The sequence below is a fragment of the Vibrio profundi genome, from assembly GCF_043642225.1.
In the GTDB taxonomy this organism is placed as follows: domain Bacteria; phylum Pseudomonadota; class Gammaproteobacteria; order Enterobacterales; family Vibrionaceae; genus Vibrio; species Vibrio profundi_A.
The window spans coordinates 1-57,671 of sequence record NZ_JBHZSF010000016.1 but is presented as its reverse complement, the minus strand read 5'-3'; the positions used below and the strand labels follow the sequence as shown (position 1 = coordinate 57,671).

Below are 57,671 nucleotides of genomic sequence, written 5' to 3'. Positions count from 1 at the left end.
AGTGAAAGACACCGACGAAGATGGCCTGATTGAGATGATGGTTGGCCGTAAGTTGGACGAACAGTACCCTCGCATTGAACAAAGTCATGGTGAAACCTGCCTAGAAGTCATCGGTCTTACGGGTTCTGGTGTTCACGATGTTAGCTTTACTCTTAAACGTGGTGAGATACTTGGTGTTTCTGGGCTAATGGGCGCCGGGCGTACCGAATTAATGAAAGTAATTTATGGCGCGCTTCCAAGCGAACGCGGCGTAATCAACCTAGAAAACAAGACGATCAACCCTGTTAGCCCAAAAGACGGACTATCAAACGGAATTGCCTATATCTCGGAAGACCGTAAAGGTGATGGATTAGTTCTAGGGCTATCAGTAAAAGAGAACATGTCTTTGTGCTCTCTCGATTTGCTCACAAATGGCGCGCAAATTCAGCATAAAGACGAAGTGATCGCAGTCGATGACTTCATCAAACTATTCAATATTAAAACACCAACGCGTGAACAAATTATTGGCAACCTTTCCGGTGGTAACCAACAGAAAGTCGCCATCGCGAAAGGCTTAATGACTAAGCCAAAAGTACTGATCCTCGATGAACCAACTCGTGGCGTTGATGTCGGTGCGAAAAAAGAGATTTACCAACTCATTAACAAGTTTAAAGCTGACGGTATGAGCATCATTTTGGTGTCTTCTGAAATGCCGGAAGTCTTAGGAATGAGTGACCGCATCATTGTGATGCACGAAGGCCGTATCAGCGGCGAATTTGATGCAAAAGAAGCTAACCAAGAATTACTACTGGCATGTGCGGTCGGTAAAAAGATCAACGAGGACGCAGCATGAGTACCAATACCATGAGCAAAACTAAAGAAGCAGGTTCAACTTCAGAACTCGCACCAGCTAAAAAACCGCTGATCAGCAAGGAATGGCTTATTGAGCAAAAGTCGCTAATTGCCCTTATTTTCTTGATTGTTGTGGTGTCTTTTTTAAACCCTAACTTCTTCACCGTCGACAATATTTTAAACATACTGCGTCAAACCTCAGTTAACGCCATCATCGCGGTTGGTATGACATTGGTAATCTTAACAGCAGGCATAGACTTAAGTGTCGGCTCTGTACTCGCTCTTTGTGGTGCGTTTGCGGCCAGTTTGATTGCGATGGAAGTACCTGTGCTTGTTGCTGTGCCAACGGCTTTAGTCGCGGGTGCCGCCCTTGGTGCCATTAGTGGTGTGATCATCGCCAAAGGCAAAGTACAAGCCTTCATCGCAACACTGGTCACTATGACGCTGCTTCGCGGTGTAACTATGGTGTACACCGATGGGCGACCTATCTCGACAGGATTCACTGACACTGCCGACGCATTTGCTTGGTTTGGTACTGGTTATGCAATGGGAATTCCTGTTCCTGTGTGGATTATGGTTATCGTATTTGCAGCAGTTTGGTATCTATTGAATCACACTCGCTTTGGCCGCTATGTATACGCACTAGGTGGAAACGAATCTGCCACTCGCCTTTCTGGTATTGATGTAGACAAAGTAAAAATTGGCGTATACGCAATCTGTGGTCTTCTTGCTGCAGTAGCAGGCATCATTGTCGCCTCTCGCCTTTCTTCTGCACAGCCGACAGCAGGCATGGGTTATGAGCTAGACGCCATTGCTGCAGTCGTACTTGGTGGCACAAGCTTAGCTGGCGGCCGCGGACGTATTATGGGCACGTTGATTGGTGCTTTAATCATCGGTTTCCTAAACAATGCTTTAAACCTTTTAGACGTATCTTCTTACTATCAGATGATTGCGAAAGCAGTGGTTATCCTTCTGGCAGTACTAGTAGACAATAAAAATAAATAGCGCTCAGTTCCCTTTCAAGGAAACAAGAAGCGAACACCTAACGTAAACACAAAATTAGAGCTAGGCCTCTCCCCTAGCTCACCCTACACAAAGGACTATAACGATGAAAAAATTAGCAACTCTAATTTCTGCTGCTGTACTTTCTACTTCTGTATCTGTGTCTGCACAGGCGAAAGATACTATGGCAATCGTACTATCCACTTTGAACAACCCATTTTTCGTTACGATGAAAGATGGTGCAGAAGCAAAAGCGGAAGAGCTAGGCTACAAACTAATCGTTCTTGACTCACAAAACGATCCAAGCAAGGAACTTTCAAACATCGAAGATCTTACTATCCGTGGCGTGAAAGCTATTTTGATTAATCCAACAGATTCGGACGCAGTATCTAACGCTATTCGTATGGCAAACCGCTCTAACATCCCAGTACTTACTCTAGACCGTGGCGCAAGCCGTGGTGATGTCGTGAGCCACATTGCTTCTGATAACGTTATCGGTGGTGAAATGGCAGGTCACTTCATCATGGAAAAAGTGGGCGAGAAAGCGAAAGTTATCCAACTTGAAGGTATCGCAGGTACTTCTGCTGCACGTGAGCGTGGCGAAGGTTTCATGAACGCTGTAGACGGTAGCGGCCTAGAACTGCTTGCTAGCCAACCAGCTGACTTCGACCGTACTAAAGGTCTGAACGTAATGGAAAACTTGCTAGCTGCTAACCCAGACGTTCAAGCAGTATTCGCACAAAATGACGAAATGGCACTGGGCGCACTTCGCGCAGTACAAGCTTCAGGCAAAGACGTAATGATCGTTGGCTTCGATGGTACTGAAGATGGCATCGCAGCGGTTAACCGTGGCAAGCTTGCAGCAACCGTAGCACAACAACCTGACATGATTGGTTCTTTAGGTATCGAAATGGCTGACAAAGTGCTTAAAGGCGAAAGCGTCAACGAATACGTGCCAGTACCTCTAAAAGTTATCTCTCAATAATGTTGAGCATATAACTTAAAACCATGCAGGGGGTCCCCTATCCCCCTGCAACCTCCAGCTCAAAGATAGTGCATCGCTGTTCCTCACCCTAAATCCCCTAGGAATGTGTCACAGCCATGCATTTTCAAATACGATATATCATAAGGCTCGTATCATGACTCAACTGATTGTTTTAGGTAGCGTCAACGCTGACCACGTACTGCAAGTTCCTTCTTTCCCTCGCCCAGGTGAAACACTTGTCGGCAGCAACTATCAGGTAATTCCCGGTGGTAAAGGTGCGAATCAAGCAGTGGCTGCCGCTCGACTAAACGCTCAAATCGGATTCATCGCGTGTGTTGGCGACGATGCGTTTGGTATCAACATTCGAAACGCCTTTGCACAAGATGGTATCGACACAGACGGCGTTATCATCGCCGATAACACCCCTACAGGCATTGCGATGATTCAAGTGTCTGCTTCTGGGGAAAATAGTATTTGTTTGTCAGCAGAAGCGAACAACATATTAACCTGCGAAGCGATTGAACCGCACTTGGAGAAAATCCGAAGCGCAAACTATTTACTCACTCAGCTAGAAACCCCGCTTGAAGGTATCGAGTACGCCGCCAGAATAGCCAAAGAAAATAAGACCAATGTGATTCTTAATCCGGCACCAGCACGCCCGCTATCCGACGCCCTACTCTCGTGTGTCGATGTTATTACGCCAAATGAAACAGAAGCCGAAGTGCTGACAGGCATTACTGTTACCGATAACGATTCAGCGCAACTTGCTGCAAACCAACTCCACCTTAAAGGCATTGAGATCGTCATGATCACTTTAGGAGCAAAAGGAGTGTGGCTAAGTCAAAATGGCAGAGGAGAATTAATTCCTGGGTTTAGAGTTGAGGCCACAGATACGACTGCCGCTGGCGACACATTCAACGGTGCATTTGTAACAGGCTTGCTAGAAGATATGCCAATTGAGCAAGCGATCAAATTTGCTCATGCTGCAGCCGCTATTTCGGTTACGCGTTTTGGAGCCCAGACATCCATTCCAACCAGACAAGAGACCGATGCCTTCTTAGCGTCGCAAACAGCTTGATTTAACAAGCACATCTATCCGTTTTGAGGCAAAATACCGCCCATTAGTGGAATCGGTATGACCACAAGGAACATTTGTATGGCCACCATGAAAGACATTGCTAAACTCGCGCAAGTTTCGACTTCAACAGTTAGTCATGTAATCAACAAATCTCGCTTTGTCAGTGAAGAAATTGCCGAGCGAGTGAACAATGCGGCTAAAGAATTGAATTATGCCCCTTCTGCGTTAGCTCGCAGCCTTAAAATGAAACGCACTAACACCGTAGGCATGCTTGTTACGACTTCAACCAACCCTTTCTTCGGTGAAGTTGTTAAAGGTGTCGAGCGACGTTGTTATGAAAAAGGCTACAACCTTATTCTTTGTAATACAGAGGGCGACAGTGAAAGAATGAAGTCCTCAGTCGATACGCTGCTTCAGAAACGTGTCGACGGCTTAATGCTGATGTGTTCAACCCTAGAAGGTGAACATCTAGATGTATTTGAGCGATATCCAGAGCTCCCTGTTGTGGTCATGGATTGGGGACCAATGCTATTTGCCAGCGACAAGATTCAGGACAATTCTCATCAAGGTGGCTACATGGCAACTCAGCACCTCATTGAAAATGGTCATACAGAGATTGGCTGTATTACTGGGCCTTTGCACCGCAATCAAGCATCCTCACGTTATGAAGGGTACAAGCAAGCTATGTCGCAAGCGAACCTGGTGATTAACCCTAGCTGGATTATTGAATCTAACTTCGAATGCGATGGTGGGTTTGAGGCTTACCAGAAGCTAAAAGCCAAAGGTGACCTGCCAACCGCGATGTTTGTATGTAACGATATGATGGCGATGGGTGTGATTAATGCCGCCTCTCAAGATGGCGTTAGGATACCTGAAGATCTCTCGGTCGTAGGATACGATGACATTCACTTATCAAAGTACATGACTCCGTCACTTACCACTGTCCACCAGCCAAAACATCGACTAGGCAAAGCAGCGGTCGACACACTGTTGAGCCGTTTAGAATCACCGGATGCGTACCCGCAAGTTGTTGAACTAGAACCGACGTTAGTAAAACGTCACAGTGTAAAAACACTCTAACCCCCTATCTCTGATAAGAGCGTTCTATTAGCGCTCTTATCCCTTACGACAATATTCATACAATTACATACGCAACTAAATTTCTGTCCTAGACTATTACCAATATAAAGCTTCATCAGGATGCATCCATTTTATGATTACCCAATGGTTCGACGACCTCCCATTACGTAAGAAATTACTCCTGAGTTTTTTTTGCCCCGTCGTTTTGATGCTAGCCGTCTCTGTTACCGTATATAACAACACACAATCCATGGTTAAGGATAGCCACTGGGTTATTCACACTCACAAGGCCATCGCCCGTGCGCAAGAATTATTGGTGCTCACTGTTGATATGGAAACCGGTCAGCGAGGATTTCTACTCACTGGTGATGACAAGTTTCTTGAACCTTATGAACTCGCTATACGTGTTTGGGACAAAAAATTGTCCACACTCTCATATCAGGTCAGAGACAATCCGGCACAAGTTGAACGCTTAAAGGTAATAGATAAGATTCTTCAAACTTGGCTATTTACTTCAGGTCGTCACGAGATTGAACAACGACGCCTTATTCAAAGTGATCAAGCCTCCTTAAATACCGTCATCAACCTCGTTAAAGAAGAAACGGGGAAAAACCTCATTGACCAAATCCGTGTTCAACTTGCAGATTTTATAAAAGTCGAAGAAACCTTGATTGATGTTCGAGTGGAAGCCTCTGATCGATCAGCTGAAACCACCACTCTGGTGCTTTTTATGGGTAGCACTCTGGCCGCAACCATTTCAATATTTGTCGCATTTTGGTCGGCAATACGACTCAATTACCGCCTCGGTCCATTAGTCTCAGCATCAAAAGAGGTTGCGTTAGGTCGGTTAAATGAAAGCTTAGCGATTATAGCTTCAACGAATCAAACGGTAGGAAAAGATGAAATTGCCGAACTCACACTAAGTTTTCACGACATGGCCGCAAACCTAATTGAGAACGACCACAAAGTTAAAGAACGCACTAAACAACTGACCAAAGAAAGGGCGAAAGCCGAAAGTGCCGCAAGAGCAAAAAGTGAGTTTTTATCGACAATGAGTCACGAAATCCGAACGCCGATGAACGGTGTACTAGGAATTGCTCAAATTATTGCATCCGAATCAAACGAAACAATCACCAAACGTAATATCGCGCTCATCCTTGAGTCCGGTGAACACTTAATGACGATACTAAACGACATACTCGATTTTTCTAAGATTGAGGAGAACAAAGTCGTCTTAGAACACAGCGCATTTAATCTGTCTCAAGTGCTTAATCCCGTTTGCGGTTCCCTGCAGCCGCTTGCGGACGAAAAGAACATACAACTTGTCATTAAAAATGAAGTGATGGCAGGTATTGAATTTACGGGCGATTGCGCGCGTCTCAGACAGATTTTATTAAATTTAGGTAGCAATGCCATCAAGTTCACCGGCATTGGTCACGTTTTATTTCACGTCACTTTGGATAAAGAAAAGAGCCGATTATTTATTTCAGTCAACGATACGGGCATTGGCATACCAAAAGAGAAACAAGCGCATATTTTCAATGCTTTTGAACAAGCAGACACCTCAACCACTAGGCAGTTTGGTGGAACAGGGTTAGGGTTAACCATAGTAAGTAAGCTTATTGAATTAATGCATGGAACTATCACATTAAAAAGTGCGGAAGGACTTGGCGCGCATTTTCTTATCGAACTTCCAATTGTGTGGTGTGAACCAAAGCAGATTCAAGCTCCAACACTTTCACCGCCGGAGATTGTAGCGAAGACACAAAACCTGCATGTTTTACTCGTTGAAGATAACGAGGTCAATGCTATCGTTGCTAAACGTTTCTGCGAAAATCTAGGCCATACCGTTACCCTAGCCAAAAACGGAAAGATCGCGACTGAACTCGTTCAAAAATCCCAGTTCGATTTGATATTGATGGATAATCATATGCCCGAGATGAACGGCGTTGAAGCCACTCATTATCTGCGAGAACAACTTGGTATCAAGACCTTACTCTTTGCCTATACTGCCGATGTTTTTCGCGAAGCTCACGACAATTTCATTGAAGCAGGTGCAGACCACGTACTCACCAAGCCTTTGCAAAAACAAAGCTTCATAGACGCACTCGAACAATTTGCACACCGTATACCGAGCCATACCCATTCAGAAACGATTAATCACACAGAGAATGTCGTTCACCTAGACAAGAAGCCGATTGAAAAATTAAGAATGACCGAAGAAGAACTCACCACATCCCCAATTGTTACTGAGTTAAGAGCAGATAAGGACAGCCTACTTCCGCTTATCGAAACAACCGTATTTGAACTTCAAAAGTCTGTCGACTGCATCATCGAACAATTTTATTCTCAAGATTGGCAAGCCCTGAAACGCACTTTGCACACAGTCAAAGGCACAGCGTTGAGCTTAGGATTAGAGCATTTAGCTGCTCTAGCACTTGAACTCGAATCCCAATTGAAGGCAAACCAAGCGCCAGATAGTGAGTTTCTTCAGAAATTCCTTAATCGGCTTCAAGTCAACATTCATCAAGGGCAGCGAATCATAGACTCATGCCGTGCCGGAGATTCCCTCCCTCTTTCATTTGATCAAAGCGAATCAGGGCAACGATAATCCGAGCAGGCGTGAATAATATAAGTAAGCAAATTTGTAGCTAGCCCCCTTATCGGGGACTGTGTCTGCCACCAAGAGTTCAGCTCCCGATTGATTATCTGGCGCATTGTTCAAACTATGCCCTTCGCTAGTGAGCATTAATAGACGTTTATATTCAAACATCTTGCGTATATACTTTGCGTATGTCGGCATATTGGCTTTAGCTGACTACTTTATAGGAATACTGGATGTTAATTAAGAAGATGGATGCGCCTCTCGATATGCAAACTGGCGCTCGTTTTGAAACCAAGAAACACGGTTACGTATCAGTTGTTGAATATTACAACACACATACGGTCATCGTAGCTTTTGAAAACACAGGCAATATTCGTTCTATTACGGCGGCTAAATTGCGTTCAGGGCAATTAACTGATCGTTCAGTTCCCGTGCAATCATCGTTAGTAGGAGAAACCGTACACTCACCTAAACATGGTATATTAACCATCTCTCAAGTTGAGTCTGAAAATATTGTTGTTCTTCATAAAGAAGATGGCGAAGAAATTCGCATGCTTCTTCCCGCGGTTCAAAAATTAAAAGATAAAACGGAAGAAAACGAAGAAAACCCGACAGAGGTACAAATGCCCACGTCACTAAGCGAACTAACAAAGCGTAATAAGAAAACAAAAGACGTAAATAGCCTACTTAAAAAGATGCTTACTGATTACGGTAAGTAGAACGGTTCAATCAAACGATATAACACGCCATTCATATATCAACTTCACAGTTTAATCATCTCATTTAAAGACTGCCTTTCGAACCTCTTTATCAACCAATAAGCCTTAAGTGTTAGTTTACTAATAAAGTAGGGCTTTGCGCCCATTTGCGTGATCACCATCACAAGGTCATTCTGACTTTGTGATGGTGATCTTATTTGATTTTCAATATTTCCGATATGATTCTCCCATCTAATAAGTGCAATAAATTTAAAGTTGCTAATTAACCCTACAGAGAAAATATTATGAAAAAGATTATGGTTGTGTGTGGAAACGGTCTGGGTACTTCGCTGATGATGGAGATGGCGGTTAAAGAGGTTACTAAGAAAATTGGCCTTGACGCAGAGGTTGATCATGAGGATCTTTCATCTGCAGCGTCAAGTAATGCTGATATTTGGGTTGCCGCTACAGACGTTGCGAACCAACTAGAAGAAGCGGGTAAAAATAATATCGTTAGTCTTGCAAATATCTTCGATAAAGCTTCAATCGAAGAACAATTAAAATCTTTCATGTAAGGATTTAATTCATGGAAAACTTTTTTGAATTCATGCTCGGCTTATTAAAAGAGCCAGCAATCATGGTGGGATTAATTGCCTTCATTGGTTTAATCGCACAAAAATCCGATATTTCCACCATATTAAAAGGCACCATTAAAACAGTAATGGGCTTCCTAATTTTGGGTTTTGGTGCAGGCGCATTAGTTGGAGCATTAAATAACTTTTCCGTCGTATTTACTGAAGCATTTGGTGTGAGCGGTGTAATACCAAATAACGAAGCAATTGTAGCCTTAGCGCAAGAAGCTTTCGGTTATGAGATGGCACTTATCATGTTTTTTGCCTTTATTGTAAATATTCTGTTGGCTCGTTTTACACCGCTTAAGTTTATTTTCTTAACGGGCCACCACACTATGTTTATGTCTATGCTAGTGGCTGTAATTTTGTCTACTGCTGGTATTCAGGGCACAGCGTTAGTTGCAATGGGTTCTATCATTGTTGGTTCGCTAATGGTTGTTATGCCTGCCCTTGCTCAAAAGTACACTGAAAAAGTAATGGGAACTGATCAACTCGCGATGGGTCACTTCTCGACGTTTTCTTACCTAGTGTCTGGCTACATTGGCAGCAAGTTCGGTGATACTTCAAAAACCACCGAAGATATCAATGTACCTAAGAGCCTAATGTTCCTACGTGATACGCCTGTAGCCGTTGCTACAACTATGGCTATCTTCTTCATGTTTGCGTCTATCTTTGCTGGCGGCGACTTTGTAGAAAACGTATCTGGCGGACAAAACTGGGTGGTGTTTACCTTCATGCAGTCACTCACATTTGCAGGTGGTGTTTACATCGTACTGCAAGGTGTGAAAATGCTTATTGCTGAAATCGTTCCAGCGTTTAAAGGGATTTCAGATAAATTGGTACCAGGTGCGAAACCTGCACTAGATTGCCCAATGGTATTCCCTGTTGCACCTAACGCGGTACTTATCGGCTTCCTTTCTTCATTCGCTGCAGGTCTTGTTGCAATGGGTATTCAGGGCATGTTCGATTGGACGATTATCGTTGCAGGTGTGGTACCACACTTCTTCGTAGGTGGTGCTGCTGGTGTATACGGCAACGCAACGGGTGGCTTACGTGGTGCAATTTTAGGTTCTTTCACTCAAGGTCTGTGTATCTCTTTCCTACCAATGCTATTACTTCCAGTTCTTGGCGGGTTAGGTCTAGAAGCAACAACATTCGCTGACTTTGACTTTGGTGTTGTCGGCTTGATTCTAGGTTGGATTGTGTCATGAGTATTCTAAATTTAATCGGCGATAACGGCATTGTTATTACCCAAGAGCAAAACCTGTCTGTTGACGCGGCACTTGAGTTGACCTGTTGTTCTCTCATCGACAACGGTAAAGTTAAGCCAAGTTACTTAGAAGCGATTAAGCAAAAGCATAAAGAAATTGGTGCCTATTATGTACTGGCTCCAAAGATCGCTATGCCACATGCTCGCCCAGAAGATGGTGTTAACGAAGCCTCTCTTCAAGTGACAATATTTAAGAATGGTGTTGATTTAGAGTCCGACGATAACGGCGATGTTTACTTTTCAATTACACTTGCGGCAATGGATTCAGATAGCCATATCCAAACAATTATGGCGTTATCAGAACTGTTCCAAAATGATGAAGACATTGAAGCGATTATCGCTGCAGACAATCAATCTGAAATCGCTAGTATCTTAGAAAAATACTAACCCCTAAGCTTTTAAAGATATAACCAAGCCCTCGCAATATTGTGAGGGCTTTTTCGTTCAAATGTCGAATAACAGGAATTAAGTCAACGCATTTATAAATTCAGATTCTAGGTCTACTTCCGCCTCAGCGGTCAGAGATCCAATTAACCAATCAATATTGGATTGGGTTAACTCTCGCCCAACAAAAAATGCATGGTGCATCCCTGCTTGATTTATTTTAGCGCTGCCGAAATGAACGCCTTTTTTGTTGCCCTGATATTCCAAAGACTTTGTACCGTCCTGCTCCACCAGCTGATCCAAAGCATTGGTTAATTCAATCACCAATTCCATCGAATCTTTAAAAGAACACACCCGATACAAGAATCCGCCTTCGACTCGTTGCTTGACCCAATAATCGAATCCACTGCAATCAACCAACCTATCGCTGACTAACGCAGCTTCACTTAAGTAACCCGTTAATTTCAAGTTGACTGGTGTGTGTTTAAATTCAGGCTGCCCAGAAAATTGATCAGTATGATTCAGTATTACATTACATGGTTTGCTGTTTTTTGCCGTCGTTTCATTCCAGTGAATGGGTAAGAATACCTGATCGACACTGACCTCATTACTGACTTCCAACCTAGCCTGTGCTGTGCCTTGTTCGCTTTCAATGGTCACGATTAACCCTTGATGAGCGTGTGAAACTAACCCCAAATTGCGAGCCGTTTCAGGGTGGACATAAAGGTAAGGCTCTGGAGTATGACTTCCTAATGCTGGGGCAAGCCCTGTTCGCGTCATAGTATGCCAATGATCGCGTACTCTACCTGTGTTGAGTATTAAAGGATATTTAGCCGATGTTTTGGCCACTGGGGCCTGATATTCCACCGCGACAAATTGCGCTTTTCCTGTTTCTGTAAAAAACAGGTTATCTTCGAACATTCTCTGGCTCGCGATTTCAGTTTGCACCTCCAATACTGGCCATTGTTGCGGCGAGAGTTGACTATAACCTTGATCATCGAGTTGTGTGAGTCCGATTAGACATAAATCACGCTGCTTACCTTTCTGATTATCCAGCGCCGTCATGTTGCAATATTCTTTGAATATTTGACCTTCATGCAAGTAATCAAATTGGCTAGCCCAGCCCATTTTCTGTGCGACTTCTTTGATTATCCACCAATCTGGTTTCGCCTCTCCGGGGCTCGCGAGTAAACGTCTTTGTCGGGATATTCGCCGCTCTGAATTTGTCACCGTTCCCGATTTTTCACTCCAGCCTTGCGCAGGTAAAACGATGTCGGCGATGCGTGTCGTTTCTGTCTCTTCAATACAATCCGATACCACAACAAACGGGCACTTCTCTAACGCTTGCTGCACTTTTTCGCTATTTGGCAAACTGACGATGGGATTAGTAGCCATGATCCAAACCGCTTTTATTTTTCCGTCATGCATCGCATCAAACAGATCGATAGCCTTTAGCCCAGGCTTTGACGCCAAGTTTTGAGTTTGCCAAAACTCACTAATGATCTCTGTCGCGTTAGGATCCCCAAACTCAAAGTGTGCAGCCAGTGTATTCGCAAGCCCGCCGACTTCTCTGCCCCCCATTGCGTTAGGTTGTCCAGTCACGGAAAACGGACCCATCCCAACTTTTCCGATTCTGCCCGTTGCAAGGTGACAATTGATGATGGCATTCACTTTGTCACAACCCTGACTGGATTGATTCACGCCCTGAGAGTAAATCGTTATCACCTTTTCTGTATTGGCGAATATAGAATAAAAGTCTTGGATACGGTCAAACGCTACGCCTGTTATATCTTCTAAAATTTGAGGTGTCAGCGATTCACTTAGAGCACTCTCTAACGCAGATTCGAAGCCTTCAGTGTGACTTTGAATGTAATGATTATCTAGGCAGCCACTTTTAGATAAGTGAGCCAAAAGGCCATTAAATAGGCTCACGTCTGAACCTGACGCTATTGGCAAATGAAGATCGGCAATATCACAGGTTTCTGTTCGTCTTGGATCAATAACCACGACCTTTAACTCTGGGTTTGCTTGTTTTGCGGCCCTTAATCGTTGAAACAATACTGGGTGGCACCACGCTAGGTTAGAACCTGTGATGACGACCAATTCCGCTTGCTCAAGGTCTTCATAACAAACTGGAACGGTATCTGTCCCAAATGCACGCTTATGGCCAACCACACTAGAAGCCATGCATAATCGAGAGTTACTATCGATGTTTGCGCTGCCGATAAAACCTTTCATCAGCTTGTTCGCAACGTAATAATCCTCTGTCAGCAATTGCCCAGAAACGTAAAATGCGACGGAATCAGAGCCGTACTCCTCGATTGTTTTTTTGAATCGCTCGGCCACCGTATTGGTCGCTTCATCCCACGAAATGGTATCCCAAACAACGTCATTCCCCGCATCGCCCTTTGTTTTTACTTTTGGCTGGGTCAGTCGCCCTAAAGTAGAAACGGTCTCGCCTAACGCTATCCCTTTTGTACACAATTTTCCGTAGTTCGATGGGTGCTGCTTATCCCCTCGAACTTCCAATTTCCCCGACAACGTTGGCCGAGCTTCAATCCCACATCCGACACCACAATACGCGCATGTAGATTTAATCCAGCCTTGATTCGAATTTGTCATTCATGCCTCGTGAATAGCTATTATTGTATTTACTATCACAGAGCAATATACGCGCCATCTTTAACCACTCAGTTCAACCGATTACAAACCATTTAAAAACAATAAGTTAAATCAATGGCATCTCTAAGGAATTTAGATACCAAGCTAACACCACTGAAAAAACTTATTTTACGCACCATCTTATTCCCTTCTGCACCATAAAGGCTCATTTTCATAACAATAGAGTAAATAATCCATACCAACCCACAAGCCGCCCAACAAGCAGCAACCAAGTTAACACACTGATTTAATTCAAGTAATAGAAAATAAAAGCATGTTCTATGGGTTCTGGCATCGTCTTTGCTGACAGTAAAACCAGAAGAAAAATACAATTATAAAATTTGGCGTAATAACCGAATGTTCATCTAGGCCGTTGATTTAGAGATGCGTAACGGCGAGATCGATGTACCACATTTAGGTTAAAGCACTTCGCTTAAGTCTTAGGAATGCTGGAAAAGGAACTTACTTATGAGCAATGAAGCAGTAGTAAAACAGAAAATAGTCGTTGTCGGAAACGGCATGGTCGGTCATAAGTTTATCGACTCCATCATCAACGCAAACAGCCAAGAATATGATGTAGTGACATTTTGTGAAGAGTCACGATTAGCCTACGACCGCGTACAACTCACCTCATACTTTGAAGGGAAAAGTGCTGAAGATTTATCTCTAACCAGTGAAGATTACTACCATTCCAATGGAGTCAATTATCTCGTCAACACAAAAGTCGTTAAAATCGACACTGAGAATAGTCACGTTGTAACGGATTGCGGGCGTATTGAGACCTACGATAAGTTGGTTCTTGCCACTGGCTCTTTTCCTTTTGTCCCTCCTATCCCGGGCAATGACCAAGAACACTGTCACGTATATCGAACGTTAGACGATCTGGATGCAATCGAACTTTCCAGCAAGCAAAGTCAATCCGGCGTCGTCATTGGAGGCGGATTACTAGGGCTTGAAGCCGCAAACGCAGTTAAAAACTTGGGCTTAGAAACTCATGTAGTTGAGTTTGCACCTCGACTGATGGCGGTTCAATTGGACGATGGCGGCGGCGCGCTTCTTAAAAGAAAAATCGAAGACTTAGGCGTTAGTGTACATACAGAAAAATCCACGACTGACATCGTGGCAGGCGAAAACGCTCGCTACCGTATGAACTTTGCCGACGGAAGCCATTTAGAAACAGACATGATTGTGTTCTCCGCTGGTATTCGTCCACAAGACGAGTTGGCACGTAGCTCAAATATAGAGATTGGCGAACGTGGCGGGATTGTCATTAACAACCAATGCCAAACCAATATAGAGAATATCTATGCGATTGGTGAATGCGCGTTGTGGGACAACAAAATTTATGGGCTCGTAGCACCAGGTTACTCAATGGCGAAAGTCGCGTCTCAGCATATCCTTTCTGAAGGGCAAACCGAGTCGAGCTTTACCGGTGCCGATATGAGTACCAAGCTAAAGCTACTTGGCGTCGACGTCGCAAGTATCGGCGAAGTTCACGGCCAAACGGAAGGCGCACAATCCTATACCTTTAACGACGAAATTGAACAGGTTTATAAACGCCTAATCGTATCAGCAGACGGCAAAAAAATTGTTGGCGCAGTCTTAGTTGGCGATGCTGATGCGTATGGCACCCTACTCCAAACAAAGCAAAACGACATGCCATTGCCTGAGAACCCAGCGGTACTCATTCTACCTAACGTCGCAGACGATACTGGTGCAGCAGGCATGGGCGTGGAAGCTTTACCTGACAGCGCGATGATCTGTTCTTGTTTTGATGTGACCAAAGGTGATATCAAACAAGCAGTCGCGTCGGGGTGCACCACAATGGCGTCACTCAAAGAAACCACTAACGCATCAACAGGTTGTGGAGGGTGTTCTGCATTAGCTAAGCAAGTGCTAGACAGTGAGCTAATGAACCTAGGTGTTGAGGTCTCAAATGATATTTGCGAGCACTTCGCCTACTCAAGACAAGAGCTTACCGACATCATTCGCGTCAATAAAATCAAGACATTCGATGCATTACTAGATTCTCATGGTAAAGGTTTGGGCTGTACTGTGTGTAAGCCTGCAGTCGGTTCAATACTCGCTTCCTACTGGAACGACTATATCCTTGAAGACGATCATATGGAACTTCAAGATACCAACGATATTTACCTTGGCAACATGCAAAAAGATGGGACTTACTCTGTGGTACCACGTATCGCCGGTGGTGAAATCACGCCAGATAAACTTATCGTACTTGGTGAAGTGGCAAAGGAATTTAACCTATATACCAAGATCACAGGTGGTCAACGTGTCGACTTGTTTGGCGCACAACTGAACGAGTTGCCCATCATTTGGCGCAAGCTCATTGATGCTGGTTTTGAAACGGGACACGCATACGGCAAGTCAGTTCGTACTGTTAAATCCTGTGTTGGCAGTACCTGGTGTCGCTACGGTGTAGACGACAGTGTTGGTCTAGCCATTCGCTTGGAAAATCGATACAAGGGATTGCGCTCTCCACACAAAATTAAGTTCGCAGTTTCAGGGTGCACGCGAGAATGCGCGGAAGCACAATCAAAAGATTTCGGCGTTATTGCGACAGACAAAGGATGGAACCTATACATTTGTGGTAATGGCGGTATGCGCCCTCGCCATGCGGATCTGTTCGCAATCGATCTTGATGAAACTACGCTACTTCAATACATCGACCGTATTCTGATGTTTTACACTCGCACTGCCGACCGTTTACAGCGAACTTCTGTTTGGATGGAAAACCTCGAAGGCGGCATCGACTACCTCAAGCAAGTCGTCATAGAAGACAAATTAGGGGTAGCGGCTGAACTTGAAGCCGATATAGCGCTGAACATCTCTAAATACCAGTGTGAGTGGAAAACAACGATAGAGAACCCAGAAAAACTTAAACGCTTCCAACACTTTATCAACAGTGAGAAATCAGATAACCGCCTGTCGTTTATCACCGAACGTGAGCAACGCTTCCCAACACCATCCAAGCCGACTATTGAAAAGCGTATCGAAACAACGGAAGTCGAATAGTGTTTCTGGAACAGCATCATTACCAAATTATTAGTACTACCTCAGTTTTATTGGAAATTTTTGACAAGGAGAATGTCATGGAAGATTGGAAGACCGTCTGCAGGGCCGATGACCTGACCCCAAACACTGGAATTTGCGCGTTAATAGAAGATACACAAGTCGCGATCTTTTATTGCAAACGACAAGATAAGCTCTACGGGCTATCTAACTTTGATCCGATAGGCAAAGCTAACGTAATATCTCGTGGGATCATGGGATCACTGAGTGGCGAACCTTATGTCGCTTCACCTTTATACAAGCAACATTTCCATTTAGAGACTGGCGCTTGTTTAGAAGAACCCGAGCATCAATTAAGCACCTTTGATGTTCGTAAGGTGGGCGACCAAATACAAGTATTAACCCCCAATCGTTTGGCAAGTTAATCATCAGGAAAACGCTAACTGGTACCAGTTAGCACCTCCAACACTATAAAACTATGACGTGTTTGGCCATGAGTTGGCTGAATGAATTAACACGTCAGTTAGCTAGGTTTCTCCATATTTAAAGGATTTTATTAATGGATAACACTAAATTTTCGCTACTGTCATTTACTGGAAAAATGAAAGTTCTACACCTGAGTTGGATAGCTTTCTTTATTACTTTTGTGGTTTGGTTTAACTTCGCACCACTATTACAGATGGTTAAAACCAGTTTAGGTTTAACCACCGAAGAAATTAAAACATTACTGATTTTAAACGTCGCGTTGACGATTCCTGCCCGCGTTATTATCGGTATGCTCACGGACAAATATGGTCCAAGGCTCGTTTACTCATTGCTACTCGCGCTTTGTTCCATACCTTGTTTCATGTTTGCGCTTTCCGATTCTTTCTTACAAGCCGCGATCGCTCGCTTTTTACTTGGCTTCATCGGTGCAGGCTTTGTCATCGGTATTCGTCTTGTATCAGAATGGTTCCCACACAATGAGCTAGGAACCGCCGAGGGTATTTACGGTGGTTGGGGTAACTTTGGCTCAGCGGCGGCTGCATTCACCCTACCGACTCTCGCGCTAATGTTTGGTGGAGAAGACGGTTGGCGTTATGCCGTGGGCGTTACAGGTGCTATGAGCCTGATTTTCTCTGTGGTTTTCTATAACAGTGTTACGGATACGCCAAAAGGTGCAACCTACTTCAAACCGCAGCAAGTTTCGGCAATGGAAGTGACCTCTACTGGCGATTTCTTCTTTCTTTTAATCATGAAAATCCCAATGTACGCGGCACTGGCACTGCTTGCCTGGAAACTGTCACCGTCTGGTATTGATATGCTTTCCGAGGTCGCGGTAAGAGCTATCTATGTAGGCCTTGTTGCTCTGTATTTCTACGAAGTATTTCAAGCATGGAAAGTCAATAAAGACGTCTTTAAATACGATGTGCCAGAGATGCATCAATATAAGTTCAAGCAAGTCGCAGTACTGAATGTTCTCTATTTTGCGACCTTTGGTTCTGAACTGGCCGTTGTTTCAATGCTGCCGTTATTTTTCTCAGAAACCTTTGAGCTAACTCCAGTATTGGCGGGAATGGTTGCCTCGGCATACGCCTTTATGAACCTGATGTCTCGCCCGGGCGGAGGTTGGATATCAGATCGCTTCGGTAGAAAACCAACCTTATTGATTCTAACTGCAGGCTTAGCCGTGGGTTACTTTTTGATGGGACAAGTAGGAAGCGAGTGGCCATTATGGTTGGCAGTAGCTACTGCTATGGGATGTTCTTTCTTCGTTCAAGCAGGTGAAGGCGCAGTCTTTGCAACAGTCCCACTAATCAAGCGCAGAATGACTGGTCAAATCGCAGGTATGACTGGCGCATACGGTAACGTTGGTGCCGTCGTTTACCTAACCGTACTTTCTTTCGTGTCCTACCAAACCTTCTTCTTGGTCATTGCTGGCACCGCTATTCTTGGCTTCGTGACATTACTCTTCATGGAAGAGCCGAATGGACAGATAGCCGAAGTCAACGACGACGGAAGCGTTACACTGATTGATGTTTCGCACTAGTTGCATCTATTAATCTAACAATATCGGGAGGCTACAACTGGGTTTTCTATTTCTCTCCGATTGAGAAAAACCAGTTGCAGCCGTTCAAAGGCTCTACCGACACATATTCAATGAAATGACGCTTATGCCCAAGGAGCGAGCGGTTCATTGCCTCGGCGGAGCTTTTGTTCTCTTTCTATTGCTGAGCTTTATTGCGGAATTATGATGAATCAAGCGTTCGAAATGCCACTAGACATCGTCGTGAACAGTGAAAAGTCGACTCAACCTGCCAATCAACTGGAAATCGCCTATGGTGGTTGTTCGCTGCAAGGCAGAAGAGATGAAAATCAAGATGCACTGATTGTAAAGCACCCAAGTTCATTAACAGAAAGAGCTCATAAAGGCAGTATAGCCTGCATTGCGGATGGCGTAAGTTGCAGCGACTATGGACAGCAAGCTAGCCACACTAGTGTCATGCAATTTGTGTCCGACTATTACGCGACGCCCAATACTTGGAGCGTCAAGCACTCCACGCAGAAAGTACTTACCGCTCTTAATTCATGGCTATTTAACAGTAGCGAAAAAACGCGCCTATCACACAACGGCCTAGTTACAACCTTTAGTACCGTCATCTTCAAATCAAACACTGCACACCTCTTTCACGTTGGAGATAGCCGAATCTATCTCTACAGGAAAGGGAAGCTGCGCCAACTCACCCGCGACCACCAGCGAAAAAGCCTTGGTCAACAACACTTTCTGACCCGCGCTTTAGGTATGGACGATAAACTCGATATTGATTATCAAACATTACCAATCAAGAAAGGCGATTTGTTTTTGTTGACGACAGACGGCGTCCATGAATACCTACAAGAAGAAACGTTAATTGAAGAACTTTCTCAATTTTCAGGTAAATATGAACACGCAGCGAAAGCGATCTGTCATCAAGCACTAGCGCACAACAGCAAAGACAACATCAGTACACTTTTGGTTCAAGTCACCGACCTTCCCCGCCCTTCTGTATTTGAATTTCAAAAGGTACTTCAAACTAAAACCATTCCCCCAGCACTTAGCGAAGGCAACCGTATCGACCACTATGTGGTAAAGAAGGTGATCCATGCGGGTGCAAGAAGTCATGTTTACCTTGTCCAAGACAGCCTCACTCAGCAAGACTTTGTGCTCAAAGCGCCTTCGCTAAACAATAGTGAAGATCCAGAAACTTTATTGAGTTTTTACAATGAGCAATGGGCTGGAATGAATTTAAACAACCCTAAAATAATGAAAGTGTATCCAACACCAGCCCACTCTAAGTTCCTCTATCAACTCTGTGAGCCCGTCGCAGGAATCACACTTAGACAATGGATGTATGACCACCCAACTCCAGAAATCGAAGAGGTTCGGGCGATCATTTCACAAGTCATCACCGCTGTACGCGCGTTGCAACGTGCCGAAATGGTACACCGCGATCTTAAGCCAGAAAACATCATTATTCAGCCGAACGGTGAGATAAAAGTCATCGACTTAGGTGCCGTACTTGTAAAGGGACTGGAGGAAAGTCATGATTCAAAGGTACAAGTAACCACTCCTCCATTAGGCGCAGCCAACTATATTGCGCCTGAATACCTGAACTCATCAGTGGCAACGACTCAATCAGACCTTTTTTCTGTCGCGGTCATTAGTTACGAAATACTGACTGGAAAGCTTCCATATAAAACTGTTGATACCCAATCCCTTGCCAACGCTCGCCATCAAGAATGGCATTATCGTTCAATACTTGAAACCAACCGTCGCTTTCCTGAATGGCTAGACCTAACCTTAAAAAAAGCGTGTCATCCCAACCCGAAAAATCGCTATATGGTTCTTAGCGAGTTTGTTACGGATTTCACGACACCGAACATGAAGCTGCAAAAAGAATTAGCGCATCAGCCACTTTTGGAGCGTAACCCCATTTTTTTCTGGAAGTGTTTAGCTCTACTTCTCGCCATCGTGTCTCTGTCCGAACTATTCCTATTGATACAATAGTAGGCTTTTCGTTTCCTAAATGCAGCAGTCTGCACTAATAGACTTTTGGTCAATGATGCTCGTATTGGTTACGGCGATGGAAAATCGATTTCTTCCGATCATCGCATGGTATGGACAACCATTACTTTCGACTAAGTGATTACTAGTCCTTAGATAGTAAAAAAGCCTCGATGACATCGAGGCTTTTGAGTAACGGTTTAAACGTCTTCTAGCCACGTTTAACAATTTTACGCGGTACCAGCTCTATCCCTGAGTGATAACGCTTAGCTGATGCATTCAGCGCTAAGGCCAAAGCGCTATCGGCGATCACTTCAAACTGTTGTGGTAACGAGTTCACCTTAATTGGAAGGAAATCTAATAGCCGGTTATCACCGAATGTCGCCAATTTCAGCTTACCCATCAATTCAGGTTTTTCTAATAGAATATCAAGCACCCCTTCCAGCAATGTATATGAAGTAGTGACGATAGAATCCGGTATGGTTCCTTGCTTAACCCACTCTTCAAGTACCTCTTTTCCGCTTTCTCTATTGAAATGCTCGCCGTAACCAATCAGCGATGCCTTTTGCTTAGATTTAATCGCAGACTCAAATCCAAGCTGACGCTCTCTTGAAATGTTCAGCTCAGGCAATGCACCAATCAGTCCCACTGTTGCGACGTCCTCTTCTAACAGCGATTGGGTAAGCTCAAATGCAGCGCCAAAGTCTTCACTGATCACACATGAGAAGTGTTCATCATCCAAAGGACGGTCTATCGCGATAACCGGCGTACCCGACTTCTGAAGTTTCAGGTAAAAATCGTTAGCATCGGTCATAGCACTTGCGACAAACAACGCATCAATTCTGCGGCTCACCAACGCTTCAGCCACCTTTTGCTCGGTTTCGGCATCGTCATCCGAACAACCAATTAAGATTTGGTAACCCGCTTTTCTTGAATTCTGTTCAAGTAGTTTGGCAAGCCTTGCATAACTCGTATTTTCAAGATCAGGGATGATAAGGCCAAACGAACGGCTATTTCCGGCCCTCAAAGACGATGCAGCATGATCTGGTCGATAGTTATACTCATCAACAACAGCCATCACTTTTTGCTGCGTTTTTTCACTTATTCGGTATTTCTGCGCTTTACCGTTAATAACGTAACTGGCGGTTGTTTTTGATACACCAGCCAGTTTGGCTATTTCATCAAGTGTCATATTAAGAGCCTTTATTTTGTGCGTCGGATCATAGAACGACGGATTTGATCCTTGGTTAAGTTGAATTATACGCTGAATCGATTCAGTATAAAAGCTGAAAGGATTCAGCAAAATCTGAAAAGCGATATCAATCACTGAAATTTATGACCGCTAATACTCATAGCCCATGTTTGGATTTTTTGATTCGCACGATGAAACAGCAAATTCGATTTACTCACCAAAAATCGTTTTGCTGAATTTTTTTAAAACTTTTGCTGAAACGATTCAGCTTTAGAGTTCAGCACTCTTACATTGCTGATGGATCGTTTCACAACACTAACTTTCGTATGAAAAATGCTAAAGAGGCAACATGCTTAAACTAACGACAACAGACATCAAATTAGAACAGTCTGCAAAAACAAAAACCGATGCCATTCAAGCCATCGCAAAAGACTTAACCTCAAAAGGGTTAGTCCAAGACGGTTACGTACAAGGCATGTTAAATCGTGAAGCTCAAAACTCGACCTTTCTTGGAAATGGTATTGCGATTCCACATGGCACTACCGACACCCGTGACCTTGTTGTCGAAACTGGCGTTATGGTTCACCACTTTCCAAATGGTATAGATTGGGCTGATGGCAACACCGTTTATGTAGCCATAGGTATTGCTGCAAAATCAGACGAGCATTTAGGCATTCTAAAACAATTGACTAAAGTTCTTTCCGCCGACGGTGTAGAAGCCAAGCTCAAACAAGCGAAGTCTGAAAGCGAAATCATTGCCCTACTTAACGGCGACGTTCAGTTAGAAGCGGATTTTGACGCATCTTTAGTTCAACTCATGTTCCCTGCTAGCGACATGATTCAAATGTCTGCCGTCGCTTCTGGATTACTGAAGAATACTGGCTGTACCAACAACGAATTTGTTTCTGACCTTGTCACTAAAACGCCTACGCATCTAGGCCAAGGATTATGGCTTCTTGGCAGCGATAAAGGTGTGTCTCGCACGGGCGTTTCATTTGTTTCCACCGCGAATGACTGCGAATTTGAAGGCGAAGCCGTTAAAGGACTAATCGCATTTGCTGCGTGCAACAACGCACACCAGTCAATTCTGTCAAACATCAGCCAATTAGTTTTCCAAGGTAAACAAGCGGAAATTCTTTCTGCCAATACTGAACAACTTATCGGCCTGCTCAAAGGTGAAGAGGTTGTCACGGGTTCTGCAGGTGCTTCACAAGACAACACCGCTGTTTTCAAAATCAAGAACGCTCACGGATTACATGCCCGTCCGGGAGCCATGCTAGTAGCAGAAGCGAAAAAGTTTGAGTCGGCGATTAAGGTTACAAACCTTGATGGCGATGGAAAACAAGTTAACGCAAAGAGCCTAATGAAAGTCATCGCACTTGGCGTGAAACATGGTCATCAACTTCAATTCTCTGCAGAAGGCCAAGATGCACCGCAAGCATTGGAAGCCATTGGTAATGCCATCGCTTCTGGCCTAGGCGAAGGTTAAGGATTCAATATGACGAACCAAGCTAAGCAAATAAAAGCCGTTACCGTGACCTTAAACCCAGCACTCGATTTAACCGGAAGTTTAAACACGCTAAATCAAGGGTCTGTGAGTCTTGTTAACCAAAGCGCTTTCCACGCAGCCGGAAAAGGTGTCAATGTGGCGAAGGTATTGAGTGACCTTGGCGCAAAAGTGACGGTGACAGGCTTCCTAGGCGAAGACAATCAAGAATTGTTCTGCCAATTATTCAGTTCGATGGGCGCAAATGACCAATTCATTCGTGTAGAAGGCTCAACTCGAATCAATGTCAAATTGGTCGAAGACAGCGGTGACGTGAGTGATATTAACTTTCCCGGGGTTGAGGTCACGCCAATCGCTATCGAACAATTTGAACGCACGCTTTGGCGCCTTGCTGAAGACCATGACTTCTTTGTCATCGCTGGCAGCCTACCAAAAGGCGTATCTCCTGCCCTTTGCGCAAGTTGGATCCAGCGCTTGCATGACATGGGCAAGAAGGTCTTGTTCGACAGCAGCCGCGACGCATTAACGGCTGGCGTAGACGCAAACCCTTGGCTCATTAAACCAAACGATGAAGAGCTTTCAATGTTTGTTGGGAAAGCACTCCGCTCAGCAGAGGAATGTCAACAAGCCGCTGAACAGCTATCAGACAAAGGCATCGACAACATTGTCGTGTCTATGGGAGCTGAAGGAGTGATGTGGCTTAACCAAGGTGAATGGCTACAAGCTAAACCGCCACGCATGAACGTGGTGAGCACGGTCGGCGCAGGCGATACGCTCGTCGCAGGCTTATGTTGGGGCCACATGCAACAAATGCCAAAACAAACACTACTTAAATTTGCTACTGCCCTGTCTGCTCTTGCAGTTTCGCAGGTAGGTGTAGGGCTAACCAGCCAAGAAGAGCTGGAGACAATACAAAATCAAATCCAATTACAAACGCTTAGCCAAACGGCAAGTATTTAGGACAAAGGTTAATCTATGAATATTTCCATTATAACAGCTTGCCCTAGTGGCGTAGCAAACAGCATCATCGCTGCCGGTTTACTTGAACAAGCATCTAAGGCACTAGGCTGGAATGCGATAATTGAATGTCAATCGACAGTCGTGCCTAGTACGCCTATTTCAGACAATGCGTTAGCGATGTCAGACATCGTTATCATTGCAGCAAACACGCCAGTAGATACATCTCGTTTCGTTGGAAAAAAAGTGTATCAAGCACCTATTTCTGAATGCACACAAGACGCTAAAGCGTTTTTAGAGCATGCTGCATCCAATGCTAAAGAACTGCTAGCGAGTGACACGGTCACTACAACAACTAAAGAAACGGAACAGTCTGCTAAAAAAATCGTCGCAATCACGGCTTGTCCAACCGGCGTCGCTCATACTTTCATGGCGGCAGAAGCGCTTGAAGAAGAAGGTAAACGCCTAGGTCACCAAATTAAGGTAGAAACTCGCGGCTCCGTCGGTGCGAAAAACCAACTGACAGACCAAGATATCGCTGAAGCTGACCTTGTCATTATTGCTGCCGATATCGATGTACCGCTCGATCGTTTCAACGGAAAAACGCTCTACAAGACAAATACTGGACCTGCACTTAAAAAGACCAAGCAAGAGTTTGAAAAAGCGTTCGCGGAAGCAACAACCTACACTCACACTGCGACTTCTTCTAATGCTTCTTCATCAGATGAAAAGAAAGGCGTTTACAAGCATTTGATGACGGGTGTTTCTCACATGCTGCCTGTCGTGGTTGCCGGTGGTTTGATCATCGCGCTATCTTTCGTATTCGGTATCGAAGCGTTTAAAGAAGAAGGCACACTAGCCGCAGCATTGATGACAATCGGTGGTGGTTCTGCCTTTGCACTAATGATTCCTGTTCTTGCTGGTTTCATTGCATTCTCGATTGCTGACCGTCCGGGTCTGGCTCCCGGTCTAATCGGCGGTATGCTGGCTAGCTCAACGGGCGCAGGCTTCCTAGGTGGTATCGCGGCTGGTTTCATTGCCGGTTACTCTGCGAAGTTCATTGCCGACAAAGTTCAACTTCCACAATCTATGGAAGCGCTTAAACCAATCCTGATCATTCCGTTTATCGCGAGTTTGTTCACTGGCCTTGTGATGGTTTACATCGTAGGTGGACCTGTTTCTGGCGTGATGAGCGCAATGACAGACTTCCTAAACAACATGGGTACGTCTAACGCGATTCTTCTGGGTGTGATTCTGGGCGCAATGATGTGTTTCGACCTTGGTGGCCCGGTAAACAAAGCGGCTTACACATTCGGTGTTGGTCTACTGGCTTCACAAACTTACGCACCAATGGCGGCTATCATGGCAGCAGGTATGGTTCCTGCACTAGGTATGGGCCTTGCGACTTTCCTAGTGAAAGACAAGTTTGAAGCTGGCGAGCGTGAAGCAGGTAAAGCGTCATTCGTTCTTGGTCTATGTTTCATCTCTGAAGGTGCAATTCCATTCGCAGCGAAAGATCCAATGCGTGTTATCCCTGCATGTATGGCAGGTGGTGCATTAACTGGTGCGCTTTCGATGATGTTCGGTGCGCAGCTAATGGCTCCACACGGCGGCTTGTTCGTACTACTGATTCCTGGTGCTATCTCTCCAGTGCTTATGTACCTAGTGGCGATTGCAGCTGGTACAGCAGTAACAGGCTTTGGCTACGCTGCACTTAAGAAACTCGGTGACAACAAAGCGAAAAAAGCTGTGACTGCTTAATAACAGCACTTCAAAGGCATTTATGCCAACCCCCGTAGGCATTTAAGCACCTCACTTGAGGTGCTTTTTTTCGCTACGACACGCGCGTTATTTTTTCGCTTGTTGCTATTACGGTGTTTCTTCCGTCTGCTTTCGCTTTATATAACGCCTCATCTGCGCGTTTGATTAAGGTTTCAAACCCTTGCCCGATTAATGGGTTAACGGTCGCCACCCCAATACTGACCGTCACTACTTCAGAATCTTGAACCGTTGTGTTGGAAAATGGGATTTCGGCATCAACAATATTCATTCTTACGGTTTCCGCTATTTCATAAGCTTCCGCGCAATTTGTATTACTCAATACTAGAGCAAATTCTTCACCACCATAGCGCGCGACTATATCGCCACTCTGCCCTCTTCCCATATCAGTCGTTAAGATTTTGGCAATGGTTTTCAAGCAAATATCCCCCGCTTGATGCCCAAACGTGTCGTTGTATTTTTTAAAATCATCCACGTCGATCAATAACAATGAGATTTTATAGCCCCGATTGAAAGCTAACTTCCATTCGGCGCTTAAGTGATTATCAAAAGTTCTTCTGTTCGCGACCTCTGTTAGCCCGTCGATTGAGGCTAATTTTCGTAGCTGCCGGTTACTGCTTTCTAGATCATGCTGGGTTTGTTTAAGTTGCTCTTCTGTTCGAACTCTTTCGATAATCTGACTTTGTAAATCCCCGTTCATCTTCATTAGGCTTTCCGTTCGCTCCGCGACCTTACTTTCAAGAGCCACTTGAAGCTCTCTCATGTTAACGAGCGCTCTAGTACGATTACTCACTAAGATTTTTGATAAAGAAGCTGCGAGAATCGCGGTTAAGCAAAGGCTGCCTAAGATTGCATTTCTCGAGATGACAAAAGAGTTCATTGCTTCTGACACGTCGATTTCAGTTGCGATACCAATATTAAGCTCGTTGTGCCAGCTCCATGCCCCCATGACCATGACCCCTCGGTAATCTCGATACCCTTGGACATCAACGCCATTCATTTTCTCGAGTGCTTTCTTCACCGAACGAGTAAAAGTGCGATCTTCTTGAGGTAACGGAGAGATTTCTCCCTTAGTTAAGTCTGCTTCAGGGTTAAGCACTTGAATATTTAAGCTTGAACCTTCCTGACTAGAGATGATACCGAGCGAGATTAGCTGATCTTCAAAGCGACTTTCCGTCAACATGATCCCTTGCGAATCAAACGCGTAGGTTTCTCCTGTGTTGCCTAGTCGTCCCAAACGCATGATTCGACTGAAGCCATCCACTGAATCAATTCGAATAGCTAACACCGCTACCACAACACCTTTGTTGTTGCGTATTGGTGCAGCGGAAAACATGGTGGGTGGAAGTATTCGTAGCTGATTGTCTCTGTTACGCAAAGGGACGTCAGAAAGTATCGGAGGAACAATCAGGGTTTCTCCACCTTTCACTCGGTTAAACAAATCTTCCCGTTGAATAGAAATGAGGTTGTATTCACCTATATTTGAATCTCTCATAGAGCTCAAATTAACCGAATCTAAACCTATGATGAAAAAGCCTTGATAACCAAAGGCGATGATCTCAGGGTTCAACAATTCTCGAATAGACTTTTGTAGAACCACTTCAGATGAGGGATCTTTTACTTTTATTAATTGTTCAGCGAGAACAACGACATCGTGCCGGCGCGCTAACGTTTCTGCTTTCACGCGGTGATTATGAGACCAAAGTGTCAGTGCTTCTTCAATGGTATGAATGACAGTGTTGAGAGACTTACCCACTGATAAGCGGTGCTCTTTCTCAATAATGGCTAATCCCTGTAGCCCGATAAAACTTACGCCTACAAAGAACAACAACACTATTAACGGGTCACGAAGTTTCGCCATAAGCACCCCTTATCTCTCGCTTATCAGTAAGCTTAGGAGTAACTGAGAACTCTGTCATTTAGTGGCAGAAAAAACACAACACTTTGTATATTAGAAAGTTACGATATACATAACGACATTATCGGTTAGATTTTGTCGTTGTGAACTAACTAGAGAGTGTTTCCTCGAAAACACCGAGCTCTCTGCCTAGCCAAATCGCTCTTTCGGTATGGTCGAGAGTTTCTTCCCCACCCGTTACCGGATGAATTAACACTGACATGTCGCCTCGAGCTTCATCTAGCCACTCAATCAGCTGATTGTCATTGTTGTGAAAGTGCATTTCAAACATTGGCATTTTGTGGGGCCCCACTAGCTTTTGTACCAATGGAAAGGTATCAATCACGTCGCTACGCTCTGAAATGACACGTTGGCGAAGCGCTTCAGCAGGCTCAACATTTCTAAGGGCAAAATACACATGTGCGTGATACATCAGATTTCCTTGTTCGTTATTTTCCATAAGTGTAACGTTTAACATGGGCAATAAGAAAGCTTAGCGACAGGTTGGAGTATCAATTGCGCTAATACCGTCTTAACTGGCTATTTTTATAACCAGATCTAACGACTTAGAGTGATAAGAATCACTTTTGCCAAGCTGATTGTGGAGGTAAGAGTATCTAAGGAGACGTTGTGCCTGTTTGAATTGGATATTGCTGATTTTCAAAGGCTCTAAAAAACGCATCGTACCTGCCGGATTCTTTGAAAGCTTTCAAAGCTTTATTGAAATCCTTTACCAGTTGAGGACTCCCTGCAACGCTCTTAGGAAAAAGCACGTAACTATAGTTATTTAACACTGGCTTTGGATGGTGAGTAACAAGGTGCCGTTTGTCGGCTAAGTCGGTCATTAGTGTTGAATACCCGACATTTTTTTCTTGTAAGTAGAGATCGGTTCGTTCTTTGATTAACTTTTTAAAATTCAAAGTGGGCGAATGTTCTCTTAGCATAGTGAGTTTCTTTTCACTAAGCAGGTTGTCGAACTCCGCGCCATAACTGTATTTGATGTCGCCCCCGATATTATAGGCCCAGAGGTGCTCTAACTCTGTCCAGTTAAAAGGCTTGGACTTTAGGTGAAATAAAACAAACTGCTCGTTCAGCACCGGGTCGCTATAGTAATAATCGTCTTCACGCTCTGATTTATGCATCCATACCGCGGTTAGGTCAATTTGGCCTTTGACGCCTTTGTTATAAGCCCGTTTCCAAGGATAAAACGTTACTTCAGAGTCGTAGCCCATTTCTTGCAAAATGTTAACGATGAGATCGGTAAGAAAACCATTATCTTTAATGTTTTCGGAAATGTACGGAGGCCATTCACCTACCGCGATTTTCAAAGGTTCAGCGAGCGCTCTGGGAGAATGAAGAAGAAAACACGTAATGAGCATCACCCCAAAACGAGCAAGAACAGGTTTGCGCTGGGTTTGTTTGATCGGCGAATTCGTGGTGTAAAGGCGCTCTCGCGAAAACATCTAAACTCCTATCATGCTAAAGACAAAGGTCTGGGCTCGTGAGATAGAGAATTCTCACACAGAGCTTATCAATAAAATAGCCAAGGTTTTCAATAACGTTGCACGGTCGTTGTTATCACGTATCTAGTTAGTCAAATTACACTTTTATCATTATAGGACAATATCGGGGTCACAATTTCAGACGCTCTAGGCATCAGCCTTTCAAGAACACTAACTGACGTAGCGGTTTCTTCCAGTTCGCTTTGCCTCATATAACTTCTTATCGGCATTACGAAAATACCCGTCACTCGCTTCGAGTTCTAAAATATTTCCTGAATCACTCAAACCAATAGATGTCGTAATTGCTAGCTCTCCCGCCACCGTGGTATACGTAGCTCCGTTGACAGCGGTTAAAATATCACTTAATCGCTGCTCAATAGACGAGACATTTTTAAGTAGGGCCAAAAACTCTTCACCACCCCAGCGTATTAAAAGCTCATCAGTATCAATCAAACTTGATACCCGTTTGGCGGTTTCTATCAATACTTCATCGCCAACATCATGACCATACTTGTCATTAACCTGTTTGAAATAATCCAAATCCAGTAACGCAATACGATACTCTTGTGAACTTGCCAAACGTTGCTTGTCTTTCAGTTGTTGATAATAAAAGCGGCGGTTATTCAGCCCAGTTAATGGGTCAACATAGGAAAGACTTTCTAATTCTTTGTTTTTATTCTGAACAGAAAACGAACGTCTCATTGTAAAAACGAGTGCTATTATAGCCACGATTCCCCAAATAGAAGCCACCTGAAACCGTAGTCTTTCCTTAGCCAATTTCACTTCATTTAGCCTATTTTGAACATCGAGTAGGTCCCGTTCTTGCTCTATTCGGCGAGTCGCAAAGGCATGCTCTAGGTTATATACCTATCCCATCAACTGCTGTTTATCTTGCTTGTAGTAGGCTCGATACATGGCTAAAGCGGATTGAGGATCGCCCAAGCTATCGTACACTTCAGCCTTTTGCTCATACGCTCGAGTGATCCACCTTTCATGCTCGATCGATTCAAACGTTGAAATGCCTAAATCTATCGCACTTAGTGCCAGTGGGTACTGCCCTAGCCCACTTTGTGCCTTCGCAAGAAGCAAATAGCATTGCCCGTACTCTAAGGGGTAAGTATTCCCTTCGGGTAGGCCCAAACACTCGTTTGCGGCAGCTTCAGCTTCTTGAAACTGCTCAGTAAGGATTAGGATTTCTGCACGGCCTTTTAAGTGTATCAAGGTTTCCCTGACGCTCGGATCTAGCAGTTCAAAATACTCAACCGCTTTCGAATACGCAGCGCTCGATGCTTCCACATGTCCAAGTCGATTATGAATAAAGGCTTCATTAAGATGAATCGTATGGAAAAGTCCAGGAGAATCTAGACCATTTTCTTCACTGATTTCTCCGGCGCGCTGAATGTATTCGAGTGCTTTTTCCCATCGCTCGATATGGAGATATAAAAGCCCAAGGTTATTATGAATAGTGCCACTGTAGAGCATGTCACCGATTTCGTTGGCGACTTGAATTCCTCGCGAGAAATAACGTTGAGCTTCCATTAGTTCATTAGAAGAGTTGCTGATAAATCCAGCGACATTGTAGGCTTTGGGTAAGAGATATAGCGCGTTACTTTCTTCAGCTAATTGAATGGCCTTGGCCACTGAAACGCCGGCTTCTTTTATTCTGCCATGCATCGCATCTTCGATAGCGTCGGATATCAACAGATCTGCAAATAGCCATTGAAATTGATTTTCTTCAGCAAGAGTTTGCTGCTGAGAGGCTATGCGCTTTATTTGTTCTTTATCTTTAAGCTTTCGTGCAAGGCGCTTTTGTATATCTAGTATTGAGGCTTGCTCTAAAGCCGTGAAGTCACGCACCTTCTGCCCTAGCAAGCTATCCAATTTTTGTTGAGCTGCACTAGGATCTGATGTGACTTCTTGCTTTATCTCGTGGATATGTTTCCCGATCTCAGTAAGAAGCAACTCATTCGTTGGATTAAAAGGAGGAACTTGGTCAGAATCAGAGCCATTGCGGTCTACTTGAAACAACACAATGTCTATTGTCACGGCAGACAGAATCGCCAAACCTATGACAAAAAAAGACAGCAATACGCTCTTTCGCATCAAATGATAACCTTCACATTACAAGCACACCGGAATGGTACTATGAGGCTACTTTCCCAACAATAGCTACAAAATCAAACTCGTCGGTTAAGTGTAAATTCAGAGGGAACATCTGGGTACTTTATCGCCAATACGTAAAAGTATAGGTACACTCTTTCGAAAGTTCGCACGGTGATAGTTAAAATCGCAATAACTCAGCAACTTATAATCAAATCAGGCGAGCCACTATTGTGCACTCGCCTAAGCTTTCACAAACTTAATGTTACGCGCGGCATAAACCTCCACCCGCTTCAGCACGTTCATGTTTATTAATGACGACCATCAAATGAATCAGGAGTAGTATGCCTGTCACGCCTAAACCGACACCAATTCCCCCCCAAATACCGGCAAGCTGAAATTCAGGCATCAGATACCACGCAGCAGGTAAGCCAAACATCCAATATCCTACCGCCGTCATTACCGTTGGCATTGAAACAATCTTCATTCCTCTTAACAAATTGATTGCGAGTAGTTGCCAAGCATCAACGATGAAACATAGGGCAACCACCCAAATAACCGATGCTAATAACGAAGACATACCTACCGAGTTTTCATCAAGATTAAAAAGCCCGGCGATAAATTCTGGCCAGATGATGAAAACGGCGGATAAACCAATGCTCAAAATACTCACCAACACAAAGCTTTGTAGCGACGTTTTCTTAATGCCTTGATAGTTATCTGAGCCGTAGTCTCGCCCAACCAGAATTGCGGCCGCTTGTGAGAAACCGAAATTGAAATTCCATGTGAAGCTTAAGCATTGCAGCAAAATTTGATGCAGGGCCAACGATGCGATACTAATCGTGCCAGCCATTAGCGTTCCGCCGTAGATTAAGCCGTGTTCAAGTAATGCCGCGACCGCGATAGGCAAGCCCATTAACATCAGCGGGTTCATCAAACGAACGGAGTACTCATGTCGATTGGTCCAAGGTGCAAAAGGTTTGAACTCATCACGCTTAAATACCCAAATGGTGTAACCTATCATGACTACAAACGCTGAAATCGCCGTTCCAAGTCCCAAGCCAGTTAGCCCCATCTCTAGAGGGAATGTCAGGATATAACTCACCGGTACATTCAAAATGACGGTCGCTACGGACATCACCAAAATCGAACGAACGTTACCAAATGCACTGGTGAGGCCACGCAGTACTAATAAGATGAGTGACGGAAACATTACCCATTTAAGTGCATGAACATATTCCATCGCAAGCTCGACGACTTCTTGCGGTTGCTTAGCCGCTTCCAACACTTTAGGGGCAAACCAAAAGCTCGCCATCAGGACGACACTCAGAACACAAGACAGCATGACCGCACCTTTTACTGCCAATCGAATTTGCTTTTTTCCGAATTCAGGCCTTGCGACCCTTTGCCCATAGGCAATCGCGATTAAGTTGGCAACACAACCCACAGTGCTGCTGCCAATAATAAAGATAAAGAAATAGATCGACGCTCCTAAGCCACCAGCCGCCAAAGCTGAAACACTGATTCGAGACATCATCCAAACATCGGTAAGCACCAATGCCATAGAAATCAGCTGGGAGATAATTAAAGGAAAAGCGAGTGCGAGAATTTTTTTCATATGAGCCTCTGAATATTTGGCTCAAATTTACGACTTATGACACTGGCGTTCAATTGATTAATCTGACACCATGACATTCCAAAAACTCATGCGAATAGATTATGACCCCTTATCCTAACCTGCCTCATTCACACAATGGATTACGAGCTTTTGAATCAGCGGCAAGGCTGATGAGTTTTACACTTGCGGCTGATGAGCTTAATGTTACGCAGAGTGCAATTAGTCGCCAAATCAAACAGCTTGAAGATGAGCTAAACGCACCCTTGGTTATTCGAAAACATCGTGCGATTTCACTAACAACTCAAGGGCAAGAACTCTATTCGACGCTTAAAGAAAATTACGGCGCGTTAGAGAAAGTGATCGCGAATTGGCGTGAACCGAAACAAAAACGGATCGTAATCAAAGCAGCGCTTAGCTTTGCAACAAGAGTGCTAATTTCCAAAGTGCGTGAACTCAATGAACGTTACCCAGACTACGAAATCGTTATTATTCCAGTGATTGAAGAAGATGATGCGCTGAACAACAAAGATTATGACTTACTCATTTTTCATACTCGGATAAAAAACCTCTATGAGCACAAAGCCAATACGTTCTTTTTAAGAGAAGAGTTCATGGCACCGGTGTGCGCGAGTAACATTGCGACCCAAGAGACTGACCTAAATACAATATTAACCATGCCTCGCCTACACCCAACGCTCGACCATCACGACTGGAAAGTGTGGCTAGCCGACGTAGAAATACCACCGACAACACGCGTTCGAAATACCAGTTTCCTTTCTTTAGATTTGGCGCTCAGTGCCTGCCTTTCAGGGCAAGGAGTCACTGTTACAGATTTACTGCTGATCCTCCAAGAACTGGAACGTGGTTTTTTCTACTGCCCAGAACACGCCAAAGTCCAACAAAGCGCTTGGACCTATTATGGGCACCAGCAAACCCACTCAGAGGTGATTGATGATTTAATATCGTGGCTGAAACGCGAAACAGAAAAAGAAATTACTCAGCTCAAAGTGTTGGCGAAAAAGAACAACTGGAAAGGTGTTCTAGAACCAAATAGCGATTAATTCAGTCCGTTAGGCTATATAAGCGATTATTCATTGGACATGTCTAAAGCTCACTTTAATACTGCTAAAACTGATAATTCTCTTGAAACCAACCGTCGAAGAATTCGATAAATTTATGAACTTTCAACGGCGTATAGGTCCGTTCAGGATAGACAACACTAATCGTAATTCCACCAGGTTTGTAGTCAGGAAGTAATCGAATAAGGCGAGCGTTCGGAGCGCTTGCCATGCTTGCAGGTAAAAAGCCAACGCCTTCGCCTTGCTCAACAATAGTCTTCACAAATGAAGTGCTATTTACCCTTACTCGTCGATTAAATCGCACGCTTTCCGTTCTTCCATTTTTATCAAATTCAAACACGTTAGAGCCGGCGTATCGATGAGAAATTAAGTCATGAGATGCCAAATCTGATGCAACTCTAGGGTAACCATGCTGATCCAAATAGGATTTCGAGGCCATCAAATGAATATCAATGTCCCCGACTTTTCTATAAATCAAGGTTGAATCTGGAAAGTCGGCCGTCGCGCGTATACATACATCAATGCCTTCTTCTACAAGGTCAACGAAACGATCTTCTACTACGATATCCAACTCAATTTCAGGGTAACGTTTAAGAAAAGCTGCACACATCATCGCGCTGGCTTTATCACCCAAAACACTTGGAATGCTGACTCTTAACAAGCCTGAAGGTGCCCCCAGCAATTCAGAGACTTCGCTTTCTGCAATTGACAGCTGTTCCAGTATCTTTTGGCAATGATGTAAGTAAGATTTCCCGACTTCAGTTAAAGTCAGTGCTCTTGTTGTTCTTTGAAATAACCTTGTACCAATTGATTTCTCTAACGCTGACACTTGCTTGCTGATATAAGACGGAGAAGTATTCATTTCGTCAGCAGTTTTTGAAAAATTACCTGTTTCTGTGATCCTTACAAAAATACGCATTGCCGATAACTTATCCAAAACACCCTCCTGACCCTATTCCATGCCTTTCCGTTTATTTATTCCAATTTGGAAAAACTATTAACTCATAGTGCGTATTTATCATCCAATTTTGAATAAATAAGATGTCCATTCAATCAATTAATGGAGAGACATCATGAAAGCGGTTCGACTTACTGACATCAATCAAATAGAAACCTGTGAACTTGGAGTACCTACTCCGAAAAATGATGAAATTCTAATTAAGATAACAGCGGTTGGAATAAACCCTGTTGATTGGAAGATTGCATCAGGTCTTCTTGGACAACTCATACAACAGCCACTCCCTATGACTTTAGGTTGGGATTACGCTGGCGAAGTCATTAATACAGGAGGCGGCTTCCTAAAGGGTGATAAGGTTTATGGTATGAAGCCGATTGGTGAGGATGGCACCCTTTCTGAGTACTGCGCTGTAAAACGTGCTCACCTTGCACAAGCTCCTGAAAGCATTTCGCTAACTGAAGCAGCTTCGGTTCCTATGGTGGCTTTGACCAGTTGGCAAGCGTTATTCAACGCGGGTAACGTACGTGCAAAACAACGGGTTCTTATTCAAGCCGGCGCCGGTGGTGTCGGCTCCTTTGCTATCCAGCTTGCCAAAGTCGTGGGTGCTTATGTGATTACCACCACATCAGAAGCAAACAGAGAGTTTGTCTTAGGCTTAGGGGCCGACGAGGTCATCGATTACCAAACGCAAGACGTGACGGAAGTATTGGCAGAGCGCCCTGTTGATGTAGTTCTTGAATCACAGTCAGGGGAGTTCCAATTAGATGCGATTAAGATCCTTAAACCAAAAGGAAGGTTGGTGAGCATTTCAGGATTATCACCGGAAACTGTTGAAGCAGCCAAAGCGGCAAACGTAATGGCATCGTTCGTTTTCGTTCAATACAACGGCGAACAGCTAAGACATATCGCCGAGCTAATCGATACCAATCAAATCAAAGTAACGGTATCAAAGCAGTATCCTGCAGAACAAATACAAGCTGCCTATGCCGAAAGCAAGACTGGCCATGTTCGCGGTAAGCTAGTCGCGACGTTTTAATATGTCCCTTTAATAGAAGCGAGTGCATCTCGCTTCTATTAACATACATCTATCAACATATATCGAAATCGATGTTCGAGAACGTTCCTTGTGTTCTCTCCAGCGGTGAGTTGTACAAGCCTCTGGTCACGCCAAATTGATTATTTACCCCGCCACCTTGATATATCCGCCATTAGCATTCTTACTTAGTAATACAGTCACTTAGCGTTCAAACTAAAAAAGGGATGGAAAATAGTCAGTGGATGAACCAAAACCTCATAACGAATCGTTCCCTAAACATTTAGTCAAAGCGCTTTGTGCTTTAACAGTTCTTGCCATGTCTGCAAAGCTATACGTCGTTTTCACTTATGAAATCAACTGGGATGAGTTCTACTATCTTTCGTTCGTTCATCAATACATTGGGCAGTATTTAATAAACAGCTTTCAAACCTTCCACATTCATTTTTTTACGTGGCTTCAATTGCTATCCAACAATGAAGTGGATCAAATTATTGCGGCTCGTTCAATCATGTGGCTGCTGCAACTTTTTACTGGCTACTTAATTTTCCGAATCAGTCGAATCCACCTTAGCCTGACTGCATCCTTGTTCTCTGTTCTCGCGTATTTCTCGTTATCTTATGGGTTAAGAATGGGGGCAAGTTTTCGAACGGATCCAATCGCGACGGCGCTATTGTTGATGACCACCCATTACTTATTTCAAGCTAAGCTATCTCACCTCAAGTCTATTTTCTTCGGCGTGATCACGTCCTGTGCGTTGTTAGTCACGCTAAAGTCCAGTTTGTATGGTCTGGCGCTTGCGCCAATTGTGCTTATTTCACTGTATTACTCAGCGAACCGCCGCCAATATTTCGGTCACATCTGCTCTTTTGTCGGTTCGATTCTGCTGTCTTTCGCGGTGCTTCATACGTGGCATAGTGTTCAAATTGGAGGAGATAACCTACTCGACGATCTGCTCACCATGTTTGGCGCAGCCGACAAAACGCTGAACCAAAGAGTACTGTTTCCTGGATGGCCTTACTTTGTTCATACCTTTACGTCGGATATTGGCTACTGGCTTACGTTGCTTACTGGGATCGCTTTTGCCATCTATTCTTCCATTAAGCACGTTCCCTTTTCCCGAGAGGTTTCGTTAAAGTTTTTATCACTTAGCCTGCTATTGGCAACTTTGCTCTTCTATAGAAACGCGTTCCCTTATTATTACAGTTTTATGCTTGCGCCTGTGAGTGTGCTACTCGGGTTTACATGGCATTGCACCGCCACATTACGCTCTAAACGTCTTCGCCAAACGTTCATGCTAACGACGCTTAGTTTGTTCTTTGTTTCCATCGTTTTGAATGGCTGGCTGATCCCTTCCCAGCGAAGCAACCAATACCAATCTGCCTATCTCGATAGAATCCATCAAATATTCCCCAAACCCGTTCCTTATATTGATCGATGCTCTATGGTGTCCACTTTTCCCAAGTTTGGATTCTTTATGAGCACTTGGGGCTATGAAAATTACATCAGTCGAGGCGAACCGACAATTACCGAGGCCGTTATGAAGGATGCGCCAGTTTTCGTTATCGAGAACACTGTTTTTCTCAATACGTTATCAAGCGAAAACAAACAGACTTGGTTACTTCCTGAGGATGAGCTTTCGCTAAATTCGCATTATATTCACCATTGGGAAGATGTTTATATTGCGGGGAAACACATCGAGCTCTCTGAACAGCAACCTGTCGTTGAAATAAACATTGCTATTCCGGGGGTATATACATTGGAAAGCGAAGCCAGTGTAATCGTTAATCAGCGCCCCCTTTACCCGGGTCAAACATTATTTTTAGCTAAATCAACCCATTCCATTCGATCCAACGATCATTTTGGCATCTATACTTTTCGTTGGGGAAACCATACCTTTCGCCCCGAAGCACTAGACAAGGAGGCTCAATTATTCACTGGGTTTTAATTTAAACCATTTTTCAAACACTCGAATCAACAGGTGAACAAGTGAAGCTAATTGTCCAAATCCCTTGCTATAACGAAATCGACAATCTTGCACAAGTCGTCAATTCGATACCCAAAGCCATTCAAGGGATTGATTGTATTGAAATACTAGTAATAGATGATGGTTCTTCAGATGGGACTTCCGAGTTAGCACATCAGCTTGGCGTTAACCACGTCGTTCGTATTTCAAATAACAAAGGTTTAGCTAACGCTTTTAGAACGGGAATAGATGAATGCGTCAAACAGGGTGCTGACATCATCGTCAATACTGATGGCGATAATCAATACAATAGTGAAGACATTGCATTACTGGTTGAGCCGATCGTAAATAGCGAGGCAGAACTTGTGGTTGGAGATCGCGGAGGCTACAGCAATAAGCACTTCTCATTTTTTAAGCGCTCACTTCAAGTATTCGGCAGTTTTGTAATTTCTAAGGTCATCGGCTTAAAAATTAATGATGCAGTGAGTGGATTTCGTGCCCTTTCAAAAGAAGCGGCCCAACAAATTAATATCGTTTCCGATTTTAGTTACACCATCGAGATGTTGGTTCAAGCGGGCGCGAAACGAATAAAGGTCATATCAGTCCCTATTCGAACGAATGGGAAAACAAGAGAATCGCGGCTTTTCACCAGCATCCCTCATTTCTTAAAAATGTCTGCCACCACGTTTATGCGTGTGTATACCATGTATCGACCGCTGCAAGTGTTCATGTACATTGGCGCATTTTCAATGATACTAGGGGCAATGCCTATTATCCGATTCCTTTATTACTATTTTAATGGCGTTGGAGACGGATACATTCAATCGCTAGTTCTAGGTTCAATGTTGATCATCGTTGGTTTTATTACCTTGCTGATGGGGCTGGTGGCTGATTTGGTCGGGTTTAATCGCAAGTTAACGGAAAAAGTGCTGCACCGAATGGACTTGCTCGAAGAGCACCTTTCTCAACAAGATAGTCAACAAAAAAACAAAGACGACACTTCTAATTAGTTAGATTATCTCGCTATGGGTTAAGAGCGTAACGCTAGCCGTTTAGGGTTAAACCTTTGGCTATAAAAGAAGAAGAACAGGTCTCCAAATACCGTGATACTTCGCGCTAAAACAACCGCAGCGATCAAAGCCTCAGCATTCGCAATTTCCCCTGCTAATACAATTAGAGTCGCCTCTCTAACACCGATCCCCGCTGGAGCCCCCGGAGCCAGAAAACCAACTAACCAAGCCAGAACAAAATAGCCAGACAACTGCCAATACTGTGGAAACCCATAGGATTGAACATCTAGAGAACTGGCGAAAATAAGCGAGAATATGCCACCTGAAATGGCAAAGAACAGCAGATAAAGCAGTGGAATTTTCAGTAAGGATCGGAAATTTGAGAAATAGGTAAGTACGCAAACGAGAAGCCAAAACAAACCAAAGAGCCAAAGGCTGTTAAAGCTGGTCAACGCCAAGTATTGATTAGTAAGTAGAAGTCCAAAGCTACTCGCCACTGCTACCATTGTCAGGGTTTCCCAAAACGTAGACTTCATTAAAATACTTTGCTTAATGCCTAGTTCGTTACCAATAATTTGGCGATTCGCTAAGTGAGCTATGTTCCCGGGTAAATACTTCGAAATTTGCGAAGTACCGTAGAACCACATAGTGACGCTTACACTTAAGGTGCTACCTAGAAAATCCAAGATAAACCGCCATGCCAGCGCCAACAAAAGATTGCCAATAAAATATGCCGCGATTAACAGCAAATAAGCTAAATAATGTTCTTGGACAAACTCCCATAGATTTAAATCTTGTGAATAGTCATAGATGACAACACTCACATAAACGATAGAGATTAAGGTGAGTAGACGCCCTATCCATGTAATGACTGGTTTACCCTTCATCAAGGAGCTTCCTACAAAGCAGCATTGTCCAAGGCGTTGGGGAACGAACTTCTACGATTTCAAAGTAAGACGAGACAAGAGAGATAAAGGTAAGTTGCGACCAATGATTAATATGTCCGGGTGTGTTGCCTAAACTTTTTAAGTATTTGCCTCGTAACATATTAAGCCCACACCACAAAGGCTCTCTGGGTACACTAAAAATGTAATGCTCTGCGTCCAGTTTTTGTAATGCGACTAGCGCGGCGGCGGGCTGAGTCAGATGTTCAAGAACCTCACAACAAACGACAAGATCGGCACTATCAGCTTCAGGGCTCAACTCATAAATACTCTTCGCTTCAAACAGCTCGTCTCCTACCTCTCTGGTTCTCGCATTATTACGCGCTAGTTCTATGACTTGTTCTGAGAAATCACTACCTCTTGCGAGAATCCCTTCCGCGCACCATTTCAGAACCCAAACGCCTTCACCACACCCAACTTCATGAAGTGTCCTTGGGGCTGCCAAACTTACGAGTTCAGATAAATTACGATCAAAGTTTTTCATGATCCGTCGCGCTAGCGGATTACGAGTATTGTATTTGTCGTAATAGTTACCTACTGGAATACCTTGTTCTTTCATTCCTTTCGAAATTTTCATTCACCAACCTAATCAACATTGTTATTGCGCCACAACTCAAGCAACTGTAGAAAGACTCACATCTTTATTAATTATATTTCATCAAAAAAAAGCCGCTGAAAATTCAACGGCTTTTTTGCTTTCTACATCGATAACTCAATTACAAATACTTTTCGATTGGCAATAACTGAAGGAATTGAGATTGAAACCTTTCCCATTTTCCCGTTTCCGGTTCACTGTCGAAACTCGCCTCTCCGGAATGCCAAGTCACGTCACCATCCTCTAAACTTAAACGCCAGCTGTTCTCATCTGCCATCGCTTGATTAATGCTATTTGCCAACTCCTCAGCAACCTCGCTTGAATCAATGATCAACAAGGATTCTGTATTCAAATAGGTTGAACGCAAATTAAAGTTGAAAGAACCAATGGTGGCAATTTGTCCATCAAATACCGCAGATTTAGAGTGCAGACCATACCCCGTTGTAGGGGCGCATTTCGCAGGGTCTTTGGTCGACTCCAAACACACATCGGCGTCCGGTTTTAACTCAAACAGTTCAATACCACTCTCTAGCATGTCTTCACGTCGACCCGCATAGCCAGAATGATTGGTTACAAGGTCGTTCGATGCCATAGAATTCGTCAGAGCTTTAATTGTCACATCTTTATCTTCTAGCGCCTGGAAGCTTGCCAACTGGCCATCGTCAAAAATAAGGTACGCTGATTCCAACAAAATTTCCTTTTCCGATTGGCTTGCTAAGCGCAGTAGCTCTTGAGCCGTTTCTTTCGGTACAGACGTATTTTTTTCATCATCGGGGACAGGTTGATCATACACAAAGCGAGCTTGAACCTTGCTCATCGAACTCATGGCCGTTTGCAGTAAACGGATGGCTTCATCACTGTCTTGTGGCAGCGACGGGTAATGCGCATAAACGGGAAATGCGATATCACCAATTTGTGAGAAATCGTCTAAAGCTTCGCCACCAAGTAGTTCAACAGGGTACGACCATCGGCTAGCCCAATACTCTTCAAAGCTCTGTTGGATATCGTCGACTACATGGCCGATGACAAGCACATCACGATCTCTAAAGTTTATCTCGTCTGATAAATCAAAATATTCATCGCCAATGTTTCTGCCACCGACAACCGTTGCTACTCCGTCTACAGTGAACGACTTATTATGCATACGACGATTTAAACGCGAAAAATCCCCCAGAACATTGAGCCATTTAACAACACCACGACGGCTCGGGATCGGGTTAAATACTCGGATTTCGACATTCGGGTGCGCATCTAAAGTAACAAGTAAATCTTCTCGTTCATTCAGATTGATATCATCAAGCATAACTCGAACGCGAACTCCTCTGTCAGCAGCGGCGAGCAATCGACTTGCTAAATAGATGCCTGAGACATCTGAGTTCCAAATGTAGTACTGAATGTCTATGGTATGTTCAGCTGATTCAACGAGCGCTAGGCGCTGTGCTAATGCATCCCAGCCTTTTTCTTGCAGATGAATAGCACTGAGTTCATCAGCCGGCTGAGTTTGAAAGTAAGACTCGCTCAGTTCAGATAACCTGCTTGCCTCTGTTATTTTAAGAGAAGTCTCTGAATGCTTAATTTCCTCGGGAAGTGAAGCACAACCGGCAAGGCTAATAATTACAACTAATGTGGTACAAATACGCTGTAGCGTAGACATTAAAGGCTCTTCCTTTTCGTTCTATGTATAAATCGGCGTGGAGTCTGACTGATTTCCTTTCACAATCATAGTGGGTCTTGATAAAAACAGTAAATGAATGGTTGTGCGTTAGAATGGATAGGTTTTTCAGACACCGATACTGGTATTTATATCAGGGTATTTTAATTGAAAGAAATGTCTCTTCTCAAACTAAGTGGTTGACGGTCGCTCTATAAGCTCTTGATTATCTGACACATTATCTTTCAGCCATTTAAGGCACTCACTCGCTGGCATTGGTCGTGACAAATAGTAGCCCTGTGCTACATCACAACCCATTCGCTCCAGTAATTTCAGCGTTTCTAGGTCTTCTACTCCCTCAGCGACAACACTCAAATTGAGATTGTGCGCAAGATCGAGAGTAGAACGAACGATCACTTTGTCATCTGCACTCGAAGCTAAGTCAAGAACAAAAGATTTATCGATCTTGAGTTCGTTGACGGGCATTTTTTTGAGCTGTGCCATCGATGAATAACCTGTACCAAAGTCGTCAATTGAAAGCTTTATCCCCATCCGGTGTAAGACGTTTAATGCTTTGATAGCTTGTTTTGGCTCAGACATAATCGCACTTTCAGTGACTTCTAACTTTAAATAATCCGCATCTACGTCAAGCTCAGAGAGCATTTCTGTCGAATGAACGGGTAATTTGAAATCAACTAGATCAATTGCAGAAATGTTAACTGCCATCTGCAACACGTACCCTTCTTGCCTCCAGACACTATGCTGTAGAAGCGCAGTTCTGATTGCCCAATGAGTCAAAGCTCGAATGTGTCCACTTTGCTCAGCTAGTGGAATAAAGTCATCAGGTTGAACAAAACCATGGATTGGATGATGCCATCGAACCAGGCATTCTACGGCATGAACTCGGTTATTTATTAAATCAAGCTTAGGTTGGTAATAGAGCTCTAGCTGATCATCTGCTATCGACGCTTTTAACTCAGATAAGAGATTCAATCGCATCACCGAGTGGGTATTTTGATCTTCATGATAGCACTCGAAGTAAGAGTGTTTTTGTTTACATACGTTAAGAGCTATATCCGCGCACTGCATTAACTTGTTTCCGTTATCCGCATGATCTGGAAAACAAGCTCCCCCCATACTCGCACTGAGATCTAACGAGATGCCTTCAACAACAAACGGTAATTCAAAGTATTGATGAAATTGTTCAGTTATTGTGTTCAAAGAAACGGTATCTAATTTTGTACAAATAACCGCAAATACATCTGCGGACATATGAGAGATAAACACATTCTCCGAACTAAATGTTTGCATCCTATCAGCTACAGCTTTAAGTAACTTGTCACCAAAATCATGCCCTAAAGTATCATTCACCACTTTGAAACGATCGATATCGATTTGAAGTATTGCTACCGCACTGTTGTTAACTCTTGCTGTACTAATTGATTGTTTAAGTACTGAATAAAAATGGTTGCGATTAGGGAGTGAGGTTAGTGAGCTAAAGTATGCGAGCTGATTTATTTCCTGTTCACGATTCTTGATATCTTCTTGCATCGAAATGAAAGCCCTTGAAAGAGACTGTACTTCATACGTGGAGGTTGTCGGGATCGAGTTGGAATAATCGCCTTGACTAATACCTTTAGCGATTGTCACTAATGAATTTAATGGACGCGTAACACCTCTGGAAACGAAAAATGAAACCATAATTGCTAAGAAAATTGAGAACGCGATGATATACCACAGTTGATTTGTCAAGCTATTAAAAGACAGAAAAGCTTCTGACTTTAAAGTAGTGAGCGCTAAGTAAACAGGTATATGACTCCGCTGACCGAGCAAGAACCGTTTCATTACATATTGTTCTTTCGATATTTCAATATATGTAAATCGTTGACTTAAAGACCCATTGGTATTCTGAAGTTCTAGCTTCGATGAAAGCGGCAAAGTTGAAGCTAGCACTGTGTAGGTAGGCGCGGCCTCGCTAACCAATACACTGACGCTAAACCCTGAAAGCGCAACCAAACCTTTATCAATTAGTGAATAGAGATTAATTCCAGCAATAAGCCAAGCATCAGGTTGATGTGTACTTTCAACATATTTAACCGAGACAGAACTCGCTAAATACTGCACTCCATCAATCTCTATGATATTTAGTTGCTTGGTAGTAAGACTTTCAGAGTTAAAAGGTATAGTAGATTTAACGGTATCACTGGTACTCGTGATGATTTTACGTTCTGGTGAAACTACCAATATGATATCAACGTCAATCCGGCGCTGGTAATTCATAAGTGCAGAACGAAGTGATTCAGGATCATCTAGCCCACCAGATATCAATTGTTTTATTGTAAAGTCTTGGGCGGCGGTTTCCATCGAACGGCGAACTAATGTCATTTCTCCGTTTAAAGAATGTTGAACCACATTTGCTGCAGTATTGAAACGATTAGATAATTGGGTTTCGGAATGACGATACGTTTTATCAACGATCGACCACAACGATACGGCTAATACAATCGCGACGATTGCCACTGTCAGTATCAATATTTTGAAATGAAGCCGGTTAATATTGGTCATAATGAACCTGTCGTGTCGTTGGCTTCGACTGTACTACCTCTGGCAAAAGCGTTTGCTCAATTTGGAACGTTAAGCTCGACTGTGTGTCAGTATCAACTTCTAAACTAATTGGCTCACTCTTATCGTTCAACCTTGGGTGCCATACAAATAGAGTGTGATTTCCGCGTTCAAGAGTGAGTTCAGCAGTACCGTTGATATTTGAAGTTGAGTAATAAGGTGTATCCACGACGACAAGATAGCTAAGCATCCAATCGTGAATGTTGCATCCCATCTCTACGACCCCAGGTTTATCAAATGTTATGGGAGGATGTTTTTCATCCAAGTAAATTTTAAGCTCAAAGCGTTTCGCAGAAGAAAACGAATATACGTGATGCTTAATTGAGTCATGGTTAGGAAATGATACATCTTCTCCCACGCTAATCGGCAAGACAAATGGCGTAAAAAGTTTATCTTTTTGAGCCATAACATGCTGCTTTCCAGACGTAGATGGTAGGATTTCTTTATGTTTCGGGACGGCCCAAATAACACTGTTAGCGAGTGGGCTATGATGTTTGTCCGTAATTTTCACAGACAAAGTTGTTAAATCGGAGGCATGACATACGAAGGAGAACAATGTGATCAAAAGTAACGTTATAAGCTGCCTTATTCCCATATCCCAAATTCCGAGCTTCACTGGTTAACTTGATCTTAGAAGCTTACGCCAATATATCTACCCAAATGATTGAATTAACTTATTCAGATAACACGGTGGGGTATTGATAATTACAGTAGCACTCCCAGATATCTCATGTGACTTAGCCGCCTATTTGGCGGCTAATGTGCGAGAAACCACGCTTCATTTAGACAGCTCGGCTGCGGTGCCAACAAAGATACCTTGGATATCTTTCGCTTCACGCTCTGTTTGTCCGCCATGTTTTAAAAATGCCGAAATAACAGCGGCTGTTTTTTGCTCTTTAGCACGCTCTAAAAAGTAACGTAACTCTAGCTCTGCGCCCGCGTCTTCATCTTTAATTGATGTTGCAATGATCTCTTTGTACATCACAATATCACGCACTTCTAATGTGCTAATTACACCTAAAGTCATTGCTAAAAAGTTATCCATTTCCGCTTTAGGAACAAATTGAGTAATGATATTTAAGTTTTCCGCTTGTTGTGCTGTGAAATCGTTACCCAATAGAAGAGCTTGTAATGCTTTGTTTTTACCCATTCTTCTTGCGAACTGAACCGCGCCTTGTCCACCAGTAGGAATATTTACGTGAATTTCTGGTTGTGCAAATGCTGCATTCTCGGTGCCATAAGAAAGATCACACGCCATAACAAACTCATTACCGCCCCCACGAGCCACACCATCAACCAGAGCAACAGATATTTGTTTCATTGCTTTGATGTTCATGATCATGTGGTTGAACTCAATAGACGCTGCTTGACCGCCTTGCGTACCGTTGATCACGTTTAGATCAAGATGCGCTAAAAAGAAGGTTTCATGCAGTGATTTAAACACCACCACTTTAGTATCTCGGTCATCTTTTAAAGAAAGTACATACTCATTAATTTCGTTAATTAGATTAATGGTTAATACATTCACTGGTGGGTTATTGATAGCTACTGTTGCGATACCATTTTGGTTAGTGATTGATAATGTTTTCATAATGAACTTCCTCTAAGTCGCCTATCGGCTAGTTAAATATGGTTACGTTGAGAGGGTGTCCTCTGCGTCAGTGAGATAACTATAAGCAATCAATTAGATGAGAAAAATGCTAATAAGGGCACAATATTGATGCTAATATTACACCAATGCTGTTTTTATTTATTCTCGTGAGGCTCAAATGGATTTTTCTAATCGCTTACTTTTATTGTTAGAAGTCACTGAACTCGGTTCTTTTACTAAAGTTGCAGAACAGAAAAACCTTGATCGCTCGGTGATCTCAAAACAAATAGGTCGTTTAGAAGATGAATTAGGAGTTCGCTTGCTCAACCGCACCACACGCTCATTATCATTAACCGCTGCGGGTAGCGAGATGGTGAGCCAAGCAACATTATTGAGAGACCTTATTAGCAACACTCACCGCTTAGCACAAAACTATCATTCTGAGCCAAGAGGGATACTACGAATCACCAGTTCAATGATGTTTGGTCGACAGTACGTTCAGGAGGCGATTTCGGTTTTTCAGCAGCAATATCCAGATGTGAAGTGTGAACTTCGGTTGGAAGACAGATTGGTAGATATTGTGCAAGAAGGTTTTGATATTGGCTTTCGTATCGGTGAACCAAAGAACTCCAGTTTAATTTCTCGGAAGATTGCGCGAAGCCGCTTGCTGATTGTCGCTTCACCCGATTTTCTTCAGCAGCACGGGCCCGTTGAAACCATCGAACAGTTAGAATCTCTCCCTGCGACGGTCTATTCTGCTCCTGGTCTTTTCATCGATAAATTTAGTTATGTTGATAAAAGCGATGTCGAGCAACAGTTTCAGCTGAATGCCACCTACAAAGTGAATGATGTCGAAATGGTTGTAAAGAGTGCTGTGGCAGGTAACACTCTTGCTGTTGTCACTGCCCAAATGATTGAAAATGAAATCATTGATGGGAAACTAATCCCAATTATGACGCACCTAAATATTCAAGATTTCGGCACTTTTTATGCTGTCTACCCTCACCGTGATGCACCGATCAAGACCAAACTGTTTATTGAAGTTTTAAAGGCGACTATTGGTGAAGGCACGCCAGTTTGGGAGCAGAATATCCCCGGTTTTGACCAGCTCTATATCGGCAATCAGGTATAAAATCGCGTATCAAGATACATCAAACCGACACAAAAACGGCGAGCCATGAAGGTTCGCCTTAGTTTAACTTCTTTATCTGTTTGAGCTATTACAGCAACTCAACCGACTGCTGAGTAATCACAAATTTTTCATTAGTTAGCAAGGTAATTAGTACAGCACACACATTACAGCTTCCTCCAACAAACTTTTGGACAAAAGCGAGTTGGAGTAGATCATACCAGTAGATAACTTAGCTTAAGATACTAATCTGAATTCTATCGAGTGGTGATTGTGGCATTAATATCGTATCGCTCAACAATAAACTGTTTTAACCAAGAATGAGCTAAATCTCGACTTCTGTTTTCATGCCAAAACAACGGGTAAGTTAATGGAGGAACACAAATCGGCAATGATAAGACTTTCAGATCCATTTTCTTAGCGGCATGTTCAGCAAATCGTTTAGGCGCCGTGAGGATAAGTTCGGTATGACTACATAACTCTGCTGCGCTATTGAAATCTGGTACGTATAAAGCAACATTTCGTTCATGTTGTTTTTCTGCCAATTTCAAATCAACCAACCAACGCTCGTTCGAATAATTTTTTACCATAATATGCCTGTGAGCGAGGTAGTGTTTGAGGTCCCAAGGCTCGCCTAGGCAACGGTGATTCTGATTGACTAAGCAACAAAGTTCGTCTTGGTAGAGCTCTTGAGAAACAATGCCTTTCGGGGGCATCAATGTGCGCACTTCATCTTCTGGTTTCATGTCTTTACCTGTTATAGCAAAGTCCAATTCTCCCCGTTGTAGGCGTTCAAAAGTATCAGCTCCCCAACGGCATGAGTCGATAGTTATATTCGGTGCATGCACTAGCACTTCTGCTATGAACTTAGGGAAAATCAAGGAATAAGAGCTTTCGACTACAGCAATGCGGAACTTTCGAGAACTTTTAGTGGGACTAAATGTTGTGGGAGCTGTGATTCTCTCTATGTCGATCAGTAAGCGCTGTAACTCGGATTGAATCTGTTTAGCCTTGAGAGTGGGCTCCATCCCATAGCCAGACCTTTCCAATAATGGATCGTCAAACAACACCCGAAGCCTTGCCAAGCTTTTGCTAATTGCTGACTGGCTTAAATTTAAGTGTTCAGCCGCCCTAGTTACATTTCGCTGCTCTAATAACACATGCAAAGTTACAAGTAGGTTTAAATCAAGTCTGTTTAAATTTTCGATACTCATTCGTTCTTCATCTATGCCTATAGGGAATAGTTATAGTGAATATAATCCATTTTTTTTCATAGAACGAATTGTTTAACCTTGTGCTCGTAACTTTGCATTAAAGGAGAACAAGATAATGGAACTCATACTAACAGTAGTGATCGGACTAATTGGTGGCATCGCCGTAGGAACTCAGACTCCAATTGCAGGTGCCATGTCGCAAAGAGTGGGTGGCGCAGCCAGCAGTTTTATTGTTCATTTAGGTGGATTAGTGGCATCTGGAGTACTTTTACTTTCTCGCCGTGGGGAAGATATCGAGCAATGGCGAGAACTGCCTTGGTACATGTTATGTAGTGGTGGACTTGGGTTAGTACTGTTTCTTACTGTTAGCCATACGATCCCCAAATTAGGTGCCGTATCTGGCGTTACGTTAATTATTGTTGGGCAACTCATCGCAGGCCTTGTGATCGACTACTTAGGGGCTTTTGGTACTATTCCTCGTGATTTAGAATTCACTAAAATTATCGGCCTTACCCTGTTGCTTATCGGCGCTTACCTGATCATTAAGTAGCTTCAATTTTTAATGGTTCAGGTGATTTTATGCGAGTTTTAGTAACGGGCTCAGGAGGCCGTATTGGTCGTAACATATACTTCCAACTTATGAGTCAATTTCATGTTGAAGGCCTAGATTCTCAACCGTGCTCAACGGTTGACCACCTTGGTGACATAAGAGATTCAAACCTGTTGCGAGTGGCTTTACGCGGCGTGGATATCGTTATTCACACGGCAGCACTTCATGCACCACATGTCGGTAATCGCACTGAAGATGAATTTTTTGATATTAATGTATATGCCACTGAAGTTATTGCAAATATAGCTGCGGAACAGGGTGTTTCTCACATCATATTTACCAGTACAACTGCACTGTATGGTTCAGCGTCTACACCGGATGGTAAAGCGTGTTGGATTACTGAAAGAACAACGCCTTTACCCAAAACCATATACCACAAAAGTAAGGTCGAAGCAGAGCATCGACTAGAGAAAATATCAAAGACTACCGGTTTGCCGATAACGGTACTTCAGATATCTCGCTGCTTCCCTGAGCCTGCCGACATAATGACTATATACAGGCTAAACAGAGGAATTGATGCTAGAGACGTCGCCTCCGCTCATGTTTGCGCAATTAAGGTAAGACCTAGTGGGTTTAATCGTTACATCATCTCAGCCGACTCACCGTTTCAGAAAAGCGATTCTAAGCAACTCTATCTTCAGGCTAATAAGGTGATTACAAAATATGCACCAGATCTAGTTCAAGAGTTCACCACTAGAGGTTGGTGTTTACCGTCTAGCTTGGATCGTGTTTATGACTCATCACTTGCACAGAAAGAGTTGAATTGGATTCCTAAATACGGTCACCGAGAAGTCTGTGCTCAATTGGATGCCGGTATTGCTGAAGTATTGCCTCCATCAAACACAAGCATGAGAGCTTGGTAACTCATTTTGGGGCAAAACCTTCTTAGAGTAATCATTTAAGTTAGAAAAATGCGGATAACTTTAAGTATCAGAAAGTCCCTTTGTGAAGTGTCTAATCTAACTGGTGCAGATCATACCGATCATCTGCTTGACCGTCACTTAGCCACCTTTCATACCAAACTTCGCACTCTGCTTGATTGCTTTGACACTACAGCCGTAATTTTCCTATCGAGTCAGGAACAAAGCATAAACAAGCTATTTAAAGATAGATCCATACCATTCTACAGCAGTGTGGCTATCCTTGATTTAGCAGATTGAAGCAGAAAGTTTAATGACAGTCACAGAACGCCACACACAATCGTGCATCAGCTAAGAACGAGCGTACAAACGTTTTGGGACAGTTCCGAAATACATTTTCTTAATTTAATGCGATATGAGTTAGATGGAGTATGAAAAATCAACAAGCTGTCGGCAAATGGTTCGAACAAAGTTACAAATCCACCTTCAATAGAAGGTGGATTCTAAACTGCAAAATAAGAACTAGCGCCAGTCGCCATCTATGCGCTCGAATTCCATATAATCACTGTAACTAAGCTCTGATACAACCTCGCCATGGTCATCGATTAAATCCGCCTTTAGCTTGACTATACAGAGTGCCTCATCAGTGCGGATCTCTTTACAGTTCTTAACCGAGATATAGTCGAAGTCAAGCTTGTGTCGCTTCCCTTCGTATTCCCCACGCAGCACCTCCTCAAGATCCCCTGCTGATGGCATTGATGGAGCCAACAAATAGAAGCACAAGCCAATCATCGCTGCCATCAAGGCTACTAGTTTTCCATGAGTCTGCACAGGAACAGCTTTGAACAATTCAATAACCTGTGCCTTTTCTTTTGCCTTAATTGCGACTACTGTTGGCTGATAGTCCTTGTGGATATGAACCAGTTCAAGTTTAACCTTAGCTACAATCTTAAGGATGAAAGTTTGAAGTTTGGTTAGCTTATATGCGCCTGAATCAGTATTAAACAGCTTGCTCCAGAAGTTATTATTACTTTTGTAGAAGGGGGCAAATGGCAAGATCAAAAAGCCTACCAGACCAGCAATCAGCATAACAAAGCCGACCTTCAAGAATTTGCCTAAAAGCTCAGCAATACCTCTGGCGTCAAAAGAGTCAGAACCTGAACCCTTCAACAGGTTTCCGACCATAGAGAACAGGTCATGTGAATCAGCAACATCGAACAAAACAGCAATCCATATCACGGCTACATATAGGCGAAGAACCAGATGCTTGGCACCAAACAAGCACAATAATACCATTGGCCAAACAATAAGATGTAAGCCAAGCAACTCCTGATCAACAAAAGGACGAACCGTGATTCCCCATAGCTCGACGACAGGCAAGTAGCCCCACAGGGCAAGGCAAGCTAGCATTAGGGCAAGAATCGGGTTGCGAAGTTTAAAGTGAGGACGCGCCTCACGCAGGCTCATGGTGGTCGGCAGACCAAAATTTGAAATTGAAAAGAGCATAGTATCCATAAAGTAAAATTAGAAAATTTATAATTTAAATCAATGCTTTATAATCACTCATGGATAAGTAATCAAGTTATAACACTTATAATTTCACTTATATCAAGTCTGGTAATTAGATATAAATAAAACACCTGAAGAATAAAGGGGCATTTGCGTGTAAAACCCTTGTCAGTGAAGATTTTAGACAGGTTGAACAGAAACCCATTACATTCCACCTTCGGTGGCTGCTTGTTGGCATCGTATAAATGAGTTTGTTTATCAGTAAAGTAGGCCCCTGATAGCCCTAAATATAGGTCGTGTTACGATGTCGATGATGTCATCGGTGATGATCGTAGGTAAAATCTGCAAGAAAAAACAACCCTAACATAGCGATAGCTACAAGCCCCCCACTACTAAGTAGTGCTAGTAACAGGCCATGCTCATCATTACACCAATATAAAGCCACAAACAACCCCATCCACATGACGAGACCAATTGTAAAAATACTGTCACTATTATTGCCACGGACAAAACTCATCAGATATCCGCTAAATACATGCAGAAGCACAACAATACCAAACAAACTTATCATGAGACTAAGCAATCTGGTCACTGAACGTTTGGTATCCTTAGCAGCGTCGTTCGAACGAATGAAGGTGATACATACGAATACAAGTAGTAGCAATACCAGTGTAGAAAAGAGCTGATGACTACCCTCATCAAAAGGCTTTAGGCGTAAGTGAACCAGTACGCTACTTCCGAGGGCACATATTAATGCCAATACAATGTAACCGTTCTTTTTTAAGGTTGGGGTCATCATAGTGTACAAGCCACCTATGAGCAGAATCCCCCCACTGATTGGGATGCTAAGATACTCAATATAAAAGCGGTCAATCTTAACCAAGGTTGCGCTGAAATCCCGAAGGACGTAAACAGCGAAGAACATGAGGCTCAGAGCGTAAATAGGATAGCGGTATGGCTGCATAATTAGTAATTTTAGAATTTGGAAAAAACGACAGAGAGTTATTCTGACAGCGTTGGTGCTACTCATGAACTGAAACATCAGATAAACATAACGGCTTTTAATTGGGTAACTACCATAGGAATTTCATCAGTTCATTGATGACATAGCTCGAAGGTGTCAACACTAGTGACACGGTTTCACCTAGGTTATGGTTTAGTCCATGGATATTGAAGATAATGTCGGTGAACTGAAGACAAACATAAGCGAGGACAACTGCGTTCGCTTTTGTGGTATTGCCGACCCAAGCCATTAACGCAGGAGCAATGAAGCTGCCTGCAATTGCTGCAACCATAAAGGCAGTTGAAACCCAGTGGAGAATCCCATACGCCATTAATGTATGACCCACTTCGGTAAATCGATTTATGCTTAAGTCAAGCCAAGACAAGGGGTGAACAAGAGCTAAGTCGATTACTTTAATACCCAGTGTGTATGTCACTATTGTGCCAATGAACCACATTACGCCCACTGCCGCATTGTTATTGTGTCTAATGCAAAGAACGCTAAAGTAGAACGCAGACACGAGTAATGCTAAGAAGCCAAGCGTAAATACAACATCAGATGTTGTTGCACCCGCACTCATTGCCATGTAATTTCGCAAACCTGTATTAGTGTTTAGTGCATAAATTACAGTAGAAATACAACCAGTTAAAAATAGCTTGTATGTGAAGTTGTTAAACAGTTTCGCTTTAATCCCATCCGAGCCCATCATGTAGAGTCTGATGTATGTGTATGCGCTAAGGTGTGGTTTTACAATGGCTCCATAAGAGATAATCGCCCAAAATGCAGCCATCGGGTATTACCAGATGCCGCTTACTTTCAGAATATCCATCTTGCGTTCAATGATACCGCCTATTGAAAGGGATAGAACGATACCTATAAGGTTCAATATTAACCCAATCCCTTTACCCTTCTCTAATAGCTTTCCATTCCCCTTGCACACCATTGCACTAAAGTGCTTCGTTTCACTTAAGAGCAAAGCGATAACAAGGGTTGGGGAAACAATCAGTGGCGCACCGAAAATAGCATCTAATATTGTTCAACCAACATCGTGAACAAGAGCGATCAATAAGGCGAGTGGTGCCAATGCTACAAATAGCCAAAAAAGCATGCCGCTCGCAGAACCACGCTCTTCGTAGTATCGCGTTCTGAAAAAACCTACCGACTTGTAACGGTAAACGGTATTTCGTTCAATTTCGTTCAATTTCGTTCAATTTCGATTCCATCATGAGCTACGTTAAAAATTTTACCATACAACTTGGAAATAAAACCAATAAGTGAAAGCAAAGGTATTGGCATTCCAATGTTATCCATATCACCTTTGTAGGAAAGGGAATATTTCATTATGTTGTCCTGTTGTTTAAATAGTGATTAATGCGTATTCATCTGAAGGGCTTTATAGAGTTCGACTAGTGTTGATTAATTTTAAACACCAAGATCTAATGTATGACAAGCTTAACGTGAGTACTTGTTTTAGTCTCATAAACATCATTATTAAACATAATGCTTGTAATGCTAACAATGGGTGATCTGGAATCTTAATTAGCCACGGTGAATAAAGTGTTAGGTATTCGAATTTTAATCTATATGCTTCTAACACTGACAGTCGTTGTATGTAAGCTAGCTAAAAAATATACCGTATTAAAGTATGCATTTTTTATCTAATAACATGCATTTGACCAACTGGTGATTTTTTAAATTAAATTACACCTGTTTGATTAAATTCCAACCTCAAATAGAATAAGTTCTTCACTTAATTGCAAAGTGTGTCTGAACTGTTGCTTTAAAATGGACTACGGGCTTCTCGGTACAGACAGAAACAATAGAGAGTTACTGTGAGCTAGGTTTGTTTTCAACCTCTTCATCACTTTCACGCCATCAATACAACTACCCATGCAGACATCAATTACAAATGAAACATCACACACATCAACTTGAGCCAAGGCACATATTTTTTATCTACTTACTAAGTTGTACACAACAATGTCGCTTTCTAAACTTTCAACCATTAGAATAATATCAACTAGAACATTTTAAATACGTTACCTGTTGTATGGATAAATTCGTTGTTATCTTTTTGGGCTTACTCACTACCTTATTTTCACTGCGATTTGACATTGTGGATTTTTCTAGTTTCATTTTTGAGTACATCGCTCTTCTCACCTTGATCGGTCTGTTTATTAGAGGATATAGATGGTTTACTTCTACTGAGAGATGCGGGATTTTGCTACTAATATGGCACAAAGCTTTTGAATGTATGGAAGAAGTGCGTACATTACAGTCTTTTTTAAATAACTATCAATTTCTTGACTTTTTGTTAGGTGACATACTCGCATTGACAGGCATACTTTTAATTACGCTTAGTGTTTACTCTCGATTTACACGACAAAAGCAACAACTCAATATGGACTCACACACAAAAATATATAATAAGTTTGCTATTGAGCACATCACTCATTCTGTACTAGAAACAGGTAAAATCAAGCGGTCGAGCACTTCTATTCTTATTATCGATGTCGATAAATTTAAAAGCTTCAATGATAGTTACGGACACTTGTTAGGAGACGACGTTCTTTTAATGGTGACAAGTCATCTTAAAAAAAACATCAGATCTGGCGATTATTTAGGTCGTTGGGGAGGAGATGAATTTGTAATTATCTGCCCAAACACTTCGGATCGTGAAGCTATTAAAATTATGAAACGCATCCAAGATAGTGGAATTGACTCACTCTCCGTTAAGTCAATTCCAATAAGATTGAGCATTGGAGCAACTACTTCAATTAGTTCACAAGACTCATTCGATAAAATATTCCGAGAAGCTGATCGAGCACTATACCAAGTTAAAGAACACGGACGTAACGGATATAAACATCATATTAACCCATCTATATCCCAAACTCCGTAACTTCAAACATAACTTTCGATATTTTTTCCCTAGATATAAGGGAATTCCTATTGTCACTTTATCCATGTCGCCGTTCTTCTAATCACAACAAAGACACGGAACGCAGCAATTGGAAATAGTTTTATTAATTTAGGCAACAACGCATTGGACACTTCTAATACATAAGAGCAAAAAACACCCATCGATGTCACAACATCACCACTATTGACAACTCTTACCCAGAAAAATGTTGTTAGTAACTACATTTCTAAGTAATACCCATAGAATTAATATGTTATTATTTAGCACCCAAAAACACTCTGGCTACACTACATGCGCAAGTTTTTTCCTTTAATATTAACTTCCACTCTTACGTCAACTCAATCCTTTGCATTTAACCAATTCGAAGTGTTCACTCAAGTACAGCATACTCACCTGACCAGAGAGTATGAAAGCCACTTTTTGCTCAATGATGAGAAAAATAGAACTTACAATGGACTAGATGCAAAAGCAGGAATCTTTGAAATTGGAGTCTCAACCCCGATGTATGGCAACACCAAAATAATCGGCAGTATAAGTATCGGCGATAATTCCTATCAGAACATCCTCTGGATTAATCAATATAGTATGGAGAATACGATCGGCAACCCACCTAATAGTGGCGGATATAATGAGTACTCTGGCGGACATTTAAAATACAAAAATTATAAAATAGGAATCGAAAATCAAACAACCGATATGTTGGTTACAGGAGTTTATTTTGCAAAGGAAGAAATAGATTCTAGAGCAGAAACATTGCATAGCTCTACTATTCCAGCATCAACTTATTTCGAAGAAAGCTATAAACTAGAAGGTTATTCTGACATTCGGAGCCAAACTCCATTTCGCAACATCCAGGTTGGAATACAAAATATTATAACCCTTAGGCGTTCTGATGTAAGCCAAAAATTTTGGTATAATGGTGCAAATAATTTACTCAGTTTTAATACGCCATCATTTCAAATTCTCTCTTCACCATACATGGTTGCACGGGTAGCACCAAACCTATCTATGCGTATGAGTCTGACGCATACCGTATTAAAAGGGTTCAAACAAAAAGATGTAGAATTTGAAAAGAATACTTTGACCCAAATTTCAAATGTGGGCGTAGATGCCTATAGCGGGTCGCAAACGAGCATTGCATTGAGCGCCAATTATCATTTTTAGTAAAAGGCAGCACAAGTACATCACAAGTCTATGCATCCTCTGCTAGCTTCGTTGTTTCTACTATTAATTCAGGAGGGGTATTGACTTCTACACTTCATAAATAATACAAAATGTCAAAAAAGTTAAGCTTCATTACCTCTTCTATCAATTAATTTTTCATTGGCCTTTCAAAATATGATCCGCACTAGCAGTTTTGGACACTGAGTTACGTGAGTACAATCACTAATGAGGTGAACCATGACAAGCAAGAAGAAACGTATTATCCATTCTCCTCAATTTAAAGCAGGAACCATGAAGCTGGCAGAGAAAGTGGGAGTCGCTGCAGCCGCAAGACAGCTCTCGTTACATGAATCTCAGATCTACGGTTGGCGAAAAGCCACAAAGAAGAATTCTAATATTAGCCAACGAGAACAAGAATTGGCCGTTAAAGTCGCTAAGCTAAAGAGGCAGTTGGCAGAGCAAGCAGAAGAGCTAGAAATCGTAAAAAAGGCCGCCACCTACTTCACGAAAAATCTAAAGTAAATTGCTATGAATTTATGCTCGAACACCTGCTGAGTTTCAGTATTTCCCGCATGACTAAGGTGTTCAGAGTTTCTCGAAGTGGGTTTTATTATTGGGTTGAGAATCGCCACAAGGCGATTCAACGTGAGGCAGCTCGCCAAAAGCTTGATACCAAGGTCAAAGAAGCCTTTGACCTTAGCAAAGAACGAGATGGCTCAAGACGTATTCAAAAAGAACTAGCTGAGAGCGGTGATAACCATAATGTTAAGACCATTGCTGCCAGTATGAAACGTCAGGATTTAGTAGCGAAAGCAGCACGCAAGTTTAAGTGTACAACTGACAGTAAGCATAAAATGCCCGTTGCTCCAAACTGGCTCGCTCAAGATTTTAACGCAACAGCTCCGAATCAAAAATGGGTAGGAGACATCACCTATGTTGCCACAAGCGAAGGCTGGCCGTACTTAGCTGTCATTA

46 protein-coding genes and 1 pseudogene (1 of these 47 running past the window's edge) are annotated in these 57,671 nt (G+C 43.0%); 27 read left to right on the top strand and 20 right to left on the bottom strand.

Going from position 1 to position 57,671, the window contains the following annotated elements; all coding sequences use genetic code 11:
• The 10 genes from rbsA to ACHUFI_RS19325 form a co-directional block, all read left to right on the top strand.
• Nucleotides 1-832: the 3' portion of a ribose ABC transporter ATP-binding protein RbsA gene (gene rbsA, locus ACHUFI_RS19370; protein ID WP_394252141.1), read on the top strand. 674 nt of this gene lie to the left of the window's left edge; 832 of the gene's 1,506 nt are visible here — the last part of the coding sequence; the start codon falls outside the window, past its left edge; its stop codon occupies nt 830-832.
• The gene (rbsC, locus tag ACHUFI_RS19365; protein WP_394252139.1) at nt 829-1,836 is read left to right on the top strand and encodes a ribose ABC transporter permease; all 1,008 of its coding nucleotides are present in this window, start codon (nt 829-831) and stop codon (nt 1,834-1,836) included. Before rbsA ends, rbsC begins: the two co-directional genes overlap by 4 nt.
• 103 nt (nt 1,837-1,939) lie before the next feature.
• Nucleotides 1,940-2,818, top strand: a complete 879-nt coding sequence (gene rbsB, locus ACHUFI_RS19360) for a ribose ABC transporter substrate-binding protein RbsB (RefSeq protein WP_394252137.1) — start codon at nt 1,940-1,942, stop codon at nt 2,816-2,818.
• 154 nt (nt 2,819-2,972) lie between these two features.
• Nucleotides 2,973-3,896 (top strand): ribokinase, encoded by a 924-nt coding sequence (gene rbsK, locus ACHUFI_RS19355; RefSeq protein WP_394252135.1) that lies wholly within the window; start codon nt 2,973-2,975, stop codon nt 3,894-3,896.
• Nucleotides 3,897-3,974: 78 nt separating this feature from the next.
• A complete protein-coding gene (locus ACHUFI_RS19350) occupies nt 3,975-4,976 on the top strand; it encodes a substrate-binding domain-containing protein (RefSeq protein WP_394252133.1) in 1,002 nt (333 codons plus the stop codon).
• A 133-nt stretch (nt 4,977-5,109) separates the two neighbouring features.
• Entirely contained in the window at nt 5,110-7,587 is a 2,478-nt protein-coding gene (locus tag ACHUFI_RS19345; protein ID WP_394252131.1) for a CHASE3 domain-containing protein, read from the top strand.
• A 242-nt stretch (nt 7,588-7,829) separates the two neighbouring features.
• Nucleotides 7,830-8,300 (top strand): hypothetical protein, encoded by a 471-nt coding sequence (locus ACHUFI_RS19340; protein WP_394252200.1) that lies wholly within the window; start codon nt 7,830-7,832, stop codon nt 8,298-8,300.
• 284 nt (nt 8,301-8,584) lie between these two features.
• Nucleotides 8,585-8,854, top strand: coding sequence for a PTS sugar transporter subunit IIB (locus ACHUFI_RS19335; protein ID WP_394252129.1), 270 nt, complete (start codon nt 8,585-8,587; stop codon nt 8,852-8,854).
• Nucleotides 8,855-8,865: 11 nt separating this feature from the next.
• Nucleotides 8,866-10,122 (top strand): PTS ascorbate transporter subunit IIC, encoded by a 1,257-nt coding sequence (locus ACHUFI_RS19330; RefSeq protein WP_394252127.1) that lies wholly within the window; start codon nt 8,866-8,868, stop codon nt 10,120-10,122.
• Nucleotides 10,119-10,568, top strand: coding sequence for a PTS sugar transporter subunit IIA (locus ACHUFI_RS19325; protein ID WP_394252125.1), 450 nt, complete (start codon nt 10,119-10,121; stop codon nt 10,566-10,568). The genes ACHUFI_RS19330 and ACHUFI_RS19325 overlap by 4 nt, the downstream gene beginning before the upstream one ends.
• Before the next feature lie 78 nt (nt 10,569-10,646).
• On the opposite strand, the gene ACHUFI_RS19320 is transcribed toward ACHUFI_RS19325, so the two are convergent.
• Complete coding sequence (locus tag ACHUFI_RS19320) at nt 10,647-13,187, bottom strand: molybdopterin oxidoreductase family protein (protein ID WP_394252123.1); 2,541 nt, start codon at nt 13,185-13,187, stop codon at nt 10,647-10,649.
• Nucleotides 13,188-13,694: 507 nt separating this feature from the next.
• On the opposite strand from ACHUFI_RS19320, the gene nirB reads away from it, so the two are divergent.
• The 4 genes from nirB (at nt 13,695) to ACHUFI_RS19300 (ending at nt 20,286) form a co-directional block, all read left to right on the top strand.
• Nucleotides 13,695-16,262, top strand: a complete 2,568-nt coding sequence (gene nirB / locus ACHUFI_RS19315; RefSeq protein WP_394252121.1) for a nitrite reductase large subunit NirB — start codon at nt 13,695-13,697, stop codon at nt 16,260-16,262.
• Nucleotides 16,263-16,339: 77 nt separating this feature from the next.
• Complete coding sequence (gene nirD, locus ACHUFI_RS19310; protein WP_394252119.1) at nt 16,340-16,684, top strand: nitrite reductase small subunit NirD; 345 nt, start codon at nt 16,340-16,342, stop codon at nt 16,682-16,684.
• Nucleotides 16,685-16,818: 134 nt separating this feature from the next.
• Nucleotides 16,819-18,288: a NarK family nitrate/nitrite MFS transporter gene (locus ACHUFI_RS19305; RefSeq protein WP_394252117.1), complete on the top strand. Its 1,470-nt coding sequence runs from the start codon at nt 16,819-16,821 to the stop codon at nt 18,286-18,288.
• A 222-nt stretch (nt 18,289-18,510) separates the two neighbouring features.
• Nucleotides 18,511-20,286 carry a protein kinase domain-containing protein gene (locus tag ACHUFI_RS19300; RefSeq protein ID WP_394252198.1) on the top strand — a complete coding sequence of 592 codons (1,776 nt, stop codon included), beginning with the start codon at nt 18,511-18,513 and terminating at the stop codon, nt 20,284-20,286.
• A gap of 208 nt (nt 20,287-20,494) precedes the next feature.
• On the opposite strand, the gene cra is transcribed toward ACHUFI_RS19300, so the two are convergent.
• On the bottom strand, nt 20,495-21,475 hold the full coding sequence (cra, locus tag ACHUFI_RS19295; protein ID WP_394252115.1) for a catabolite repressor/activator: 981 nt from the start codon (nt 21,473-21,475) through the stop codon (nt 20,495-20,497).
• A 349-nt stretch (nt 21,476-21,824) separates the two neighbouring features.
• On the opposite strand from cra, the gene fruB reads away from it, so the two are divergent.
• Genes fruB through fruA form a run of 3 tightly spaced genes read left to right on the top strand, consistent with a single transcriptional unit; the run spans nt 21,825 to nt 25,700 of the window.
• Nucleotides 21,825-22,964: a fused PTS fructose transporter subunit IIA/HPr protein gene (gene fruB, locus ACHUFI_RS19290; protein ID WP_394252113.1), complete on the top strand. Its 1,140-nt coding sequence runs from the start codon at nt 21,825-21,827 to the stop codon at nt 22,962-22,964.
• A 9-nt stretch (nt 22,965-22,973) separates the two neighbouring features.
• The gene (gene pfkB / locus ACHUFI_RS19285) at nt 22,974-23,942 is read left to right on the top strand and encodes a 1-phosphofructokinase (RefSeq protein ID WP_394252111.1); all 969 of its coding nucleotides are present in this window, start codon (nt 22,974-22,976) and stop codon (nt 23,940-23,942) included.
• A gap of 15 nt (nt 23,943-23,957) precedes the next feature.
• Nucleotides 23,958-25,700 (top strand): PTS fructose transporter subunit IIBC, encoded by a 1,743-nt coding sequence (gene fruA / locus ACHUFI_RS19280; protein ID WP_394252109.1) that lies wholly within the window; start codon nt 23,958-23,960, stop codon nt 25,698-25,700.
• Between the two features lie 73 nt (nt 25,701-25,773).
• On the opposite strand, the gene ACHUFI_RS19275 is transcribed toward fruA, so the two are convergent.
• The 6 genes from ACHUFI_RS19275 to ACHUFI_RS19250 all read right to left on the bottom strand — a co-directional run bounded on the left by ACHUFI_RS19275 (nt 25,774) and on the right by ACHUFI_RS19250 (nt 32,835).
• On the bottom strand, nt 25,774-27,579 hold the full coding sequence (locus ACHUFI_RS19275; protein WP_394252107.1) for a sensor domain-containing diguanylate cyclase: 1,806 nt from the start codon (nt 27,577-27,579) through the stop codon (nt 25,774-25,776).
• A 145-nt stretch (nt 27,580-27,724) separates the two neighbouring features.
• Nucleotides 27,725-28,048, bottom strand: coding sequence for a DOPA 4,5-dioxygenase family protein (locus ACHUFI_RS19270; RefSeq protein ID WP_394252105.1), 324 nt, complete (start codon nt 28,046-28,048; stop codon nt 27,725-27,727).
• Nucleotides 28,049-28,232: 184 nt separating this feature from the next.
• On the bottom strand, nt 28,233-29,078 hold the full coding sequence (locus tag ACHUFI_RS19265) for a substrate-binding periplasmic protein (RefSeq protein ID WP_394252103.1): 846 nt from the start codon (nt 29,076-29,078) through the stop codon (nt 28,233-28,235).
• A gap of 210 nt (nt 29,079-29,288) precedes the next feature.
• Nucleotides 29,289-29,894 (bottom strand): GGDEF domain-containing protein, encoded by a 606-nt coding sequence (locus tag ACHUFI_RS19260; protein WP_394252101.1) that lies wholly within the window; start codon nt 29,892-29,894, stop codon nt 29,289-29,291.
• Between the two features lie 90 nt (nt 29,895-29,984).
• Nucleotides 29,985-31,220 (bottom strand): tetratricopeptide repeat protein, encoded by a 1,236-nt coding sequence (locus tag ACHUFI_RS19255; protein WP_394252099.1) that lies wholly within the window; start codon nt 31,218-31,220, stop codon nt 29,985-29,987.
• A gap of 262 nt (nt 31,221-31,482) precedes the next feature.
• Nucleotides 31,483-32,835 carry an MATE family efflux transporter gene (locus tag ACHUFI_RS19250; protein WP_394252097.1) on the bottom strand — a complete coding sequence of 451 codons (1,353 nt, stop codon included), beginning with the start codon at nt 32,833-32,835 and terminating at the stop codon, nt 31,483-31,485.
• A gap of 101 nt (nt 32,836-32,936) precedes the next feature.
• Between ACHUFI_RS19250 and ACHUFI_RS19245 the strand changes: the two genes are divergently transcribed.
• Nucleotides 32,937-33,896, top strand: coding sequence for a LysR family transcriptional regulator (locus ACHUFI_RS19245; protein ID WP_394252095.1), 960 nt, complete (start codon nt 32,937-32,939; stop codon nt 33,894-33,896).
• 64 nt (nt 33,897-33,960) lie between these two features.
• On the opposite strand, the gene ACHUFI_RS19240 is transcribed toward ACHUFI_RS19245, so the two are convergent.
• Nucleotides 33,961-34,851, bottom strand: coding sequence for a LysR family transcriptional regulator (locus tag ACHUFI_RS19240; protein ID WP_394252093.1), 891 nt, complete (start codon nt 34,849-34,851; stop codon nt 33,961-33,963).
• Nucleotides 34,852-34,987: 136 nt separating this feature from the next.
• Between ACHUFI_RS19240 and ACHUFI_RS19235 the strand changes: the two genes are divergently transcribed.
• The 3 genes from ACHUFI_RS19235 to ACHUFI_RS19225 all read left to right on the top strand — a co-directional run bounded on the left by ACHUFI_RS19235 (nt 34,988) and on the right by ACHUFI_RS19225 (nt 38,881).
• Complete coding sequence (locus ACHUFI_RS19235; RefSeq protein ID WP_394252091.1) at nt 34,988-35,908, top strand: NADP-dependent oxidoreductase; 921 nt, start codon at nt 34,988-34,990, stop codon at nt 35,906-35,908.
• A gap of 238 nt (nt 35,909-36,146) precedes the next feature.
• A complete protein-coding gene (locus ACHUFI_RS19230; RefSeq protein WP_394252089.1) occupies nt 36,147-37,853 on the top strand; it encodes a hypothetical protein in 1,707 nt (568 codons plus the stop codon).
• A gap of 41 nt (nt 37,854-37,894) precedes the next feature.
• Nucleotides 37,895-38,881, top strand: a complete 987-nt coding sequence (locus tag ACHUFI_RS19225; RefSeq protein ID WP_394252087.1) for a glycosyltransferase family 2 protein — start codon at nt 37,895-37,897, stop codon at nt 38,879-38,881.
• A gap of 20 nt (nt 38,882-38,901) precedes the next feature.
• Here ACHUFI_RS19225 and ACHUFI_RS19220 read toward each other — a convergent pair whose 3' ends face one another.
• From ACHUFI_RS19220 to ACHUFI_RS19195, 6 genes are all read right to left on the bottom strand, one after another.
• Complete coding sequence (locus tag ACHUFI_RS19220; RefSeq protein WP_394252085.1) at nt 38,902-39,768, bottom strand: hypothetical protein; 867 nt, start codon at nt 39,766-39,768, stop codon at nt 38,902-38,904.
• The gene (locus ACHUFI_RS19215; RefSeq protein WP_394252083.1) at nt 39,758-40,402 is read right to left on the bottom strand and encodes a class I SAM-dependent methyltransferase; all 645 of its coding nucleotides are present in this window, start codon (nt 40,400-40,402) and stop codon (nt 39,758-39,760) included. The genes ACHUFI_RS19220 and ACHUFI_RS19215 overlap by 11 nt, the downstream gene beginning before the upstream one ends.
• 139 nt (nt 40,403-40,541) lie before the next feature.
• Nucleotides 40,542-42,074, bottom strand: coding sequence for a phospholipase D family protein (locus ACHUFI_RS19210; protein WP_394252082.1), 1,533 nt, complete (start codon nt 42,072-42,074; stop codon nt 40,542-40,544).
• 189 nt (nt 42,075-42,263) lie between these two features.
• Nucleotides 42,264-44,636: an EAL domain-containing protein gene (locus ACHUFI_RS19205; RefSeq protein WP_394252081.1), complete on the bottom strand. Its 2,373-nt coding sequence runs from the start codon at nt 44,634-44,636 to the stop codon at nt 42,264-42,266.
• Nucleotides 44,623-45,099: a cupredoxin domain-containing protein gene (locus ACHUFI_RS19200; protein WP_394252079.1), complete on the bottom strand. Its 477-nt coding sequence runs from the start codon at nt 45,097-45,099 to the stop codon at nt 44,623-44,625. Before ACHUFI_RS19200 ends, ACHUFI_RS19205 begins: the two co-directional genes overlap by 14 nt.
• A 372-nt stretch (nt 45,100-45,471) precedes the next feature.
• Nucleotides 45,472-46,284 carry an enoyl-CoA hydratase/isomerase family protein gene (locus tag ACHUFI_RS19195; RefSeq protein ID WP_394252077.1) on the bottom strand — a complete coding sequence of 271 codons (813 nt, stop codon included), beginning with the start codon at nt 46,282-46,284 and terminating at the stop codon, nt 45,472-45,474.
• A 178-nt stretch (nt 46,285-46,462) separates the two neighbouring features.
• On the opposite strand from ACHUFI_RS19195, the gene ACHUFI_RS19190 reads away from it, so the two are divergent.
• The gene (locus ACHUFI_RS19190) at nt 46,463-47,416 is read left to right on the top strand and encodes a LysR family transcriptional regulator (protein WP_394252075.1); all 954 of its coding nucleotides are present in this window, start codon (nt 46,463-46,465) and stop codon (nt 47,414-47,416) included.
• Between the two features lie 254 nt (nt 47,417-47,670).
• On the opposite strand, the gene ACHUFI_RS19185 is transcribed toward ACHUFI_RS19190, so the two are convergent.
• Complete coding sequence (locus ACHUFI_RS19185) at nt 47,671-48,627, bottom strand: LysR family transcriptional regulator (RefSeq protein ID WP_394252073.1); 957 nt, start codon at nt 48,625-48,627, stop codon at nt 47,671-47,673.
• A 115-nt stretch (nt 48,628-48,742) separates the two neighbouring features.
• Here ACHUFI_RS19185 and ACHUFI_RS19180 point away from each other — a divergent pair, with 115 nt between their 5' ends.
• Together ACHUFI_RS19180 and ACHUFI_RS19175 are read left to right on the top strand one after the other, a co-directional pair.
• Nucleotides 48,743-49,177 carry a DMT family transporter gene (locus tag ACHUFI_RS19180; protein ID WP_394252071.1) on the top strand — a complete coding sequence of 145 codons (435 nt, stop codon included), beginning with the start codon at nt 48,743-48,745 and terminating at the stop codon, nt 49,175-49,177.
• 29 nt (nt 49,178-49,206) lie between these two features.
• Nucleotides 49,207-50,100 carry an NAD-dependent epimerase/dehydratase family protein gene (locus ACHUFI_RS19175; RefSeq protein ID WP_394252069.1) on the top strand — a complete coding sequence of 298 codons (894 nt, stop codon included), beginning with the start codon at nt 49,207-49,209 and terminating at the stop codon, nt 50,098-50,100.
• 519 nt (nt 50,101-50,619) lie between these two features.
• On the opposite strand, the gene ACHUFI_RS19170 is transcribed toward ACHUFI_RS19175, so the two are convergent.
• The 4 genes from ACHUFI_RS19170 to ACHUFI_RS19155 form a co-directional block, all read right to left on the bottom strand.
• Nucleotides 50,620-51,603, bottom strand: coding sequence for a hypothetical protein (locus ACHUFI_RS19170; protein ID WP_394252067.1), 984 nt, complete (start codon nt 51,601-51,603; stop codon nt 50,620-50,622).
• 319 nt (nt 51,604-51,922) lie between these two features.
• Nucleotides 51,923-52,405 (bottom strand): hypothetical protein, encoded by a 483-nt coding sequence (locus ACHUFI_RS19165; protein WP_394252066.1) that lies wholly within the window; start codon nt 52,403-52,405, stop codon nt 51,923-51,925.
• 274 nt (nt 52,406-52,679) lie between these two features.
• Nucleotides 52,680-53,399, bottom strand: a complete 720-nt coding sequence (locus ACHUFI_RS19160) for a hypothetical protein (protein ID WP_394252064.1) — start codon at nt 53,397-53,399, stop codon at nt 52,680-52,682.
• A 246-nt stretch (nt 53,400-53,645) separates the two neighbouring features.
• Nucleotides 53,646-53,810 (bottom strand): hypothetical protein, encoded by a 165-nt coding sequence (locus ACHUFI_RS19155; RefSeq protein WP_394252062.1) that lies wholly within the window; start codon nt 53,808-53,810, stop codon nt 53,646-53,648.
• A gap of 849 nt (nt 53,811-54,659) precedes the next feature.
• Between ACHUFI_RS19155 and ACHUFI_RS19150 the strand changes: the two genes are divergently transcribed.
• The 3 genes and pseudogenes from ACHUFI_RS19150 to ACHUFI_RS19140 all read left to right on the top strand — a co-directional run.
• On the top strand, nt 54,660-55,511 hold the full coding sequence (locus tag ACHUFI_RS19150; RefSeq protein WP_394252060.1) for a GGDEF domain-containing protein: 852 nt from the start codon (nt 54,660-54,662) through the stop codon (nt 55,509-55,511).
• 312 nt (nt 55,512-55,823) lie between these two features.
• Complete coding sequence (locus tag ACHUFI_RS19145; protein WP_394252058.1) at nt 55,824-56,696, top strand: hypothetical protein; 873 nt, start codon at nt 55,824-55,826, stop codon at nt 56,694-56,696.
• 237 nt (nt 56,697-56,933) lie between these two features.
• Nucleotides 56,934-57,671 (top strand): annotated as a pseudogene (locus ACHUFI_RS19140) (IS3 family transposase); the annotation flags it as partial.

Bases quoted from the DNA above. Each gene is read 5' to 3' on its own strand.
- rbsC (WP_394252139.1), top strand. From the start codon at position 829: ATGAGTACCAATACCATGAGCAAAACTAAAGAAGCAGGTTCAACTTCA.
- rbsB (WP_394252137.1), top strand. From the start codon at position 1,940: ATGAAAAAATTAGCAACTCTAATTTCTGCTGCTGTACTTTCTACTTCT.
- rbsK (WP_394252135.1), top strand. From the start codon at position 2,973: ATGACTCAACTGATTGTTTTAGGTAGCGTCAACGCTGACCACGTACTG.
- ACHUFI_RS19350 (WP_394252133.1), top strand. From the start codon at position 3,975: ATGGCCACCATGAAAGACATTGCTAAACTCGCGCAAGTTTCGACTTCA.
- ACHUFI_RS19345 (WP_394252131.1), top strand. From the start codon at position 5,110: ATGATTACCCAATGGTTCGACGACCTCCCATTACGTAAGAAATTACTC.
- ACHUFI_RS19340 (WP_394252200.1), top strand. From the start codon at position 7,830: ATGGATGCGCCTCTCGATATGCAAACTGGCGCTCGTTTTGAAACCAAG.
- ACHUFI_RS19335 (WP_394252129.1), top strand. From the start codon at position 8,585: ATGAAAAAGATTATGGTTGTGTGTGGAAACGGTCTGGGTACTTCGCTG.
- ACHUFI_RS19330 (WP_394252127.1), top strand. From the start codon at position 8,866: ATGGAAAACTTTTTTGAATTCATGCTCGGCTTATTAAAAGAGCCAGCA.
- ACHUFI_RS19325 (WP_394252125.1), top strand. From the start codon at position 10,119: ATGAGTATTCTAAATTTAATCGGCGATAACGGCATTGTTATTACCCAA.
- ACHUFI_RS19320 (WP_394252123.1), bottom strand. From the start codon at position 13,187: ATGACAAATTCGAATCAAGGCTGGATTAAATCTACATGCGCGTATTGT.
- nirB (WP_394252121.1), top strand. From the start codon at position 13,695: ATGAGCAATGAAGCAGTAGTAAAACAGAAAATAGTCGTTGTCGGAAAC.
- nirD (WP_394252119.1), top strand. From the start codon at position 16,340: ATGGAAGATTGGAAGACCGTCTGCAGGGCCGATGACCTGACCCCAAAC.
- ACHUFI_RS19305 (WP_394252117.1), top strand. From the start codon at position 16,819: ATGGATAACACTAAATTTTCGCTACTGTCATTTACTGGAAAAATGAAA.
- ACHUFI_RS19300 (WP_394252198.1), top strand. From the start codon at position 18,511: ATGCCACTAGACATCGTCGTGAACAGTGAAAAGTCGACTCAACCTGCC.
- cra (WP_394252115.1), bottom strand. From the start codon at position 21,475: ATGACACTTGATGAAATAGCCAAACTGGCTGGTGTATCAAAAACAACC.
- fruB (WP_394252113.1), top strand. From the start codon at position 21,825: ATGCTTAAACTAACGACAACAGACATCAAATTAGAACAGTCTGCAAAA.
- pfkB (WP_394252111.1), top strand. From the start codon at position 22,974: ATGACGAACCAAGCTAAGCAAATAAAAGCCGTTACCGTGACCTTAAAC.
- fruA (WP_394252109.1), top strand. From the start codon at position 23,958: ATGAATATTTCCATTATAACAGCTTGCCCTAGTGGCGTAGCAAACAGC.
- ACHUFI_RS19275 (WP_394252107.1), bottom strand. From the start codon at position 27,579: ATGGCGAAACTTCGTGACCCGTTAATAGTGTTGTTGTTCTTTGTAGGC.
- ACHUFI_RS19270 (WP_394252105.1), bottom strand. From the start codon at position 28,048: ATGTATCACGCACATGTGTATTTTGCCCTTAGAAATGTTGAGCCTGCT.
- ACHUFI_RS19265 (WP_394252103.1), bottom strand. From the start codon at position 29,078: ATGTTTTCGCGAGAGCGCCTTTACACCACGAATTCGCCGATCAAACAA.
- ACHUFI_RS19255 (WP_394252099.1), bottom strand. From the start codon at position 31,220: ATGCGAAAGAGCGTATTGCTGTCTTTTTTTGTCATAGGTTTGGCGATT.
- ACHUFI_RS19250 (WP_394252097.1), bottom strand. From the start codon at position 32,835: ATGAAAAAAATTCTCGCACTCGCTTTTCCTTTAATTATCTCCCAGCTG.
- ACHUFI_RS19245 (WP_394252095.1), top strand. From the start codon at position 32,937: ATGACCCCTTATCCTAACCTGCCTCATTCACACAATGGATTACGAGCT.
- ACHUFI_RS19235 (WP_394252091.1), top strand. From the start codon at position 34,988: ATGAAAGCGGTTCGACTTACTGACATCAATCAAATAGAAACCTGTGAA.
- ACHUFI_RS19220 (WP_394252085.1), bottom strand. From the start codon at position 39,768: ATGAAGGGTAAACCAGTCATTACATGGATAGGGCGTCTACTCACCTTA.
- ACHUFI_RS19215 (WP_394252083.1), bottom strand. From the start codon at position 40,402: ATGAAAATTTCGAAAGGAATGAAAGAACAAGGTATTCCAGTAGGTAAC.
- ACHUFI_RS19210 (WP_394252082.1), bottom strand. From the start codon at position 42,074: ATGTCTACGCTACAGCGTATTTGTACCACATTAGTTGTAATTATTAGC.
- ACHUFI_RS19205 (WP_394252081.1), bottom strand. From the start codon at position 44,636: ATGACCAATATTAACCGGCTTCATTTCAAAATATTGATACTGACAGTG.
- ACHUFI_RS19200 (WP_394252079.1), bottom strand. From the start codon at position 45,099: ATGGCTCAAAAAGATAAACTTTTTACGCCATTTGTCTTGCCGATTAGC.
- ACHUFI_RS19195 (WP_394252077.1), bottom strand. From the start codon at position 46,284: ATGAAAACATTATCAATCACTAACCAAAATGGTATCGCAACAGTAGCT.
- ACHUFI_RS19190 (WP_394252075.1), top strand. From the start codon at position 46,463: ATGGATTTTTCTAATCGCTTACTTTTATTGTTAGAAGTCACTGAACTC.
- ACHUFI_RS19185 (WP_394252073.1), bottom strand. From the start codon at position 48,627: ATGAGTATCGAAAATTTAAACAGACTTGATTTAAACCTACTTGTAACT.
- ACHUFI_RS19180 (WP_394252071.1), top strand. From the start codon at position 48,743: ATGGAACTCATACTAACAGTAGTGATCGGACTAATTGGTGGCATCGCC.
- ACHUFI_RS19175 (WP_394252069.1), top strand. From the start codon at position 49,207: ATGCGAGTTTTAGTAACGGGCTCAGGAGGCCGTATTGGTCGTAACATA.
- ACHUFI_RS19170 (WP_394252067.1), bottom strand. From the start codon at position 51,603: ATGCTCTTTTCAATTTCAAATTTTGGTCTGCCGACCACCATGAGCCTG.
- ACHUFI_RS19165 (WP_394252066.1), bottom strand. From the start codon at position 52,405: ATGATGACCCCAACCTTAAAAAAGAACGGTTACATTGTATTGGCATTA.
- ACHUFI_RS19160 (WP_394252064.1), bottom strand. From the start codon at position 53,399: ATGGCTGCATTTTGGGCGATTATCTCTTATGGAGCCATTGTAAAACCA.
- ACHUFI_RS19150 (WP_394252060.1), top strand. From the start codon at position 54,660: ATGGATAAATTCGTTGTTATCTTTTTGGGCTTACTCACTACCTTATTT.
- ACHUFI_RS19145 (WP_394252058.1), top strand. From the start codon at position 55,824: ATGCGCAAGTTTTTTCCTTTAATATTAACTTCCACTCTTACGTCAACT.